Genomic DNA, 56314 nt, shown 5'->3' on the forward strand with positions numbered 1-56314 from the left:
CATCTTGCCATTGGCACGTTCAAAGATCATCAGATCGCCTTCCCAGTCACCGAACGCCTCGCGTGTCTTCACATGTTCAGGGCGCTCGTGAATGGACCGATCCAGCGGGAATACCTGGTCTCGGGGGCGTCTGGCATACCGGGACCGTCGTTTCTTGCGACGACTTGGAAGGTATCTGGCTAATTCTTCGGATTGTCCCTCAGCGCTGTAAACATGGGCGTAGATCGTCTCATGGCTGACGCGAATGGCATGTCCTTCGAATGTAAGCCGACCGGCAATCTGCTCGGGCGACCAGCCTTCTTTCAACTGAGTGATAACAGCCTTCCGAAGCTTAGGGAGACGGATCAATTTCCGCCGCCGCGCACGTCGAGCTTCTGCCTTCCGCTGTGCAATCACACAATAGTAGCCACTGAGATTTGGCATTTCGCCATCAATGTAAAAATTCCGCTTTATGTCGCGATAGACTGTTGAGCGGTGTCTCCCAAGCTCAGCGGCTATTTTGTTGATCGAGAATTTTGCTCTGAGCATGTCCTCGATGATGCGTCTTTCACGCAAATCCAGCTCTGTATGTGCCATGTCTGTTCTCCTTGCTTTTTCAGCAAGATACCGGAAGTGTCGCAACCCAGTTTAGAATGTGCCATACCGTGATATGTAAAACTCATAATCAGTATTATGTAAATAAATGGCGTCCTAAGGGTGAACCGAATGCCTTAGCCTAAAGCATAACCCGCGCCCCGTACGGTACGGATCGGGTCACCACCGCCTTCACGGGTTAACACCTTGCGCAGTCGTGCAATGTGAACGTCCACAGTGCGCGTGTCGACATAGATATCGCGGCCCCAGACGTGGTCGAGCAACTGGTCACGGCTGAACACGCGGCCGGGTTTCTCAAGCAGCGTTGTCAGCAGCCGGTATTCCGTTGGCCCCAGTTTCAACTCGCTGCCCGCACGGCTCACACGGTGACGCTCCGGGTCAAGCTGGATGTCATCAAAGCTGAGCAGCGCGCCCGCGGCTGCAGGTCGTGTGCGCCGCAACTGCGTTCGCACCCGCGCCATGAGTTCGCGCAGATTGTATGGCTTGATCACATAGTCATCCGCGCCGGTCTCAAGGCCCCGCACGGTGTCCACTTCCTCGGATCGCGCCGAGAGCATGATGACCGGGATATGCCGGGTGCTCTCTCGCGACTTCAACTGGCGGCAGACTTCGATGCCGCTCATCAAGGGCATCATCCAATCGAGGATCACCAGATCAGGTGCGGCCTCTGACACCAGCAGCATGGCTTCTTCACCATCCTCGGCGCGCCGCACCTCAAAGCCTTCGGCTTCGAGGTTGTAGGCCAATACCTCCCGTTGCGCGGGTTCGTCTTCTACCAGCAAAACCTGTGGCCGGGTCACGTCCATGGTTTCAGTCCTTCGTGGTGATCGAGGTGCGGTCGGCCTTGGGCCGGTCGTCCTCAGGCGTCTCACCGGTCACCAGATAGACGACCTGTTCTGCGATGGCCGTGACATGGTCGCCCATACGCTCGACGTTTTTGGCGATGAAATGCAGGTGCATGCAGGCGGTGATGCTGCGCGGGTCTTCCATCATGAAGGTCAGGAATTCACGGAACAGCGCATTATACATCTGGTCGACATCTTCGTCGCGGGTGATCACGTCACGCGCCAGATCGGCGTCGCGCTGGATATAGGCATCAAGCGCGTCTTTCAGCATCGCCTCAACTGCGCCGGCCATGCGGCGGATCGCACCCGTGCTGTCGCTGACGGGCTCCATCTGGTTCAGCACGCTGCTGCGCTTGGCCATGTTTTTCGCATAGTCGCCAATACGTTCGAGGTTGGCGCTAATCTTGATGACACTCAATGTCAGCCGCAGGTCAATCGCCGTGGGCGCGCGCAAAGCGATGACGCGGGCGGCGCTTTCGTTGATCTGCTCTTCCAGCCCGTCGATGGCCTTGTCCCCTGCCCGCACCTCATTGGCGAGCTCTTCGTCGCGGGTTTCAAGTGATTGGGCACCACGGCGGATGGCGTCTTCGACCAAGCCGCCCATTTTGAGGATCTGGGCCTGAACCGCTTCCAGATCGCGGTCGAATGCTGATGCAATGTGTTGATCTGACATGATATTATCCAATACGGCCGGTGATGTAGCTTTCGGTGCGCGGGTCTTGGGGGCGCGTGAAGATGTCGTCGGTGTCGCCAAATTCCACAAGGTTGCCGAGGTGGAAGAAGGCGGTTTTCTGGCTCACTCGCGCGGCCTGTTGCATGGAGTGTGTGACGATCACGACGGAGTAGTTCTGACGCAATTCGTCAATCAATTCCTCGACTTGCGCGGTGGCGATCGGGTCGAGTGCGGAGCATGGTTCATCCATCAACAGGACTTCCGGCTCCGTGGCCACGGCGCGGGCAATGCAGAGGCGTTGCTGTTGTCCACCCGACAGGCCAGTGCCCGGCGCGTGCAGACGGTCCTTTACCTCGTTCCAGATTGCCCCACGGCGCAGCGCTTGCTCGACGATATCGTCCAGATCTGCCTTGTTGCGCGCCAGCCCGTGGATGCGCGGGCCATAGGCGACATTGTCATAGATCGACTTGGGGAACGGGTTCGGCTTCTGAAACACCATGCCCACCTTGGCGCGCAGCTGCACCGGGTCGACGCGCTTGTCATAGATGTCTTCGCCGTCGATACGGATGTCACCGGTCACGCGGGCCGCATCAATTGTGTCGTTCATCCTGTTGATACAGCGTAGAAAAGTCGACTTGCCGCAGCCCGAGGGCCCGATAAAGGCGGTCACGGTTTTGTCGTTGATGTCGATGTCCACGTCGCGAATGGCGTGGCTGTGACCGTAGTAGACCTGCACATTGCGGGCCGCGATCTTGACGGGTTGGGTTGTCACGTCACTCTCCGAATATCTGTTGTCTTTCATGGGTCCCGTCCTTTGGTTACCAGCGTCGCTCAAAGCGGCGGCGCAGCAGCACGGCAATGGCATTCATCGAGATCAGGAACACCAGCAAGATGATGATACCGCCCCAAGCGCGTTCATAGAAGGCCGGGTCGGCGCGTTTGGCCCATTCGTAAATCTGGGCCGGCATGGCGGAGTTCGGGGACATCAGCCCTTCGGCGATGCTTTCCGGCGGGTTGGAGGCGATGAAGCCAACCATCCCAATCAGCAGCAAAGGTGCCGTTTCCCCAAGCGCTTGCGCCAGCCCAATGATGGTCCCTGTCAGAATGCCGGGCGCGGCGAGGGGGAGCACATGGTGGAAGACCGATTGCATTTTCGAGGCCCCTACCCCGAGCGCCGCATCACGGATCGACGGCGGCACGGATTTCAGCGAGGCGCGGGTCGAGATGATGATGGTTGGCAGCGTCATTAGCGTCAGCACCAGACCACCGACCAAGGGTGCGGAGTTTGGCAGGTGCATGTAGTTGATAAACACCGCAAGGCCTAAGATGCCAAAGACGATCGACGGCACCGCTGCGAGGTTGCTGATGTTCACCTCAATGATGTCGGTGATCCAGTTCTTGGGGGCGAATTCTTCGAGGTAAATCGAGGCCGCAACACCGATGGGCAGCGCCAGCACCAGCACCACCAGCATCATGGCAAAGGAACCGATCATCGACACCCCCATGCCCGCCGCTTCGGGCCGCGCGTCAGAGGCGTCGGCGCCCGTGATGAAGTCGAGGTTAAAGCGCTTTTCGAGGCTGCCGTCAGCAATCAAAACATCTACAAAATCAAGCTGTTCGGCGCTGATGTTCTTGTCATTGGCGATGCTTTCGCGAGTCACACGGCCCTTGAGGTAGCCATCGACGCGGCTGTTGGTCAGGAACTCGAACTCGGCGGCGGTCCCGATCAACTCTGGGTTCGCCAGAACATGATCGCGAAGCTGTGCAGCGGCGTCTTTCGACAGGATGTCAGCCATGTCTTTCGACTTGAGATCAGTCTCGATCCCCGCCGCTTCGACCTTGTTTTCAAAGGCCGCTTTCAGCAAAGGTGAATAGCCGAAGGTCGAGACCTTTTTAATGTCTTCCAGATCACGGTTGCCGTTCTTGTCGAGCTTGTCCTCCAGAAGTGGCACGGAAAGCGTCACATAGGTCTGCTGGAACGCGCCAGTACCGCGGGAGATGATGGTGAAAAGCAGCGTCAGCAGCATCAGTAGGCCGATGACGATGGCGATGATTCCATAGAGCTTGAAACGGCCCTCGGCAGCGTTGCGGCGTTTGGTCCGCCCGTCTTGCACCAGCAGGGACGCACCGCGCGGGTCTGCAAAAGGGGCTGCGGGGTTGGGGATATCGCTCATTCGTACTGCTCCCGGTATTTGCGCACGATGTAGAGGGCCAGCACGTTCAGGCCCAAGGTCAGGACGAAGAGGGTCAGGCCAAGGGCAAAGGCCACCAGCGTCTCGGGGCTGGCGAAATCGCTGTCTCCGGTCAACTGGCTGACGATGCGGGTGGTGATGGTTGTCATGGCTTCCAATGGATTGCCCGAGATGCGGGCGATGGCCCCTGCCCCCAGCACGACGATCATCGTCTCACCGATGGCGCGGCTGGCGGCCAGCAAAACGGCCCCGACGATGCCCGGCAAAGCGGCGGGGATCACGACCTGACGGATCGTCTCGGACTGTGTGGCACCCAAGCCGAAGGAGCCGTCGCGTAGCGACTGGGGCACCGCGTTGATGATGTCGTCCGACAGGGACGAGACGAAGGGGATCAGCATGATGCCCATGACCAGTCCAGCGGTCAGCACCGAGGTCGCGCCAGACATCCAGTCAACGCCCAGAAGCCCTGCATCGCCGCGACCGAACACCTTCACAAGGAACGGCCCCACGGTCAGCAATGCGAACAGACCGTAGACGATGGTGGGGATACCGGCGAGGATTTCCAGAAGCGGTTTGGCCGTGGCACGCACCTTGGGGCCCGCGTATTCGCTCAGGTAGATTGCCGCGAAAAGCCCGATGGGCACGGCCACCAGCAGCGCGATGAGAGAGATATAGAGAGTTCCCCAGAGCAGCGGGAGGATCGACAGATCACTGTCGCCGCGGAAATTGGGCGCCCAGGAGGAGCCGAAGAAGAAATCAGTCCACGGATGCAGGTTGAAGAAGTTGATCGTCTCAAACAGCATCGACAGCACGATGCCCACGGTGGTGAGGATCGCGAGGGAGGCCGCAAGGATCAGCAGGGCTTTGATGCCACCCTCGACCCGGTTGCGCGCGCGGAATTCGGCATCGGTTTCGCGCAGCACCAGAAAAAGCGCGATCAAGGCGATGAGAGCGACGACACTGTTACGCCAGAAATTGCCTGTGGCCGTCATCTCGCGGTAGGCCTGCGCTGCGGCGAGGACTTCGGGGCTGATCTCGGCTCCGATGGCGACGCCGCGTTCGGCCAGCCATGCGCGCAGATCGTCCGCGGCAGATAGGTCCGTCGCGTCGCCCGCGCTGAGAGCGCCGGCAGAAACCGCCGCATCCAGCCCATCGGCCAACCGGCGTACATCGCTCATGATCAGGTTAACGGAAGACCCTTCGGGCACAGCCTCGGCAGGGATCATGTCGACCACCGAAGATTGCACCAGCATCGGCTGCACCAGCAGCCAGAGGCCCAGAACCAAAAGCGCGGGCACTGCCACGCTCATCACCGCGTTATAGCCGTAATAGCTTGGCAGCGAATGCAGATTGCGGCTGTCGCCTTGAGCAGAGGCCAAAGCCCGACGCCGCGCAAGGAAGTAGCCGCCCAGTGCCAAAGCCGCGATCAGGATGACCAGTGGCAGCACCGCGCCTGTTGTCAGTATTTGTCCCACATGTCCCCCGGTGGATCAAAAAGCGAAAAACCGGGGGCAGTTGCCCGCCCCCGGCGTCGTTTAAGTTAGGTTTAGGAGCCGCTGCCCATGACGGTCTCGTCGGCAACTACGGACTGGGTGTCGGCCAGCTCGGGGTCGGACACCAGACCGTATTCGGCCAGTGGGCCGTCGGGGCCAGCAACTTCGTCCGCGACGAAGAACTCAGCGTATTCTTTCAGACCGGGGATCACGCCGATGTGGGCTTTCTTGACGTAGAAGAACAGCGGGCGCGACACGGGGTAGTCACCCGAGGCGATGCTCTCGGTGGTTGGCTCGACGTCGCCCATGGTGGCAACCTGCAGCTTGTCGGTGTTGTTCTCATAGAAGGCCAGACCGAAGACGCCAATGCCGTCTTGGTTGCTTTCGATGCGCGCCAGCGTCTCGGTGTAGTCGCCGTCAATGTCGACCGACTTGCCGTCGGTGCGCAAGCTGATGCACTCTTTCTCAGCCGCTTTCTCGTCGCCGCCCGCAGCTTCGGCGAAAACTTCAAGATCACCGGTTTCTTCACAGCCCGCGAGGATCACTTTTTCCTCGAACACTTCGCGCGTGCCGTGTTTGGTGCCGGGGATGAAGGCTTGGATCGGCTGCGCGGGGAAGTCGGGGTTGACCTGATCCCATGTGGTATAGGGGTTTTCGGTCACTTCGCCGTCGACGACGACTTTGGCGCTCAGTGCCTTGTACCAATCGGTCGGGGTGAAGGCGAAAGTCTCGCCATTGATGTCGGAGGCGAAAACGATGCCGTCATAGCCGATGCGCACTTCGATGATGTCGGTCACGCCGTTTTCGGCACAGGCCGCCACTTCGGCTTCTTTGATCTGGCGCGAGGCGTTGGCCACGTCGATGGTGTTCTCGCCCACGCCTTCGCAGAAACGCTTGAGGCCAGCCGAAGAGCCGCCCGATTCCACGACCGGTGTCGGGAAGTCAAAGTTTTCGCCAAAGGCTTCGGCGACGATGGAGGCATAGGGCAGCACGGTCGAAGAACCGGCAACCTGTACTTGGTCACGCGCGGCAGCAGCAGTTGCGGATACGGCGGCAATCGCCAGGGCGGAAGTGGTGAGTTTTGCGAGTGACATGATATCTCCTGTCAGATGCGAATTGGTGACCACCCCATTGTGATCTGCGCCCCGTCTATGAAGGCGGTGCTGTGCTTTTGTGACAGCAACGTTACAGTTCCATGACAGTCGGCCTGAATCACCAAATTTCTGCAAAATTTAGTCAGATTCCGTTTTCATCGGCAAAATCACGCGGAATTCGGCCCCTTGGCCGGGGGTGCTGGTCACCTTGAGCCGCCCGCGGTGGCGATTCATTATGTGTTTGACGATGGCCAGACCCAACCCTGTCCCCCCAAGCGCGCGGCTGCGGTGACTGTCGACGCGGTAGAACCGTTCGGTCAGGCGTGGTAGGTGAATCGCATCAATGCCGGGGCCGTGGTCGCGCACGCTGACATAGACCGCCGGGCCGCGCATCGCCGGGTCATGGGCCGTGCTTTTAACCGAGATCTCGACCCTGTTGTCGCGCCCGCCGTATTTGATCGCGTTCTCGATAAGATTGGTAAAGACCTGCACCAATTGGTCCGCATCCCCCAGCACAAGCGCCGGGGCTTCGCCCAATGTCGGCGCCAATGTCACGTTGCTATCCACCGCCAGCGGCGCAAGGTTGCGCAGGGTGCCGCGCAGCACATCGCGCAGGTCAATCGGCACTTCCGGGCGCACGCGCTCTTCGGCCTCGACCCGGCTGAGCGACAAAAGCTCGCCCACCAGTCGGTTCATCCGCTCGGCTTCCTGCGCCATGATCCCCAGAAAACGCTCGCGCGCCGCCGTGTCATCACGCGCCGGGCCTTGCAGCGTTTCGATAAATCCGATGAGCGCGGTGAGCGGCGTGCGCAGCTCATGGCTTACGTTGGCCACAAAATCGCGGCGCATCTGACCTGCCTGCGCCATCTCCGTCACATCATTGAAACTGAGCAGGACAATCCGGTGATCGCCCAAAGGGCGCAGGCTGACATCATAGGTGGTGCCATGTTCGCCGCCAATGCTGGTGAAACGCGCTTGGCAGGGGCCTGCCCCCGAAAGGCACCGCTCCACCGCTTCGACCAGCCCCGGCTGGCGCAGCGCGGTGACAAAGTGGCGGCCCAGTAGCCCCTTGCCCAGCAAATCTTCGGCGGGGGCGTTCAGAACGGTGATCCGCTCTTCGGCGTTGATGGCCACGCTTGGCAGCGGCAGCGCCGCCACCATATCGCCAAGGGTCACGGCGGTGTTGCCCATGTCAGAGCGGTTCAAGATCGCGGCGGAAGCGCGCGGCGTTTTCGGCATAGTGTTTGGCGCTCGCAGTCAGCCGCTGGATCGCCTGTGCATCAAGCTCCCGTACCACTTTGCCCGGCACACCCATAACGAGCGACCCATCGGGGATCACCTTGTTTTCGGTAATCAACGCCCCTGCCCCGATCAGGCAGTTCTTGCCGATCTTGGCGCCGTTCAGCACCGTGGCCCCCATGCCGATCAAGCTGTTGTCGCCGATGGTGCAGCCGTGCAGCATGACTTTGTGGCCGATGGTGCAATCCTCGCCCACGGTCAGCGGATAGCCCATATCGGTGTGAAAGACGCAGTTCTCTTGCACGTTGCTGCCGCGGCCCACGGTGATCATCTCATTGTCGCCGCGCAGGGTGCTGCCGAACCAGACCGAGGCCTCGGGGCCAAGCGTCACCTTGCCGATGACATTGGCGTCAGGGGCGACCCACGCCTCGGCAGCGACCTCGGGGCGGGCATCGGCGAGGGCGTAGAGGGTCATTTCAAATCCTCGAATTCAGATTGCAGACGGCGGACGTGATCCTTGATGGCGGGCTGTTGGCTCAGCCGCAGCCGTGCGGCGGTGATGATGGATTTCAGCCGTGCCTCGGTCTGGTCGAGGTCATCATTCACCAGCACGAAGTCATAGCCATCCCAGTGGCTGATCTCGTCCCAGCTTTTGCCCATGCGTTTGGCAATGGTCTCGGCATCGTCCTGCCCACGGCTTTCCAAACGGCGTTTCAATTCGGTGATCGAGGGCGGCAGCAGGAAAATCGACAGTGTATGGGTGTTCAGGTCCGAGTTGCGGATCTGCTGTGCGCCCTGCCAGTCTATGTCGAAAAGGATATCCTGCCCCTGATCAATCGCCGCCTGCACGGGGGCTTTGGGGGAGCCATAGAAGTTGCCGAAGACATGGGCATGTTCCAGCATCTCGCCCTCGGCCACGGCCTGACGGAAGTGCTCCTCGCCGACGAAGCGGTAATCGGTGCCGTCCTCCTCGCCCGGACGGGGGGCGCGGGTGGTGGCGGAAACCGAGAAGTTGATCGTCGGATCCCATGCGCGCAGGGCGCGGGCCATGGTCGATTTGCCCGCCCCAGAGGGGGAACTGAGAATGATCAGAAGGCCGCGTCGGCTTGGGTTGGTCACGTCTTACTCCACATTTTGCACTTGTTCGCGCATTTGGTCGATCACCGCCTTCAGGGCCAGACCGACAGTCGTTAATTCCGTGCTCTGCGCCTTGGAGCAGAGCGTGTTGGCTTCGCGATTGAACTCCTGCATCAGGAAATCCAGCTTGCGCCCCACCGGCCCGCCCTGCCCGATCAACGCACGGGCGGCGGTGACATGGGCTGCAAGGCGGTCAATCTCTTCGGTGACATCGGCTTTGACCGCGATCAAGGCCAGTTCCTGCGCCACCCGGTCGGCATCCGCGCCTTCGCTGTTGTCGAGCACCCGTGCGAGGTTGCGGCGCAGGTTGGCGGCGCTGTCTTCGCGGCGCGCCTCCGCCAATGACGCGGCTTCGGCGGCAAGGTTTTCGACCTCGGTCAACTGGTCCTGCATCACCGCGGCCAGCGCCGCGCCTTCTTGCGCGCGCATGGCGTTGAAGTCGCGCAGCAAGGCGGGCATTTCCGACAGCAAAGCGTCGCGCAGCGCGTCGATGTCCTGTGCCTGCTCGGCCTGTTCCAGCACGCCGCGCATGGTGAGAATGTCGCTTGCCCGCGAAGGCGCGAGCGACACACCGGCATCCATCGCGCGGGCCTCAATCTCATGCAGGGCGGTCAGCAGCGTGTCGACATGCGCCGCGTTGACCTGCAAGCTGCCGTCGCTCTCAGCCGAGGATATCCGCAGGTTGCAGGTGATATTGCCCCGCGCCACCTGAGCCGTCACCTGCTTGCGCAGGGCGACCTCCAGCCCGTCGACCCAATCGGGCACACGCAGCCGCAGGTCGAGCCCTTTGCCATTGACCGCGCGCAACTCCCAAGACCAGCTCCAGCCCTCCAAAGCGCCGGAGGCAGAGGCGAAACCTGTCATGGACCTGATCATCGGCGCGTTCCTTGCAAGGGCGGTCATGTCCTGCCTTACGGCGAAACCCCCGCGGGGGGCAAGCCCCCGGCCCCGATGGCGCGGCTGATCCCACCGCAATGTTGTTAACCACTTCGCCGAAAGCGGGACGAATTCTCTCTCGGTCTGCGGTATTAATGATTTGGTAATGTTTTCGGCCACATTGTGCCGCTGTCGTTTCAAAAACGGCAGCTGTATTGGCCAGGTCCTTATGGGTGAGTTTTAATGGGCAATACAGGCCACACCGCGCAGAATGTTGTCGCCATGTCAGATCATCGGACGCATGTTGGCTATGGCCCGCTGGCGCAGGTCGAAGCCTATTGGGAAGCCTTGCGTGGCAACAGATTGATGCCGCGGCGGTCCGATATCGACCCGCGCGGGATAGAGGCTGCGCTGGAATACGCCTTTATCCTTGAACGTGTCGCGGTGGGTGTTGGGCGGTTGCGTATCGCGGGCGGCCATCTGCGCGATCTCATGGGGATGGAAGTGCGTGGCATGCCAATCACCGCCTTTTTCGGCACGCAATCGCGTCCCCGCGTCAGCGAGGCGCTGGAAGAGGTTTTTCAACTTCCCGGTCAATCCACCCTGCATCTCAGCGCGGCTGCCTCCTATGGGCGACCGGCTTTGACGGGGCGCATGCTGCTTTTGCCGCTTAAAAGCGATCTGGGCGATGTCAGCCGGGTGCTGGGCTGTCTCGTCGTGCAGGGCGAGGTCGGCCAAACCCCGCGGCGTTTCGATCTGGCGCAGGCGACGCGGCGCAGCGGCATTGGCGGAGCGACCAGAGCGTTGCGCTATGCCGCTCCGTTGCAACAGTCGACTTTGCCAAGGGAAACCGGATTTGCAGAGGGAAAAGCCAGCTTCACCAGTGCCAAGACGGGAGATCTGCCGCCCTACCTGCGTCTGGTGAAGTCAGAGCAGGAATAGCGCGCAAACCTGCCCTTCGAACGTAAAAAAACGCCGCCCTGCATCATGCGGGGCGGCGTCAATCTCATCGTTGGTCGGCCAAGGTCGCGTCTGTTACCCAGCTGCCCGCGCTGTCTGTGCCGTGCGGCGGTTCGACAGTTCTTCGGCAACCAAGAACGCCAATTCCAGCGACTGGCTGGCGTTCAGGCGCGGGTCGCAAGCAGTGTGGTAGCGGTCCGACAGGTCTTCGTCGCTGACCGCGCGCACGCCGCCGGTGCATTCGGTCACGTCTTGGCCTGTCATCTCGAAATGCACACCACCGGGGACAGAGCCTTCGGCGTTGTGCACGGCGAAGAACTCATGCACTTCGCGCAGCACGGAATCAAACGGCCGGGTCTTGTAGCCGGTCGAGGATTTGATCGTGTTGCCGTGCATCGCGTCACAGGTCCAGACGACATTCGCGCCCTCTTCCTGCACGGTTTTGATGAGACGCGGCAGGTGATCGCCCACCTGTCCCGCACCAAAGCGCGAGATCAGCGTCAGACGGCCTTCTTCGTTGTCGGGGTTCAGCTTGGCCATCAATTGCTTGAGGTCATCGCTGGTCATCGAGGGGCCGCATTTCAGGCCGATCGGGTTTTGCACACCACGGGCGAATTCCACATGCGCGCCGTCCGGCTGCCGCGTGCGGTCACCGATCCAGATCATATGGCCCGAACCTGCCAGCCATTTGCCGGTCTGGCTGTCGCGACGGCAAAGCGCCTCTTCATACTCCAGCAGCAGGGATTCGTGGCTGGTGTAAAATTCCACCGATTGCAGCGTATGCGCGGTTTCGGCGGTTACGCCAGCGGCGGCCATGAAATCCAGCGTGTCAGAGATGCGGTTCGCGATCTCACGGTATTTCTCGGCCTTTTCGTCGTCGGTGAAGCCCAGCGTCCAGCCGTGCACCTGATGCACATCCGCATAGCCCCCGGTTGAGAAGGCGCGCAAAAGGTTCAGCGTGGCGGCGGCCTGTGTGTAGGCGCGCAGCATCTTTTGCGGGTCGGGGATGCGCGACTCGGCGGTGAAGGCCAGATCGTTGATGATGTCGCCGCGGTAGCTGGGCAGTTCCACGCCATCAACTGTCTCGGTCGGGGCCGAACGCGGTTTGGCGAATTGCCCCGCCATACGGCCCAGCTTGATCACCGGCACTTTGGCACCATGGGTCAGCACGATGGCCATCTGCAACATCACTTTGAATGTGTCGCGAATGGCGTCCGAGCTGAACTGCTCAAAGCTCTCCGCGCAATCGCCGCCCTGCAAAAGGAAGGCTTCGCCACGGCCAGCGGCGGCCAGATGTTTCTTCAACCGGCGTGCTTCGCCCGCAAAAACGAGGACCGGATAGCGTGCCAGCTGTGCCTCAACCGCTTGCAATGCGGCTTGGTCAGGGTAATCGGGCATCTGGACGCGCGGTTTGCTGCGCCAGCTTGAGGTGCTCCAGTCTGTCATCTTTCTACTCCGCTCCACAGCGCCGAGTGTCGGCGCTTCGTGATCTTTCTCTATACAAAGGCGCGGGGAAAGTGACCAGAACCGAAATGCGCCCTATTGACGTTGCGACAGGGCCGTGGGCAATGTTTTCGGCAAGTTCTGGCGGCCATGGCACATGTCGGCAGAGACGACCTGAGTAGAAAGACGCCGAGATGTCCCAACCGCGCCCGGCCACCCGCATGCCCCCCCAGACCGACAAGCCGCGGCGCTTCGTCTTTGTGCTGTTGGAGAATTTCACTCTGCTGAGCTTTGCCTCCGCTGTGGAATGCCTGCGTATCACCAACCGCATGCTCGAACGCGAGGTCTACCAATGGCAGGCCGTGGGCGAAAGCGGTGAGGCCTGCACAAGCTCGGCCGGCGCGGTCTTTGCGCTTGATGGCGGGCTAGAGGAATTGGGCCGTGACGACACGATTGTGATCTGCGGCGGCCTCGACGTACAGGCGGCGACTACCAAGAAACTGTTGGCTTGGTTGCGCCGCGAGGCCCGCAAAGGGTTGGTGGTGGGCGGCCTGTGCACCGCAGCGCACACGCTGGCCAAGGCCGGGCTGCTGGATGGCAAACGCGCAACGATCCATTGGGAGAATCAAGACAGCTTTGGCGAGGAATTCGAAGAGGTTATCCTGACGAAATCGGTTTTCGTGGTGGACGGCAACCGGTTGACCACGGCGGGCGGCACCTCGTCTCTGGATTTGATGCTGAAACTCATCGCCGATGATCACGGCGAAGAAACAGCCAATGCCGTGGCGGACCAGCTGATCTATTCGTCGATCCGCACGGACCAAGACACGCAGCGCCTGTCGGTACCGACACGAATCGGCGTACGTCATCCCAAGCTTAGCCAAGTCATCCAGCAGATGGAGCGCAATATCGAAGAGCCGATCAGCCCCTCGATCCTTGCGCGCGATGTCGGCATGTCGACCCGCCAGTTGGAGCGGCTGTTCCGCCGCTACCTGAACCGCAGCCCCAAACGCTATTACATGGAACTGCGGCTGCAAAAGGCGCGTAACCTGTTGATGCAGACGGATATGAGCGTGATCAACGTGGCGCTGGCCTGCGGCTTTGCTTCGCCCTCGCATTTCTCCAAATGCTACCGGGCGCATTATCAGACCACGCCCTATCGCGAGCGGGGCAGCCAATCCACCCGGCAGCCCGCCTGAGGGTCAAGGCGTCATCCGGTAGACGGTGCCATTGCCCTCTGAGATGAACCAGATCGCCCCTTCGGGGCCTTCGACGACATCGCGCACGCGGGCAGTCTCGGCGGTTTTGATCTGCTGGACCTCTTCCAGCGGGTCACCACTTAGCCGGGCGATATAGTCGAACTTGAGCGAGCCTACGAAGAAATCGCCTTTCCACTCGGGGAATTGCGCGCCGGAGTAGACCACCAGCCCCGCAGGCGCGATAGAGGGATCCCAGTAGAATTCGGGCTGCGCCATCCCCTCTTTCGAGGTGCCCTCACCGATCTTCGCACCCGAATAATGCTCCCCGTAGGAAATTACCGGCCAGCCGTAGTTCGTGCCCTTGGTGATGCGGTTCACCTCGTCGCCGCCCTTGGCCCCATGTTCCGACACCCAAAGCCGCCCTTCCAGATCCAGCCCCGCGCCTTGCGGGTTGCGGTGGCCGTAGGACCAGATCTCGGGCAGCACATCGGGCATATCGACAAAGGGATTGTCGTCGGGCACCGAACCGTCGCGGTTCACGCGGATGATGCTGCCGTTATGGGTGCTGCGGTCTTGGGCTGCGGGGCGATCGCCACGTTCGCCAATGGTCACCAGCAGCGTGCCATCCGGCGCCTCGACCACGCGAGAGCCGAAGTGCTGCCCGCCGCTGCTGCCCGGTTTCATGGCGAAAAGCTCGGTCAAGTTTTCCAGACTACGGGCATCTTCCGACAGGCGCGCGCTGGCCAAAGCGGTGCCCGCGCCGCCGCCTTCTTGGGGTTTGGCATAGGTCAGGAACAACAGGCGGCTCTGCGCGAAATCCTCGGCCAGGGTGATGTCCAACAGACCGCCCTGCCCGACCACGGCCACCTCGGGCAGGCCCGACACCTCATGCCGTGCGCCGTCTTTTTGGTAGATCAGCCGCCCGGCTTTCTCGGTGACCAACAGGCCGCCGTCGGGCATGGGGGCGATGCCCCAAGGCGCCTCTAGACCCTCGGCTATGGGGGTGATCGTCAGGCTGCTCTGGGCGCTTACCGCGCCTGCGGCGCAGAGGCTGCTAAGGCCGATTAAAGTGGCGGTTGCAAATTGTTTGGCGGATGTCATGGGCAGGCTCCTTTGGGCATGGGGGCTTGGAACAAGACATAGCCAGCAAGCGGCCCATTTCCAGCATTCCACTCGGCACACGCGAAAAGCCGCCCGCGCAGACCGCGTGATAAATCGCCTTTTCTTTTTCGAAACCACGACCTAACGTTCGATCAGAACGAGAGTTCAACTAAGGGAGAGTACCAAATGAAAAAAATATTGATGGCCACAACGGCCGTAGCTTTGCTCGCCACCGGCGCGCATGCAGAAGACACAAAAATCGGCATTCTGCTGGGCTTCACCGGCCCGCTGGAATCGCTGGCCAATGACATGGCCGCCGGTGCTGAACTGGCGATTTCCGAAGTTAACGAGAGCGGCATGTTCCTCGACGGGGCCACCGTTTCGTCCGAGCGTGGCGACACCGGCTGCATCGACGCGGGCCTTGCCGTGGCATCGGCTGAGCGTCTGATCACCTCTGATCGCGTCAGCGGTATTGTGGGCGGCATGTGCTCGGGCGAGACGACAGCCTCGCTGCAGAACGTCGCCATTCCGAACGGCATCGTGATGATCTCGCCATCGGCGACTTCGCCTGCTCTGTCGACCGTCGAAGACAACGGCCTGTTCTTCCGCACATCGCCGTCGGACGCGCGTCAGGGTCAGGTCATGGCCGACATCTTGAACGACCGTGGCATCAAAGAAGTCGCCGTCACCTATACCAACAACGACTATGGTAAAGGTCTGGCCGACAGCTTTGAAACCGCGTTTAAGGAATCCGGCGGCACTGTCACCATCAACACATCGCATGAAGACGGCAAAGCGGACTATTCCGCCGAAGTCGGCGCGCTGGCCTCTGCCGGTGGTGAAGTGCTGATCGTGGCCGGATACGTCGACCAAGGCGGTGCGGGCATCGTGAACGGCGCGCTAGACGCAGGCGCGTTCGACACCTTCATGTTCCCCGACGGCATGGTCTCCGACACGCTGGAAGAGAAATTCGCCGAGATCGCGGATGGTTCTTTCGGTCAGAATCCAAGCGCCTCTGGCGAAGGCCCCGACAACTATAAGAAGATGGGCGAAGAAGCCGGTTTCGAGCCGACCAACGCCTTCTCGCCCGAAGCCTATGACGCGGCGGCTCTGATGCTGCTGGCGATGCAGGCCGCAGGGTCCAACGATCCGGCGATGTACAAAGAAAAAGTGATGGATGTCGCCAACGCACCGGGCGAAAAAATCCTGCCGGGTGAGCTGGGCAAAGCGCTGCAGATCATCAAAGACGGCGGCGATGTTGACTATGTCGGTGCGTCGGCGGTTGAGCTGATCGGACCGGGTGAAAGCGCGGGCAGCTACCGTGAGATCGAAATGAAAGACGGTAAGATGGTGACGGTCGGCTACCGCTGATCTAAGCTTCGTCTGAAACACTTGCAGGGGCCCGGTTGCATCGCGATCGGGCCTTTTGCTTTGGAAATCGGCTTTTATTCCGCGCGGGCAGCCAGTACAAAACGCCTATTGAGGACGTGGAAAACACGTCCCGTCTGGGAGGACAGGATGAAAAAGCAACAGATGGCCGTGCCGGTCAGGGCTCTGAGCATGTATCTTGCTGAGTGTGATTTCGGCAATGCTGCGCGATCTGCCTTTAACGAGGCAGCGGCAAACTTTCTTCATAAAAGGACCGCAGCGGTCCCTTCCAAGAATCTCAGCAGACTGTAAACAGGTGAGGCGGCGCGGATATGCGCGGCCCACCGCAAGACGACCAATAAAAACCAGCCACAAGGTGGCGGACACGGGGATGGACATATGATCGTCGTAGACGACGTACACAAACACTTCGGCGGGTTTCACGCCGTCGACGGGGCAAGCCTGTCGATTGAAAAGGGATCGATCACCGGATTGATCGGCCCCAATGGCGCGGGGAAAACCACGCTGTTCAACGTTATCGCAGGCGTGCTGCAGCCCACTTCGGGCCGGGTCACCATGGACGGTGAAGACATCACCGGCCTGCCCCCGCATGAGCTGTTCCATAAAGGGCTGCTGCGCACCTTCCAGATTGCGCATGAATTTTCGTCGATGTCATGCCGTGAGAACCTGATGATGGTGCCGGGCAACCAGTCGGGCGAAACACTGTGGAACACATGGTTCGGTACCAAGCGCATCGCCGATGAGGAACGCGCACTGAAAGCCAAGGCCGATGAGGTGCTGGAATTCCTGACCATCGAACATCTGTCCGAGCAAAAGGCCGGTCAGATCTCGGGCGGCCAGAAAAAGCTGCTGGAACTGGGCCGCACCATGATGGTGGATGCCAAGATCGTCTTTCTGGATGAGGTCGGCGCGGGTGTGAACCGGACGCTGCTCAACACCATCGGTGACGCGATCATCCGTCTGAACCAAGAACGCAATTACACATTCGTCGTCATCGAGCATGACATGGATTTCATTGGCCGCCTTTGCGACCCGGTGATCTGCATGGCCGAAGGTCACGTGCTGGCCGAAGGCACGCTCGATGAGATCAAGGCGAACGAGCAGGTGATCGAGGCCTATCTCGGCACCGGCCTGAAGAACAAGGACAAGGTAGGCGCATGAGCAATGATCCCTACGGCGACCGCGGCAACAAAGATTGGTCGGTCGGCAACGCAAAGGGCCAAGGCAGCATCATGCCCAAGGCCAGCGGCAAAACTCACCCCGCCCCCGGCGGCCCCTTTCTGATCGGCGACAGCATGACCGCCGGATACGGCGCGGGCCCCGACATTCTGCATGACTGCACCATCGCAGTGGATCGCGGCGAAATCGCCGTGATCGTCGGCCCCAATGGTGCGGGCAAATCCACTGGTATGAAGGCGGTCTTTGGCATGCTCGACATGCGCAAAGGCCATGTGCGGCTGGATGGGGAGGATATCACCAATCTCAGCCCGCAAGACCGGGTGGCCAAGGGCATGGGCTTTGTCCCCCAGACCTCAAACATCTTTACCTCGATGACGGTCGAAGAGAATCTAGAGATGGGGGCCTTCATCCGCCGTGACGATTTCTGCGATACGATGGCGCAGGTCTATGACCTCTTCCCGATCCTCAAGGAAAAACGCAATCAGGCAGCGGGCGAACTGTCGGGCGGTCAACGCCAGCAGGTCGCCGTGGGCCGGGCGCTGATGACCCAACCTAAGGTCTTGATGCTGGATGAGCCGACAGCGGGTGTCTCGCCCATCGTGATGGACGAACTCTTTGACCGGATCATCGAGGTGGCCCGCACCGGCATCCCGATCCTGATGGTCGAACAGAACGCCCGTCAGGCGCTTGAGATCGCGGACAAGGGCTATGTGCTTGTGCAGGGGGCAAACGCCTTTACCGGCACCGGCAAAGAGCTTCTGGCCGATCCTGAAGTCCGCAAATCGTTTCTAGGGGGCTGAACATGGATCTGCTCAACGCAATTATTGCACTTTCGAACTATGTGCTCATTCCGGGCATCGCCTATGGCTCGCAGCTGGCGCTTGGCGCGCTTGGGGTGACGCTGGTCTACGGCATCCTGCGGTTTTCCAACTTCGCCCATGGCGACACGATGGCCATGGGCACCATGGCGACGATCCTGATAACATGGCTGTTCCAGTCCATGGGTCTCAGCCTCGGCGTGCTGCCCACGGCGCTTCTGGCCCTGCCCTTCGGCATCGCCTTTGCCATGCTGCTGGTGCTGGGCACCGACAGGGTGGTCTATAAATTCTACCGCGAGCAAAAGGCCAAACCGGTGATCCTCGTGATCGTCTCGCTCGGCGTGACCTTCATCTACAACGGGATCACCCGCTTCATCATCGGCGCGGACGATCAGAACTTCCTCGACGGGCAGCGCTTCATCATGTCGGCGCGGGATTTCAAAGAGATGACCGGCCTGCGCGAAGGTCTGGCCTTCAAGACGACCCAAGGCATCACCATCATCACCGCGATCATCGTTGTGGCCGTGCTGTTCTGGTTCCTCAACAAGACCCGCGCGGGCAAATCCATGCGGGCCTATTCCGACAACGAGGATCTGGCGCTTTTGTCGGGCATCAACCCTGAGCGGGTGGTGATGATCACATGGATGATCGTGGCCGCACTCGCGACCATCGCGGGCACGCTTTACGGACTTGATAAGTCGTTCAAACCCTTCACCTATTTCCAACTTCTGTTGCCGATCTTCGCGGCGGCCATCGTCGGCGGGCTTGGCTCTCCGGTGGGGGCGATCGCGGGCGGTTTCGTGATCGCATTCAGCGAGGTTACGATCACCTATGCGTGGAAAAAGGTGCTGGGCTATGTGATGCCCGAAGGGCTGCAGCCTGACGGCTTGGTGCAGCTTATGAGCACGGATTACAAATTTGCGGTCAGCTTCGTCATTCTTCTGATCGTTCTGCTGATCAAGCCCACCGGCCTGTTCAAGGGGAAATCGGTATGACCCAGACTGTGAAAAACACGATCCTTTTCGGCATCATCGCCTTGATGATCATCTACACTGGCTTTGCCCAAAGCTGGAACTCTGCTCTGCTTATCATCGCCATGGGCCTGATCTCTTCGATCATGGCGCTTGGGGTGAACCTGCAATGGGGCTTTGCGGGGCTGTTCAACGTCGGCGTCATGGGCTTTGTTGCCTTGGGCGGTCTGGCGGCTGTACTGGTCTCCATGCCCCCGACCGAGGGCGCTTGGTCTACCGGTGGATTCGCCATTCTGGGGGCGCTGGCCCTTGGGGCGGGCACCGTGGTGGCGGCGGTCATGCTGATGAAACGCATGGCCCCCGGCACGGCGCGCACCCTTGCGGTGATCGCGGTGTTGGTCATCGGTTTTTTCATCTTCCGCGCCCTGCTTGATCCTGCGGTTGAGGCGGTCGAGGCGATCAATCCCGCGCAGACCGGCTATCTTGGTGGTCTTGGCCTGCCGGTGCTGATCTCTTGGCCCGTGGGTGGTCTCTTTGCTGCGGGGGCGGCTTGGCTCATCGGTAAGACGGCGCTTGGCCTGCGGTCGGACTATCTGGCGATTGCCACGCTGGGGATTGCCGAGATCATCATCGCGGTGCTGAAAAACGAAGACTGGATGAGCCGCGGCGTGAAAAACGTGATCGGCCTGCCCCGTCCGGTGCCCTATGAGATCGATCTGCAGAACAGCACCTCCTTTGTGGAACGCGCCGCCGGCTTCGGGTTTGACCCGGTGGAGGCTTCGACGCTTTGGGTCAAACTGCTTTATATCGCGCTTTTCGCGGTGGTTCTGATCCTTTTGCTGTGGATGAGCCAGCGTGCCCTGCATTCCCCTTGGGGCCGGATGCTGCGGGCAATCCGAGACAACGAAGTCGCGGCCGAAGCCATGGGCAAGGATGTGACCGCGCGGCATCTGCAGGTCTTCATCCTCGGCTCTGCCATTTGCGGCATCGCGGGTGCGATGATGACCACGATGGACAGCCAGTTGACACCGGGCACCTATCAGCCGCTGCGCTTTACCTTCCTTATCTGGGTGATGGTGATCGTTGGCGGGTCGGGCAACAACTTCGGCGCGATCTTGGGTGGTTTCCTGATCTGGTTCCTCTGGGTGCAGGTCGAACCGATGGGTCTGTGGCTGATGAGCCTGATCACCGCTGGCATGTCCGAAGGCTCGGCATTGAAGGCGCATCTGATCGAAAGCGCCGCGCATATGCGGCTGTTGACCATGGGCATCGTGCTTCTGCTGGTGCTACGCTTCAGCCCACGCGGGTTGATCCCCGAGCGGTAAACTGTGGGTGAGATCACCTGATATAAGAGGGGCGCGGTATTGCTACCGCGCCCCTTTTTGGTCTGTCCACCTTCTCAGCGCCCTTTGAACAAACCGCCCAAGATGCCGCGTACGATACGGCGCCCGGTGGTGCCTTTCAGTTCCTTGATCACCGCGCTTGCGATGGCATCGCCAAATCCGTCCGAAGCCTTGCGGCCCGATCGGCTGCCGCCGCCGCTGCGAGCTCCGCCATAGCGGCGGGCTTTTTGAAACTCGCGGGCTGCTTCATCCTCTGCCTCGGCGGCGGCTTCGACTTTCTCGGCCTCTTTGGCGGCCGCCTCCGCGCGGGCCTTCAGCATCTCATAGGCCGAGTTGCGGTCTTGAACGGTCTCGTATTTCCCCGCCAGATCGGACTCCGCCAGCACCGCCGCACGCTCTGCCACCGTGATTGGCCCCAGCCGGGAAGACGGCGGGCGGATCAAGGTGCGCTCCACCACGCCCGGCACGCCCTTGCGTTGCAGCATAGAGGTCACCGCCTCGCCCACGCCGACCTCGCGGATCGCCTCTTCGGTGTCGAAACGCGGGTTTTCGCGGTAGGTCTCAGCAGCTTGGCGCAGTTCCTTACGGTCGCGCGCCGTAAAAGCGCGCAGCGCGTGTTGGATGCGGTTGCCAAGCTGGCCCAAGATATCGTCGGGCACGTCGGCGGGGTTTTGGGTGACAAAATAGACGCCGACCCCCTTGGAGCGGATCAGGCGTGCCACCTGCTCTACCTTGTCGACCAGCGCCTTGGGCGCGTCGTCAAACAGCAGATGCGCTTCGTCGAAGAAGAACACGAGCTTCGGTTTGTCGGGGTCGCCGACCTCGGGCAGTTCTTCGAAAAGCTCGGACATGAGCAACAGCAGGAAGGTGGCATAGAGCTTGGGCGAGGCCATGAGCTTGTCGGCGGCGAGGATGTTGATCCGTCCGCGGCCATCGGCATCGCAGCGCATCAGGTCCGACAGCGCCAGCGCCGGTTCGCCGAACAACTGCGCGCCGCCTTGGTTCTCCAGCACCAACAGCCGCCGCTGGATCGTGCCCGCCGACGCGGTCGAGACATTGCCATAGCGCAGCGCCAAGTCCTTTGCATTCTCGCCCACCCAGACCAGCAGGGATTGCAGGTCTTTCAGGTCCAAAAGGGGCATCCCCTCTTCGTCGGCCACGCGAAAGGCGATGTTCAGGATGCCCTCCTGCGCCTCGGAAAGGCTGAGCAATTGGGCGATCAGCAGCGGGCCCATCTCGGAAACGGTGGTGCGAACGGGGTGGCCCTGCTGCCCAAAAAGATCCCAAAAAGTCACCGGAAAGGATTGATAGGCATAGTCGTCAAAGCCGATCTTTGCCGCGCGTTCGGTGAAGGGGACATGCAGTTTGGCGGTCTCGCTTCCCGCGACTGCAAGGCCGGACAGATCGCCTTTCACATCCGACAGAAACACCGGCACCCCGGCATTGGCAAAGCCCTCGGCAAGGATTTGCAGCGTCACCGTCTTGCCCGTGCCCGTCGCCCCCGCGATCAGCCCGTGGCGGTTGGCATAGCTAAGATCGAGGAATTGCTTGGTCGCATGGTCGGGACCGCCGCCGCCGATAAAGATGTCACTGCTCACGCTGGGGCCTTTCTGTCAAATTTAGCCATTCGTCCGTTCCACTAGAGCATACAAACTTAACCTTTGCGCGCCATAGTGAAGGCACCCCGCCCGCATGTCCTTCTTTCGGGTGGGTGTACTTCCTCCCTGTTAGACTTGGCCGCGCCCTCGGGTGCGGCCCTTTTTCTGCCAAGGACTGTCGCGAGCCCCTGACAGATTGTCGCATTTTTCCTGTTGACCGGCATCATCTGCTTGCCTAACGTGGCATTAATAAGTCGGCCCAGTCCGACGGGGAGAAAGTACACGGAAAGGGGGCGCGCTGCGTCCCCTTTTGCATTTGTGCCGCCTAAACCCCTGAGAACGTAGGGAAACCGCCCCCGCTCAGGTCGGCATGAAATTGCCCGAACCATGATTGAAATGCGGCCATGGCCACTGACAATCCCGCGGCGGCGTGGTAAGGGGCGGTAACGCAACAAATGTGGATATGACATGAGCAAGTTTATGACCGCCCTGCCGCTTTGTGCAGCGCTTGCACTGACGGCCCCAATGACGGCTTTGGCCCAGACCGCTACGGAAGAACAGCCTGCCCAGACCGAAGAGCAGCAGCTCCAGCCCGGCACCAGCGGCAATGCGGCTCAGATCGAAGAACAGCTGAGCCTTGGCGAAGATGCGGACAAAGACCCCGAACTGGGCAAGCCCTACACCAAGAAAGAGATCGGCTCTTGGGAAATGCGCTGCATCAAGACCGAGGAAGAGGTCGACCCCTGCCAGATGTACCAGCTCCTTGCTGATGGCGAAGGCGCGCCGGTTGCCGAAGTCTCGCTTTTCCGTCTGCCTGATGGTGGTCAGGCCAAAGCCGGTGCCACGGTTGTTGTCCCGCTTGAGACCGCCCTGCCCGCACAGCTGACCCTGTCGGTCGATGGTGGCAAGGCCCGCCGCTACCCCTACGCTTTCTGCAATCCGGTGGGCTGCTATGTGCGCATGGGTCTGACCGATGCCGATATCGGTGCTTTCAAACGCGGCAAGCAAGCGGTGCTGACCATTGTGCCCGCGCTGGCCCCGGATCAAAAAGTGAATCTCACACTCTCGCTCGATGGGTTCACCGCTGGCTATGATGAAGTTTCGGTGATCGAGCAGTAAGACCTGCCTGATTTTACGGATTTAGATGCCGTTCCCGGCTTCGGGGGCGGCATTTTCTTTGGCCGTGCGTGGATCAAGTGCGGCGCAGGGCCAGCACAGCGTTCATCCCGCCAAAGGCGAAGGCATTGCTGAGCGCCACATTGACCTGCGCCGCGCGAGCCTCATTCGGCACCACATCCAGCGCGCATTCAGGATCGGGTTCTTCATAGCCGATGGTGGGGGCGATCACCCCATCGCGTAGCGCCATGATACAGGCCAAAAGCTCAACCGCGCCGGTGCCGCCGATGACATGGCCGTGCATCGACTTGGTGGAGGAAATCATCAAGCGATCCGCATGGGTGCCGAAAACATCCGCCACGGCGGCGCATTCGGTTTTGTCGTTGGCCGCCGTCCCGGTGCCATGAGCATTGATATAGCCGACCTCTTCGCGGTTGATCCCCGCATCCTGCAGCGCACCCTGCATGGCCCGCCCGGCCCCGGCCTTGGAGGGCATGACGATGTCGCTGGCATCCGACGTCATGGCGAACCCTGCAACCTCGCAAAGGATTTCGGCCCCCCGTGCCCGCGCGTGGTCATAGTCTTCGAAGACAAAGACCCCCGCGCCCTCGCCTTGCACCATCCCATTGCGGTTGGCCGAGAAGGGCCTGCACGCATCGCGGCTCATCACGCGCAGCCCTTCCCACGCCTTAACACCGCCGAAGCACAGCATCGATTCCGATCCCCCCGTCACCATCACCGGGCTCATGCCAGAGCGGACCATCGCGAAAGCCTGCGCCATTGCGTGGTTAGACGAGGCGCAAGCGGTCGACACGGTAAAGGACGGGCCGCGCAGGTTCCATTCCATGCTGACATGGCTCGCCGCAGCATTGTTCATCAGCTTGGGCACCACGAAGGGATGCACCCGGTTTTTGCCCTCTTCATAGACCGCGCGGTAGTTATCGTCCCACGTCGACACGCCACCGCCCGCCGTGCCCAGCACCACACCGGCGCGGGCGGCCAACTCATCGGTGAAAGTCAGCCCCGACTGCTCAATAGCTTCACGGGCTGCGGCGAGGGTAAATTGCGTGAACCGATCGTAAAGCGCGATCTGCTGGCGGTTGTAGCGCCCTTCGGCCTCAAACCCGCGCACCTGACCGCCGATGCGGATGGCCAGCCGCTCCACATCGCGGAACTCAAGCGGGCCGATGCCGCATTTGCCTTCGCGCATCGCGGCCAGTGTCTGTGGCACCGACAGGCCCAGAGCGTTGATCGTGCCGGCACCTGTGATGACAACTCTTTTCATGGGCTCAGCTCTGTTCGGCCTTTAGCCGTTCCACCCCGGCGACGATGCTGCGCACTGTCGAGATGTCGAAATCGCTCTCGCTGGGGCTGTTGGCATTGAAGGGCACGTTGATGTCGAATGTCTCTTCTATGGCGAAAATGCATTCGACAACCCCCATGCTGTCGATGCCCAGATCCTCCAGCGTGCTGTCGAGCGTGACATCCTCCGGCTCAATCATGGCCTGTTCGGCGAGGATGGTAATGACCTGATCCTGAGTGCTCATGGCTGCGTCCCTCAACAATGTCCGCGGCAGGTTTAGTCAGCCTTGTCGGCTTTGGAAACCACCTTTTGCAGGGCCGCGACATCACGCAGCAGTTTGGGCAAACGGCGCAGTGCTTTGTAGATTTCGGTTTGTTTGCTCATCTGCGTGGCGGGGTAGCCCAGCATGGTGCGCCCCTCGGGCACGTTGGACAACACGATCGTCCCGCCGCCCGCGATCACCCGGTCGCCAATCGTGATGTTATCGGCCAAACCGACCTGCCCGCCCAGCACAACATTGTCGCCCACGCGGGTCGAACCGCCAACACCGGCCTGCCCGCAAAGCAGACAGTTTTTACCGATCACCGCGTTGTGGCCGATGTGCACTAGGTTGTCGATTTTCGTGCCATCGCCCACGCGGGTGTCGCGGATGGTGCCATTGTCGATGGTGGAGCCCATGCCCATCTCAACATCCGCGCCGATGGTCACAGCGCCGAGCGAATGAATGCGGGTCCAAGGTTGTGGTGCCGCGTCGCCCTGATCGCCCAAGGTTTGCCGCGCGCTTTCCACGGTAGAAAGCTCAGCCGTCACGAAAGAGAAACCGTCGCCGCCCAAGCGCACGCCTGATTGTGCGATGAAGCGTGGACCGATGGTGACGCGCGCGCCGATGCTGACGTGTTCACGAAGGAAAGAGCCTTCGCCCAATGCCGCATCAACGCCGACAAAACACAGGGGCCCGATCACGCTACCCGCGCCAATCCGCGCCCCGGCAGAGATCACCGCCAGCGGCCCGACCGAGACATCATCGCCAAGCACGGCCTCGGGGTCGATCACGGCTGTAGGATGGATGCCCGGCTTGAACCCCTGCCCTTTGTCGAGCATGCGCGTCACACCGGAAAGCGCATAGCGCGGACGGTTCGGCAAGATTGCCGCCTTGAGACCCAGAGCCCGCCAATCCGCGCCTTCCCAGAGCATCGCCACCTCGGCGGCACCCTCAGAAAGGCTGCTGGCATAGCGCGGGTCCATCGCCAGCGCCATCTCACCCTGTTTGGTGCTGGCCGGTTCGGCAACGCCGCTGACCATGAGTTCGATGTCACCCTCGGCGGTGGCGCCGACGGCTTTGGCGATTTGCTGAACACTATAGGTCATTTCGGGCGGCCCTTACTTGTTGCGCGCCCGAGAGTTACCCCTGAACGCCGCGCAAGGCCACCCCCGCCTTGGCCAGCGCGTTCCAGATCAGCGCATCCCGGCCATAGACGTCATCGCGGTATTCGGTGTGACCACGGGCGTTGGTGACGGCGGTGCGGTAGATCAGATGCACAGGCACTTGCTCTTCCAAGACGATCCGTGTTTCGCGGCCACTGCGCAGAATGGCTTGGAACTCGCCTTCGGGATCCGCAGACTGCGGAGCCATCAACGCATAGGCAAATTCAAACGGTTCGGCCAAACGGACACAGCCATGGCTGAAGGCGCGAACGTCGCGGTCAAACAGGCTCTTGGCCGGGGTGTCATGCAGGTAGATGTTGTACTTGTTGGGGAACATGAATTTCACCAGACCCAGAGCATTGGTGTTGCTGGGCGGCTGGCGCATGGCAAAGGGGAAGGTCCGCGCGGTATATTTGTTGAAGTTCACCGCGCCGCGGTTCACCTTGCGGCCCCGGCTGTCGGTGATCTCGATATGGTTCACCGCATTACGGTTCTGCTTGAGCTGCGGCAGGTATTCCCCAACAATGATTGAACGCGGCACATACCAGCTTGGGTTCACGACCATATGCTCCATCACGTCCGAAAATTCCGGCGTCGGGCGGTCTTCGCGGGCGGCCCCCACGACCGAACGGGTCTGGAAGGTGGTTTTGCCATCGTCGATGATCTTGGCCGAGAAATCGGGGATGTTCACAAGGATATGACGTTTGCCGCGGTCGGTGTTGAACCACCGCTCGCGCTCCAGCGCCACCATGACCGATTGCAGCCGCTGCTCTACACCGATGTTGATCTGCTTCATCGTGGCCGGACCTGCGACGCCATCAGTGTTCAGCCCGTGCGCCTCTTGAAACTGGCGCACGGCATCGGTGAGGCTGGCGTCATAGCCAACGGCGTTGGACCGCTCCAGGTAGCCCATGGCGATAAGACGGTTGCGCAGTGCGATCACGTCATTGCCAGTATCGCCCGGCTCAAGCTTGCCTGCGGGAACCGATGGGCCCCAGCCGCCCTGCGACAGCAGCTTTTCCATCGCGATTTTCTCTTTGAGCAGCGCATTATACTCAAGGCTGCGCGGCGGCAGCGCGCGGAAATAAGCGGCGGGAGAGGATTTGGGCAGGTCTTGCAGATAGGTCTTGCGGTCACGGTAAGGGATTTCACGCACGATCTGGCTGATGATCCGCTTGGGGATCAGCACGCCGGTCTGTATGTCGCGGGCGTAGCGCAGGAAGACGCGGCTCAGTTCAACTTCGGCGAATCCCCGGTCGCGCGGGCTCTGCGCGTTGCGCAGCATGTCCAGAACGGCATCGGGGTTATAGCGCGTCACCGGCAGGCCGTGGTCATCCGCCGTGGTGATCGCCCGCAGCAATTCCGAACGGCGCGCGCGGTGTTCCTCGGCGGCACCGGTCCAGATCGCGGCGTAGTCATTTTCGCGGTAGAAGGCAGCGATGTCATCATCCTGCGCGGCAGCCTCGGCGACCGCCTGCTTGAAAGCGGTGACCTGCGCCGTGGCGGGCGCGGCAAAGATCAACGCCGTGATCATCAGGGCCAGCCCCGCGATTAGATTGGGCAGATGCCGTGAAGATGTCGCGCTGAATCCCATGTCGTTCCCCGTGAATTTACCATTGCCGCCGAGCGACCCTATTGCCTGCCCGGTTTGCCAATAATAAGACGCGCAAGTCCATTCAAATTTCCGTTCGCAGGAAAATCTGGTTTTGATCTGTGCGCATCGGGCATCGGTTTTCCCTGTAAACATTGGGTTTTTTAACCACATTGCGCAAAAACTTGCCTAAATTTGTACCTCTCGGGAACCTTTCCGATTCAGCCCTTGGTCAGATTTTCCCGCTATGCAATAACAATGTTGCATCTGGGGATGAGATGAATGGCCCATGTAACATCTTGGGTAACTTAGGCAGACGACGGGACAGAGACACATGACAGGCACAAGCTCCTCGGGTATGACCCGACGCGCCCTTCTGGGTGCATTCGCAGCAACCACCGTTGCAGCAGCTCCCACCTTCTCTAACGCGGCAGGTTTTCTGCGTGGCGCTGGCGATATTCGCCGCATCCGCATGTTTTCCGGTCGCACAGGCGAACGGCTGGACATGATCTATTGGATCGAAGGTCACTATATCAAAGACGCCTTTGCCGAGATCAACCACTTTATGCGCGATTGGCGGACGGATGAGGTCACCAACATGGACCTGCGTACCGTCGACATCATGGCCGCGTCGCATAACCTGCTCGATGTGAATGAGCCCTATATGCTTCTGTCCGGCTACCGCAGCCCAAAGACCAACGCGATGTTGCGCTCCCGCTCTAGCGGTGTGGCCAAGAACTCGCTGCACCTTAAAGGTCAGGCCGCTGACCTGCGCCTCGCATCGCGCTCGGTGCATCAGGTGGCCCGTGCGGCGATTGCCTGCGGCGGCGGCGGTGTTGGGCGCTATTCCGGCTCCAACTTCACCCATATGGACTGCGGCTCGGTGCGCAGCTGGGGCGGCTGATCGCAGCCTCTCCGGTGAAATGAGTGGTTTGTTAAGGGCGCCTTCGGGTGCCTTTTTTGTAGCGCGCTTTTGTTGCGCGCGGGCTTTCCCCTGCCATGGCGCGCCTCTACGGTCGCGCTGGAATAAGATCGGGGAGCGACATGCAGCCAAAGGGTACAGCGCGAATTGCGGTGATCGGATTCGGGCCACGGGGCCTTGGCGCGTTGGAGGCCCTGTCACAGCGCCTCAAGTCCACCGACCGCCGCGTGCAGATCGATATTTACGAGCCCGGCCCCTACCCCGGCGCCGGACCAAACTTCGCCCCATCAGAGCCGGCCTATTGTCTGCTCAACATCCCATACCGCGATATCGCCATCCGGCCGCCGCAAGGAACGACCGTGGGGCGCTTTGCGGAGTGGCAAGACCAGCCCATCGATCCCGACAGTTTCCCATCCCGCGCCGATATGGGCCGCTACCTTAATGCGCGTTGGGACGATCTTTTTGCGCAGGGTTTTAAGAAAACCGGCGCGACTCTCAGGCTGATCCCGGCCCAAGTCTCGCGGATCTCGCGGAAAGGCTCGGGCTGGCGTGTCGAATCGAAGTCCGGCGCGGAGGCAGTTTATAACGAAGTCCTTCTCACCCTCGGCCAGCCGCCCGTAGAGGCGGACGCGCAATGGGCCGGATGGCAAGATCATGCGGCGCAGACCAAGGCGGAGGTCGCGCAGGCCTATCCTGCGGCAGCGCTCGCTGAACAGGCGGCGGGCTGGCAGGGCAAACAGGTCGCCATCCGGGGCTTGGGTCTGTCAACCTATGACGTGTTGCGCAGCCTGACCACGGCGCAGGGCGGCGGTTTCGATCCGGCGGGCTATCACGCCTCGGGCGGGGAGCCGAGCCGCATTCTGCCCTTCTCGCTCAACGGTCAGCCGCCCTTCCCCAAACCGGGGAATGCCGCCCTCGACGCGCTTTTCGAGCCATTACCGGAGGAGACCGCCCATTTCATCCAAGCCGCCACGGCAGCGGTCAGCGCGGGGCCTGAGGTGGCACCCTCGCTTATCTCAGGGGCCATGGTGCCCGTGGTGGCCCGCATCCTTGGGCCGCAGAATGTGAGCGAGGCGGAGGTCGCGGAGTGGCTGGAAACGGAATGGTCAGACCCCGGCGCGCAGGACCGTCTGCCCCCAATGGACGCCCTGCGCTATGGGATAGACCTGGCCGCCGGAGAGGTCGCGCCAAGCCCGGGCTACGCGCTAGGGCAGGTTTGGCGCAAATGGCAGGATCAATGGCGCGCGGCCTTCAATCCGGGCCACGCAACCCCGGAGACGGCAAAGCGGTTGATAGACTTCGACGAGGGGCTAAAGCGGTATTCTTACGGGCCGCCCCTGTCCTCGGCGCGAGAAATGTTGGCCCTTATCGACGCGGGATTGGCTGATCTGGCGCTCACCACGAACCCCGAAATTGCGGAGACAGAGCAAGGTTGGACCCTCCGCTCTCAAGGCCGGGAGGCGAAAGTCTCCGTTATTATCGACGCGGTGCTTCCCGCGCCGGTCCTCTCCAACATCAAGGGCCTGCCCCTGCCCAACCTTATCACGCAGGGTTTCCTCGCGCCAGTTTCAACCGATCTGGCCGCGGCGATTGCGCCCGACGGCACCCTATGTGACCAAGGCGGAAACCCCGTTCCCGGCCTGTGTCTATTGGGCCGTTTGGCGCTTGGCAGCGTGACGGCGGTGGATTCGTTGCATGATTGTTTTGGCCAATCTGCCGACCGTTGGGCGCAGGGCGTGATTGAAAGACTGTCGGCCTAAAGCGCTGTTGAAAAGCTACAACAGTTTGTGATCCCGTTATAATGATGGAACAGCCGGGCCCTGAAACGGTTTCCCCTTCAACACGAGATTGAAGAAAAGGGGAACGACGCAATGAGAAGACGACATTTCATCACCGGTATAGCAGCCAGCGGCGCAGCATTCAGCGGCGGCCTCGCCACGCCCGCATTGGCGCATCCGCCCAAGGAAATGCCGAACTATGATGTGCCGCCAGAGATGATGCCGCGCAAAGTGCCAATCGCGGCAGGCGCGCCGCCCTATGAGATCCACGTCGATCCCGATAACTTTGCGCTCTACTGGACGCTGCCCGACAATATGGCGTGGCGCTATACCGTGGGCGTCGGTCGCCCCGGTCTCTACGAATCCGGTGAGTTCTACGTGGGCGCCAAGAAGGAATGGCCAAGCTGGACCCCGACGCCGGATATGATCGACCGCGAACCGGAGAAATACGAGAAATACGCCGATGGTATGGATGGCGGTCTGGACAACCCGCTTGGGTCTCGCGGCCTCTACCTCTTTACCGAAGAGCGCGGCGACACCTTTCTGCGGATCCACGGCACCAACGATCCCAGCACGCTGGGCAAGCGCGTTTCCAACGGCTGCGCCCGTCTGGTGAACGACCAGATGGCTGAGCTTTATGACCGGGTACCGATGAACACCCGCGTGGTGCTTTACGAGCCACTGGTCTAAGCAATATCGCAGTACAAATCAAAAGCCCGGAGCGGAGAAAATCCGTTTCGGGCTTTTTTCTGTCGCCAAACCAACCCTAATGATTGAAACATTCTACACGCGCGGAGGAGCAGGCCGTGCAGTGGCGTGGGACACGTTCCTGCGACGGGTCTGTAACAGGGCTTGAAGGGGGTATTTGGCCCCTGCTTGCAGTGCGCGTCAAACGTTTTGATCCAGAGAACATATATCCTAAACAATGCTTTGGGAGATTCCTGCCGATTGTTACGCTTCAATCGCGCGGCGTCTCGCCTCAACACAGCGCGGTGAACCGAGTTGCTTTGTAACAGCGCACTGTCCCCCTTTAATATCATTGTATCGAACGGGCCTCCCGACCTCCCCGCCTCTCCCCAGAGCGAGTAAGCCGCCGCCCTTTCCCAAACCTGAAAGGACCTGAAAATGAAACTCTTTATCGCAACCGCCGCCGCCACTTTGATCGCCACTGCCAGCCTTGCCGGTCAGTCGACCCGCTACGATGACCTGCGGCTCGATACCTCCGTGACCTCTGGCGTTGTCTACGCTGAGCAGGCCGGTGCCACCCGTCCCAACGAACGCGCCGCAGACCTTCGGCTGGAGACATTCTCGGATGATCGTGCGCCTGTCGCCAACTTCTCAACTAACGGCCTGCAGAGCAGCTTGGGCGAAGGTTTTGCCTATGGCGGTTTTGGCGCGGGTAACGACTCCCGCTGAGCCGACGTGAATAGAACTGAGAAGGCCCGGACCGAGAGGTGCTGGGCTTTCTTGCATGCATCATCGAACGGCCCAGACGGGCTGAAAAACTATATTCTCAAGAAAGGGGAAAATGGCGGAGCGACAGGGATTCGAACCCTGGAGACGGTCTCCCGCCTACACACTTTCCAGGCGTGCGCCTTCGACCACTCGGCCACCGCTCCGTTGATGCGCGGTTTAGCTTGGGGGGACAGTGAGTTGCAAGAGCGAAATCCCCCCAAGACAGATAAATTTATCTAACCGCCCAGGTGGACATAGACCCGGCGGTTCAACCGGCCCTTTTTCTCAATCTTTCCAAGGCGAAGCGCGCCGATTTCGCCGGTTCGGGCCACATGGGTGCCGCCACAGGGCTGCAAGTCGATGGGGTCTTGCGCGTCACCAATGCGGATCAGACGAATGTCACCCCGCCCGCGCGGCGGCGCGACGGACATGGTTTTGACCAGTTCCGGGGCCGCATCAAGTTCGGCTTCGGTGATCCAATCCTCGCTCAACCGCGCGTCGAGAGAGACGAAGTGGTTCAGCGCCTCTTCCAGCTCCGCCCGGTCTTGGGGCGCATCGGGCATGTTGAAATCAAGCCGTCCGTGGCTGGCCGAGATCTGCCCCCCCGTCACCGGATGCGGGATCACCACCGACAACAGATGCAGCGCCGTATGCACGCGCATATGTTTGTGGCGCCGGTCCCAGTCGAGCTCTTGGGTCACATAGGCCCCGACGGGCGGCAGGGCACGCGGCTCGGCCGGAACCAGCGCGATACGGCCACTGTCACGGTCGCGCACGGTGGTGGCGATGGAGAGTTCCTGTTTGTCCCATGTCAGCCAGCCGCTGTCGCCCGGCTGGCCGCCCCCAGTGGGGTAGAACAGGGAATTGTCCAAGATCACCCCGCCCTCTGGCGTATGGGCCGCTACTCGGGCCGGCGCGTCGCGCAGATAGGCTTCCGTCCGAAACAGTTCGCCTGTCATGCCTGCGGCTCCGCCGTTTTGCCGCCCTCGTCCTGCGCGGGCGCGGCATCGCTTTTCAAAGCCTCAGGATTGCGCAGCCAGAGATCACGCTGGGCAAAGGGAATTTCGATCCCTTCTTCGTTGAAACGCGCGGCGATGGCGTGGTTGATGTCGTTCTTGACCTTCATCATCCAATTGACATCCCGCAGGTAGCAGCGGACCTCGAATTCCAGCGCATCGGCACCGAAGTTCAGGAACAGCACCGCAGGCGGCGGGTTGGTCAGCACGATGGGCTGCGCTTGGGCGATCTCTTGCAAGATGCCTTCCACCCGTTTGGTATCGGTGCCATAGGCCACGCCCACGGGCACGATCAGGCGGCCCACGGTATTGCCCCGGGTGTAATTGGTGACCGTGCCGCTGATCAGATCGGCATTGGGCACGATGACATCGGTACGGTCAAAGGTCTCGATCCTTGTCGAGCGCACCGAGATGTCGCGCACATAGCCCATCTGGCCGCCCACCTCGATCCAATCGCCTTCGGAGATCGGGCGTTCGATCAACAGGATGATCCCCGACACGAAGTTCGACACCACGTTTTGCAGACCGAAACCGATACCGACCGACAGCGCACCGGCGACATAGGCAAGCGCGGATAGGTCGATCCCGGCCCCGGTAATGGCCAGCAGCGCGGCGAGGAAAATACCGACATAGCCAATCCCCGAGACGATGGCGTTCTGTCCGCCGATGTCCATCCGCGTCTTTGGCAAGACGTTGCTGCGCAGCGCACCTTGAATAAGACGGGTGGCGGCATAGCCGATCACGAAAATCACTGCGAAAGAGAGGAAGTCCGTCGGACGGATCCGCGTCTCGCCAAAGGCGAAGCCTCGGCTGAAGAGCGCCCAAAGCTCGGTCAGATCGGTGACCCGCGCGCCCCATGCCAAAGCCATCACCGGCAGCGAGAGCAGCAGTAGGATCAGGCCAAAGAACACCGGCATCAACGCATCGCGTGCCTGAACGCCCTGCCCGGTCATTGCGCCGTAGACATCCGCCAAGAAGCGTTGCAGCGTCATCACCAGCCCCAAAAGGACCAGCGTCGTGACGTAAGGCGGCAGCAGCGACACGGCGGCGTTGTAATAGCCACTGATCAGCAAAAGCGGTGCCACCACGGCCACGATCATCGCGCCCAAGCCCAGACCGCGCACCACGCGGCTCAGGGTCGATACGCGCGGCTCTTCAGAGGCAGGTGTATCCTCCGGCACCGGGTCGCTGTGGCCGTGCAGAATGCGACCGATGCGGAACAGGGCAAAGGCGCTCAGCAGCATCACAGGCAGGCGGAGCACTGCTTCGGTGGTCTCAGCCGGTTGTTGCCCCTCGAAAATCGCACGGATAATCGCGCCCAGAATGACGGTCACTGTGATGATGCTGACGTAAAAGCGTACGGCTTTCCGTTCGGGACGCGGAAGCAGGATCAGCGCCTCGTCTTCGTCGCGTGAAAACACCCGCTCGGCCACCCAGCGAACGCCGAGCATCGCGCCGCCAATTACAGGGAGAAGCTGCACCAAGGCAGAGCCGCGAGGCCCTAGCCAATCGGTTGCCAATATGGCCATGGCCAGCAAGACCAAACCGACCGTGGGCAGGATGATCCGCAATAGCGAAACGACGAAGCGCCAGATGCCGAAACCGCGCGCGCCAAACTGTTGGAGCCGCCCGACGATTGTCGTCGACCAGTGGTGACCGCGCAAAATCAGCACCAAGCCGAGTATGGTGAGCCCCAGAACCGCGGGTAGAGAGGACCGCAGACTGCGGCGCGCCGTGTCGGCATCATCCGGTGCTTCGGCGGCGATTTCTCCCGCTGCGGTGGCCAAATCGTCGATTGCCGTGCGCCAGTGGACCGGGTTGAGCGGCGTGGGCACGACCTCCATCAACTGCTCGGTCTGACGTTCGCGCAGAGCCACGTCGATTTGACCGATCAGTGCATCGGCCCGCAGGTACGCCGCTTCGGCCCGCTGAACCGGCGTCAGCAGGGTGTTGAGCTGTCGGTTCAGCTCTTCACGGTTGGCGGCGACCTCGGGCGATTCTGGTTCGGCCCCTTCGCCTTCGGGCGGGGTGCCAAGGGCAGCTATTTGTTCCCGCAGCGCGTTGATCCGCGCCGCGTTTAGATTTCGCGCCGCGTCGAATTTAGTGCGGTACTCGACCAGCCGGGCGCGCTGCACCTCTAGCATGGTCTCGGTCGTGTCCGTCGCGTCGATTGCCTCTTCAGCGGTGGACGCGACGGATTCCCATTGGTCAAAATCCGGCAGAACCGGTTCTTGAGCGACTGCAGCGCCGGTCAGCCAGACCAGCAACGCGGTAAGGCCGAGGGCGAAGCGGAGCATTTGGGTCATGTATCCTCGAAAACACCTGGAATGGATTGCGGCGCGGCATCAAGCCAGCCGGGCGTCGGCAGCCCCTTCTCGCGCAGGAACTCTGGATTGAAGAGCTTGGACTGATAGCGCGTGCCAAAGTCACAAAGCACGGTGACGATCGTATGCCCCGGCCCCATTTCTTTCGCCATGCGCATGGCGCCTGCGACGTTCACGCCAGAAGAAGCGCCCAAGCAGAGCCCTTCGTTTTCCAGCAGATCAAAGACCACCGGCAGGGCTTCTTCGTCAGAGATGTTATAGCTGTAATCCGGTTTGAACCCTTCGAGGTTCGCGGTGATCCGCCCCTGCCCGATGCCTTCGGCGATTGAGCTGCCCTCGGCTTTCAACTCGCCTTCGGTGTAATAATTGTGCAGTGCCGCGCCATCGGGGTCGGCCAGTGCGATTTTCACGCCCTTGGGCTGCAGCGCCATGGCCACGCCAACCAGCGTGCCGCCAGAGCCGACCGCACAGCAGAAACCATCCACTTTGCCGCCTGTCTGTTCCCAGATCTCGGGGCCTGTCGTCTCAATATGCGCCTGACGGTTGGCGGTATTGTCGAACTGGTTGGCCCAGATCACCCCTTCGGGCGTGGTCTTGGCCAGTTCCTTCGCCAGACGCTCAGAATAGCGGACGAAGTTGTTGGGGTTTTTGTAAGGAGCCGCAGGCACCTGCACCAGTTCGGCACCGGCAAGCCGCAGCATGTCTTTCTTTTCCTGCGACTGGGTCTCAGGAATAACGATAACGGTTTTGAACCCCATCGACGCGCCCACAAGCGCAAGCCCGATGCCGGTGTTGCCTGCCGTGCCTTCGACAATGGTGCCGCCGGGCTTCAACTCGCCCCGCGCAATGGCATCGCGGATGATGAACAGCGCCGCGCGGTCCTTGACCGACTGACCGGGGTTCATGAATTCCGCTTTGCCCAGAATTTCGCAGCCGGTCTCTTCGCTCGCGCCACGCAGCCGGATCAGCGGTGTATTTCCAATGGCCTCGGCCAGATCTTTTGCAACCTGCATGTTTGCCCCCAGTTCATGTTCCGTCCGGTTTAGCTGTCGCGCTCTCGGACCTCAAGCGTTCGCGGTGACGGGCCAGCCAATAGGCGCTTGCCACCAGTGGCGCATTGGCAAGCGCCTGCGCATCGGCCAAGGCCATCAGATCGTCAAAGGACATCAAATGCGACCGTATATCCTCGCCCTCTGAGGCCAAACCGCCCGTGCCGATGATATGATCCGGCAAATCCGCAAATCCAACGAAAATGTGAAAGAATTCCGTCGCATTGCCGGGAGAGGCATAGACGTTTCCTACGGGTTCCAAGGCACCTAATGTGATCCCCGCCTCTTCGAGCGCCTCGCGCCGTGCGGCGGCCTGCGGTGTCTCACCAGGATCAATATGGCCCGCGATGGGCTCTAACTGCCAGCAAGTGTGATCGCCCCGCGCCAAAGGGCCCATGCGGATCTGCTCAACCAGCAGCACGCGGTCGCGTGCGGGGTCATAAGGCAGCACCAACGCCGCATCCGCGCTGACAAAGACCGCGCGGTCGATCTCCTCGGACATGGCACCGTCGAAGGTCTCGTGGCGGAGGGAAATTTCATCAAGGGCAAAGAACTTTGCGTAAACGCGATCTCGGCCGGTAATCTCAATCTTTCCGTCGAGGGCCAGCGGATCATGCGCGCTCGTTTCAGCCAGCACCTGTTGATGGGCGCGGCGGCGGATCATCGGGAACATCGCGTCGACCTCGGCGCGGGGGCGCTTGCCCATATAGCTCATGACTTCGCGCGCGGCGTGGCACGAGAGCGCGGCCCAATCGGCCTCCCACTGTGCGAGCGACCACGGCCCCTGCGCCGTCCAGCGCCCCGGTTGCGACAGATAGACCTCTGCCGCCTGCCCGTCTGCCAATGTCACCGGCACCAGATCATAGTCAAAGGCGCCTTCATAGAAATCGAGCCGGGCAAAATCATCCGCACTCAGCCCTTGAACCAGCAGCCCTTCGGCCTGCGCGGCCTCGCATGTCTCAATCGTGGGAAACGGCCCCTCGGCGGCGGCTGAGACGCGGTAGCCCGGCAAGGTCGCAGGCCGCAGGTCAATCGCTCTGGCGGAACGGCCAAGCACAATTTCCAAAAGCGGCAAATGCCGCAGGGTGCCGTAAATAAAAAGATGTCGCATGGGGATCAGGACCAACGGTTATAAGCAAATTCGGTCAAAAGACCTGCGATCACAGCCCCGACAACGAGCGCCACACCGATGGGAAGTGTGGCGATCATCACCCCGAACTCCGCGCCGATCTGGAACACGGCAACGATGGCCTCAAAGGGATCGTCATAACGATTGCGCAGGGCCAGACGGACCATCTCATTCGCCGCCTGCAAGAAAATCGCCCAGAGCATCAGCACGAAGACTCCGGCCAGACCGTTGTTGATTGCCGCCGTAATGCCACGCCCGGCGCGCTTGCCCATCACACGCCAGCCGACCAGAAGGCCCAGCACCATGTTCAGCGGCAGGAAGTACCCGAAATCCGTGCTTTCCGGCATCAAGGGCACGACCATTCCCGACAGGATAAAGGCCAGCACCGCGAGTGAGATCGCGGCCATAAGTCGTGCACCAGTCGGCATTTTCGGCTCCTAGCGGGGTCGGACCGCAGGGGCGGTCACACAGGTCGCCGTACCGTAATCTGCGTCACGTCGCAATTTCCACTGTCAAATGTCGCAGCGCAGGAAGTGAGGTAAAAATTCCACATCCGGCGAAAGCGTTCGTCAAAGCCAAGCGCGGTGATCTGATCCCATTTCGCGTTAAAGGTTTCGTGCCAGCGGCGCAGCGTGATGTCATAGCTCTTGCCGAACTCGACCGAGCGGTCGACCACAAGACCGGCGCGTTCCACTTGCTCGCGCAGCACCTTTGGGCTGGGCAACATGCCACCCGGAAAGATGTATTTCTGAATGAAATCCACGCCGCGTTTGTAAACATCCCAGCGGGCGTGATCGACGGTGATGATCTGTAGCGTGGCTGCGCGTCCGGGCTTCAGCCGCTGGCGGACGGTCTCGAAATAGATCGGCCAATATTGCTCGCCTACCGCCTCGAACATCTCGATACTGGCGATGCCGTCATAGAGCCCGCGTTCATCGCGGTAGTCCTGCAATTTAAAGGTCACACGGTCTGACAGCCCGGCTTTTTTGATCCGGTCCACGGCGTATTTATATTGCTCGGCACTGATCGTCAGCGCGGTGACGTGCAAGCCCCGTTCGGCAGCGGCATATTCAGCGAAACCGCCCCAGCCGCAGCCGATTTCCAACACGTGATCGCCCGGTTGAACCCCCATCTGATCGACCATGGATTTGTATTTGGCGGTCTGCGCGGCCTCTAGCGACATCTGCGCGCCGTCCTCGAACATGGCCGAGGAATAGGTCATCGTCTCATCCAGCCAAAGCCCGTAGAACGCATTGCCCAGATCATAGTGCTTGCTGATGTTGCGTTTGGCCTGCTTGCGGTTGTTGCGTTGCAGCCAAAAACGGAATTTCTCAAACTGGCGCAGCAACCCTTGGCCCGGAAAGCCGTCGTAAACCGTCTCGTTCCCCGCATGCACCAGATCCATGAAGGCTTGCAGGTCGGGGGTCGACCACCATTCGTCAAGGTATGCGTCACAAAAGCCCAGATCGCCCTCGCGGATCAGGCGGGCAAAGAGGTCATCGTTGTGGATGTGCACCTCGGCCACCGGGCCGGGTTTGGCCCCTTCGGCCCGGAACGCGCGGCCATCGGGCAAGACGAAATCCACCCGCCCATGCTGCATCGCCTGCGCCATGGCAAAGACCTGTGGGAAATAGCGCGGCAGACCCTTCTGCCCCTCTGTTGTCGTCAGCTTCATACCTCGGTTCCGTTCTTGTTCTTGGCGCCTACTGTAACCGCAGGCTGCTGTTTCGCAAAAATTTAAAATTCACGATTGCGGTAGGCATCAAGTGCCCGTTCGCGCCCTTCCGAAAGATCGACAATCGGGTCGGGATAGTCGTCATCCGGGCTGAGGCCCCAGCGGCGTGGGATCGCGACGAAATAGGCCAGCGCATCCTTGCTCGGGCTTGCCCGGCCCTCGGCGATCCAGCGGCGGGTATAGTCTCGGCCCTTGTCGAACCGATCAAGCTGGGTTTCAGGATTGAAAATGCGAAAGAACGGCGTTGCATCGGGGCCAGAGCCTGCGGCCCATTGCCAGCCCATCGCGTTATTGGCCGGATCCCAATCGATCAGGTGCTCTTCGAACCACTTTTGGCCGATGCGCCAGTGACACATGAGGTGTTTGGTCAGATAGCTCGCCACGATCATGCGGCCCCGGTTGTGCATCCGCCCGGTCACCTGCAATTCGCGTATGGCGGCATCGACGAATGGCACGCCGGTGCGCCCCTGTTTCCACGCTAAGACCTCGGCGCGGCGCTCATCCTCGTTCCACGGGAAAGCCTGCCATTCCTCGCGCCAGTTTTGGTCAAGGATGCGCGGCGTGTGGTACATCAGATGATAAGCAAACTCGCGCCAAGCGAGTTCTTTCAGAAAGGTCTCTGCCCCCCGCTTGCCATCTTGCATCGCACGCTGACCAGCATGCCAGCATTGCGCCGGGCTGATTTCGCCCAAAGAGAGGTTTTCGGACAGTGCAGAGGTGCCGTCTTCGCCCGGCATGTCGCGGCTTTCATCATAGCCTTCGACGATATGCGCGATGAAGGACCCCAGCCGCGCCTGTGCTGCGGCCTCGCCCAGACGGACAAAGGGGCGCACGATATCACGCCCGCGCTGCATCTCGGCGTCCATCTGCCAATCGTCCAAGGCGTCACTCTCGGGCCAGTCTTGGGGTGCTGCAATTTCGCTCGGGGTCGCCACGGGTGCCGCTACATCGCGGCCACGGACGGATTTCCAATAGGGGGTGAAGACCTTGTAAAAACCGCCGGTCTTGGTCTCGACAGTCCAAGGCTCGAACATCAGATGTCCGGCAAAGCTGCTGGCCTCGATGCCCTCTTCTTTCAGCGCATCTTTGACCTTAGTGTCGCGGTCGATCGCGGCGGGATCATAAAGGCGGCTCCAGTACACCGCCCCTGCCCCGGTTTGCTTGATCACATCGCGCAGAATGTCCAGCGCATCCCCGCGACGCAGGGTCAGGCGGCTGCCCTTTTCTTTAAGCGTATCCCCCAGACTGGCCAGCGCCAGCCCCAGCCGAAACTTCGGGGCAGCGCCCAGAGCCTCTGACTGGTCGTCATGAATGAAAAGCGGAATCACCGGGCGACCAGTCTTGCAGGCCGCCGCCAAAGCGGGCTGATCGCTCAGCCGCAGATCACGGCGGAACCACATGATAATCGGGGAATTTTCGTTCACGTTCGGTGTCTTGCTCCTGGCCTGACCCCGAAACATAGCGCCCCCGCGCCGGGGTCAAGGCTCAGAGCAGATCATCCAGTGCATTCAGCAGTTTATCCACCTCGTCCTTGGTGGTGTAATGGGTGAAGCTTAGCCTTAGCACGCCCTTGCTGTCCTCCACCCCCATCGCGCCAAGCGCGCGGCCCGCGTAGAAGGTCCCGCCGCCCGCCATGATGCCCCGCTCGGCCAGCGCCTGCGCCACGTCAAAACCGGGCCGGTCAAGCGCCAGTGCCACCGTCGGCGCACGTTTTTCCGCATCGCTCGGGCCGATCAGCCGCACGGAATTCCGCGCCGCCATGGCGTCCAGCAGCGGTTGCAGCAAAGCCGTCTCATGGGCCCGCATCGCATCATGCACGGCGACACCGCGCGCCGTCGCATCGGCGCTGCCGCCGATGTGGTGGGCGTGGAAAGCGTCGATATAATCCGCCATGCCTGCGCTGGCCGCGATCTGTGCATGATCCGGGCCCGCCGGGGTGAACCGTTTATAAAGCACATCGCCGTTGAAGTGATGCGCTTGGTTCGGCAGCAGTTCCGCCAGCGCCCGGCGGATAACCATGACGCCCTGATGCGGCCCAAAGGTCTTGTAGGCGGAGAAGAGGTAGATATCCGGCCCCAGCCCCCCGACATCGGCAAAGCCGTGGGGCGCATAAGACACACCGTCAACGCAGACGAAGGCACCAGCGGCATGGGCCAGCGCCGTGATCTCGGTCACAGGGTTGATTTCCCCCACCACGTTGGAGCAATGGGGAAAGCAGACTAGCCTGACCTTCTCGTCCAAGAGTTCTTCAAGCTTGGCCGGATCCAGATGCCCCGTCTCTGGATCAATCTGCCATTCGCGGATTTCGATCCCCCGCGCGGCCAGCCGCCGCCATTGGCCGGTGTTGGCCTCATGGTCTTGGTTGGTCACGACGATCGCCTCACCGGGCTGCAGCATCTGGCCGAAGGCCTGTGCCAGCACATAGGTGTTTTGCGTGGTCGAGGGGCCAAAGCTCAGCTCTGCCGGTGTCACGCCGAGGATTGCAGCCATGCGGGTGCGGGCCTCGTCCATCTCCTCTCCGCCAAGGCGGCTGGCCTCGTAGGGGGCGTAGGGCTGCACCTTTCGCTGGGTGTAAAAGCGATGCAACCGGTCGATCACTTGGCGGCAGGTGTAAGACCCACCGGCGTTCTCGAAAAAGGCCTGCCCCTGAAGGCTCGGCTCGGCAAAGGCGGGGAATTGGGCGCGGACCCAGTCGGAATCAATATGCATGGCGCGAAGGTCCACCGCTGCGCGGCCAAGGTCAAGCGCCCAAAGAAAACGGCGGCCCCGAGGAGCCGCCGTTGTTGGTGTCGCACTGCCTGTGGAGCTTAGCGAATTTTACGCTCGTCCTGCAGGCCGCGGAAAATGCAGAAGCACATGAACAGCAGCAGCAGCGTGAACAACAACCCGGTAGAGATCACCATGGATTGCAGCGCCGCCAACCCGCCGCCGATCAGCAGAGCGATGGCCACGGCACCTTCAAAGATGCACCAGAACACCCGCTGCGGCACCGGCGCGTCGACCTTGCCGCCTGCGGTGATCGTATCGATGACCAACGAGCCGGAGTCCGACGAGGTGACAAAGAACACCACCACCAGCACGATGCCGATGAAAGAGGTGATCGAGGCCAAGGGCAGCGCGTCCAGCATCTTGAACAGCTGCAGCGGCAGGCCCGCATCTTGGGCTGCGGTGTAGCCATCGTTCAGCACCTGATGGATCGCGGTGCCGCCAAAGATCGACATCCACAGCACGCAGACGAGCGAAGGGATCAACAACACGCAAACGATGAATTCGCGCACGGTACGGCCCCGGCTGACGCGGGCGATAAACATGCCAACGAAAGGTGACCAGCTGATCCACCACGCCCAGTAGAACGCCGTCCACCCTTGGGAGAAGTTCACGTCTTCGCGGCCAAAGGGATTTGCCAGCGCGGGCAGATACTCAATGTAAGCCACCAGCGAGTCCCAGAAGAAGGTCAGCAGGAACACTGTTGGCCCGACGATCAAGGTGAACAGCGCCAGCAAGGCGGCCAGCCCCATGTTGATCTCACTCAGCACCTTCACGCCGCCATCAAGACCGCGCAGCACCGAAATCAGCGCCACGGCAGTGATGAGCGAAATCAGCACGATCTCAGAGGTGGTGCCAATCGGGATCCCGAACAGCTCGTTCAAGCCCGCGTTCGCCTGTGTCGCACCCAGACCCAGCGAGGTGGCCAGACCAAAGAGCGTGGCAAAGACCGCAATGATGTCGATGATATGTCCGGGCCAGCCCCAGACACGCTCGCCCAACACCGGATAAAAGGCCGAACGGATCGTCAGCGGCAGGCCTTTGTTATAGGTGAAAAGCGCCAGCGCCAGCGCGACGATAGCGTAGATCGCCCAAGGGTGCAGACCCCAGTGATAGATCGTCGCCGCCATGCCAAGGCGCAGCGAACCGGCCTCGTCACCCGTTGCCGCGCCCAGAGGGGCCCAGTCGGTGCGCAACCCGTTCTCTGTCGTGATTTCGCCCATGGAGGTCGAGAAATGCGTGAGCGGCTCAGACACGCCGTAGAACATCAGGCCGATGCCCATACCCGCGGCGAAAAGCATCGCGAACCAGCCCAGATAGGTATAGTCCGCGACCGCCTCATTGCCGCCAAGGCGGACATTGCCGAAAGGCGTGACAATCAGCAAAAGCGCAAAGATCACCACCAAATCGGCAGCGCCGATCAGGAACCAATCGAAGTTCTTGGTCGTAAAGTTGAACATGGCCGAAAAGATCGCGGCGGCCTGCTCTGGCAATGCAATTGTGTAAAAGACGAAGATCACCACAGCGATCCCCGAAATCAGAAAGACCGGGTTGTGAATATCCAGCCCGAACGGCCCGATCTGCCGCTCGATATTGTCCTGACCGATTTCATAATCGGTATTGATGACATCCGCCTTGCCCTCAGGCTCGGGGATGCCGTGCGAATTTGTATCGCTCATAATCTGTTCCCTCTTTGATGACAGATCACCACGCAGGACGCGGTTTCTGTTTTTCTCATCCGTGCGCAAAGGATAGAGGCTTGCGACCATTGGGCAAGCTCTTGCGGCCAAGCTCCCTTGGAAACTTGGCTAAAACGACCTTTTCGTTATCCGCTGCGACGTAAGTTTGGGGGGGTTACCCTGTCCCGAGCGCCGCTGCAATCGCATCGGCCTGTTCGCGAATCCGGTCCATGTCACCTTGGACGCCGGGCGGGCGTAGCTTATCGCCCTCATGGCGGGGCAAGATATGGTAGTGCAGGTGAAAGACCTCTTGCCCGCCCGCGGCTTCGTTAAATTGCTGCACCGTGATGCCATCAGCACCAAAGGCCCGCAGGCAGGCATTGCCGACCTTTTGAACCGTCGCCAGACAATCGGCCAACTGCGTATGGCTGGCGTCGAGCATATTGCGGCAAGGCGACTTGGGGATCACCAAGCAATGCCCCTCGGCGCGGGGCATGATGTCCATAAAGCAATAGGTCTTGTCGTCTTCATAGACCTTGAAGCTGGGGATTTCCTTGCGCAGGATCTTGGCAAAGATATTGTCGTCGTCATAGGTGGCCATCATGCTCTCCTTCTGGCGGTCGGGGCGGCGTGGACCATTAACCACACCGCCCCGCGCCGAGGCAATATCAAGCGTTTACGTCGACAACCACCCGGCCCTTGACCTGCCCTTTGAGGATGTCTGCACCGAGTTGGGGCAAATCGCTGAGACCCGCGGGTTGAACCATCGCCTCCAGCTTCTCCATCGGCAGGTCTTTCGCCACCCGCTCCCATGCGCGTAGACGGTTGTCATAGGGCTGCATGACGCTGTCGATGCCCAACAGGTTTACGCCGCGCAGCAAGAAGGGGATCACCGTGGCGGGCAGTGCCGCGCCGCCCGCAAGGCCCACTGCAGCGACGCTCGCGCCATATTCCATCTGCCCCAAAACACGGGCCAGCATCGCGCCGCCCACAGCGTCGACACAGCCGCCCCATGTCTCGCCCTCGAGCGGGCGTTTGACCGTCTCGTTAATCTCATCGCGCGCGACAATCCGGCTGGCCCCGAGGCTTTTGAGGTAGTCCTCGGTCTCGGGCCGCCCAGTAACGGCTGCCACCTCATAACCGAGATTGGCAAGGATCGCGGTCGCGACCGAGCCCACGCCACCCGCGGCCCCCGTGACCAGCACCGGCCCTTTCTTGATCCCGTGGTCCTCTAACGCCATCACCGCAAGCATCGCGGTGAAGCCCGCCGTGCCCACGGCCATCGCTTGGCGCGTATCCAAACCGTTGGGCAGCGGCACCAGCCAGTCGGCCTTGACCCGCGCCTTCTGCGCATAGCCGCCCCAATGCGCCTCGCCCACGCGCCAGCCGGTCAGCACGACCTTGTCGCCGGCTTTGTACCGCTCGTCACTCGACGTCTCGACCGTCCCGGCAAAGTCGATCCCCGGCACATGGGGATAGTTGCGAACCAGACCGCCGCCGGGCCCAATGCAGAGCCCGTCTTTGTAGTTCACAGTCGAATATTCCACCGCGACCGTCACCTCGGCCTCGGGCAGTTGATCTTCGGTGATCTGGGTCACCTCGGCATGTGTCTTGCCTTCGTCATCTTTGTTCACAATCAATGCATTAAAGCTCATCTTTCATCTCCTTTTCAGGTTTCAATTTGCCGGGCCTCAGGCCCAGAAACTCTCACGCACGGTCACATCCCGCAGGCCCTCGGGTGTCTCAACCTGCAACTGCGTGCCCGGATCCCAATGGGTGATCCGCACCATTCCAATGGCGACATTCACCCCAAAATCCGGCGACCAAACGGTCGAAGTCACCTGCCCCACGCGCTTGTCACCCGCCATCAGCGGCCAAGCCCTGTCACAAAGCGGCACTGGATCGCCCGCAATCTCTAGGGGACGTATCTGTTGTACTGGGCCTTCCTTGGCCACCCGTAGCAGCGCATCTCTGCCGATACAGCCCATCGCGGCATGGGTGTCGCAAAGCTTGCCGAGGCCGCATTCATGCGGGGTGTTATCATCGGTCATGTCATTGCCATAACTCAACAATCCCCCTTCGATCCGCTCTATCAGATTTGGACAGCCCGCGCGCACATCCAGATCGCGCCCCGCCTCGAACAGAGCATCCCACAGTGGCATGGCGATATCCGCACCCTCTGCGTAGATCTCAAAGCCGCCCTGTTTTGAGTAACCAGACCGCGCGATATTCATGGCGCGCCCCTGGAAGTGGAATTTACCGAAACGGAAAAACTTTACCTCCCGCACCGCCGCACCAAACAGGCGTTCCATCAGGTCTTCGGCTTTTGGTCCCTGCACCGCGAGCAGGTTCACATCCGGCTCATCCACCAGCACATCCAAATGATAACCGTTGCATATCCCCTTGGCCCACAACAATAAATCGCTATCGGCAATGGAAATCCACCAGCGATCCTCGGCCAGCTTCACCGCGACCGGATCATTGAGCATACCGCCCGTCTCATCGACGATCGGCACATAGACGCAGCGCCCCGGCGCCACATCGCGCAGATCGCGCGGCGTCAGCATTTGCATCAACCGCGACGCATCCGGCCCCCGTAACTCAACTTGTCTTTCGCAAGCCACGTCCCAGACTTGGACGGCTCTCTTCAAGTGATGGTAATCGGCTTCAGTGCTTTCAAAAACGGTGGGCAGCAGCATCCGGTTATAGACGGTGTAGGCCTTCACGCCTGCCGCCTCTACCCCGGCAGAAAAGGGCGTGCGCCTTATCCGGCGTGAGGGGGAGAGTTCAGCCATCACACGTCCTCCGGCATTAAGATAAGATCGGTCACTGGCGCATCGTACCCGGCGCTGGTCAGCATGGCATGCACCTGCCCCCGGTGATGGGTCTGGTGGTTAAAGAAATGCACGACGGTTTGCGCCAAGGGAGTGGTAACCTCGCGCTGCATGATGCCGGAATACCAAGACAAATCGGCATCCAAAGCCTCCTGTCGAAGGCCTTGGGTCCAATCCTTGATCGCCGCGTCGCACTCGCGCCGCGCGGCGCACCAAGCCATGCCGGTGGGGCAAAGTTCGGTGTCCGGCCCCTCCGGCTTGGGCAAGGCGGGATCAAAACGGGACAACCAGATTTGATCACACCAAAGAAGATGGTTGAGGGTGCCCAAGATCGAGCCGAAAAACGCCTTGCGATCTTGCGTTAACGCATCCTCGTCCATCACCTCAATAACGCTTGCCAACTGTTTGTTTTGCCAGGCGTTATATCGCGCCATTTCCTGAGTATAACCGGGGGTGATCACGCAGCACCCTGCCAATCGATCGCGCAGACCTCAGCCGATTTGCCCCCGAAATCCCAAACCCGCCCATAGTCGCGGACCTTGGATTTCACCCCACGCGCCGCCACGATATTTGGTCCCATCCAGTATTTGGAGTTGGTGATCGTCACCGGCTCACCCGGTTCGGCCCCGGCGAGCAGTTCGATCTCGCCGTTGATCTTCCGGCCGATGTTAATGACACGGCGGTTGCCGTCGCGAATGATCTCAACCGGCGCACGTTCGGCGCCGATGATCTCGCTCACTAGCATGGTAAACAGCCCCGTCGTGCCGCCCGCCGCACCGCTGAAGATTTTCAATAAACCATCATATGCCGCCTCGCTCGCGCGGTCGTCCACATAGGCGGCGACCTTCCAGTTCCCCTCGCCCATACGGCCCGGGATGTCGACCAACAATCCCACGTTCAGCCCTGCCAAATCCTCCCCTTCGAAATGGCCTTCGTCGATCACGATGCCCATCCACGCATGGCAGTGACCTTCGGTCGGCAGATGCGCGCCAAGGCTGACCACGCAGGGGCAGAAGACATCGCAAGAGCAGTTGAGGAATAGCTCGCCTTTTACGGCCCAATTCGCAGGTGTCATCTCTCTGTTTGGCATATTATCCTCCTGTTATTGCGGGCCAACCCGCCACGACGACAGCGCCGAGGATCAGGGTGAAACCCATTGGTTTAGTTATGTAATTTCCGATTTGAGGCAGCTTTTCGATGACCATGAAAAGCGTCGCCAGCCCCATCCAAGCAAGGTTCATCACCCCACCGGCAAAGCCCAGTACCATAAAGCCCCAGCAGCAGCCTGCACAAAAGGTGCCGAGGCCCAATCCCATGCGAAAACCGCCTGCGACACCGGGGCGCCAATGGCCCATGAAATACATCATCGGAGAGTGGCAGACGCCGTGGCAGACCTCCTTGGCGCGGGTAAATTGGAACAGGCCGACGCCCAGTAGCAGCGCCGCCGCAGTCCAGCGCGATTTGGCGATGCCCAGCATGTCGATGACCCCGCCGTGCAAGAGAAGCAATTGCAGCCCTGCGATCCCCGCTGCAAAGGCAAGCCAGACCGCGAAGTAGCCTGCAAGCACCGCCAGCCAGCCCGCGCGGGTGCCGTTGGCCGAGGTCATGAGGTCTTCGTAAGCGCGCAGGGTCGGGACCATGGTCGGGACCATCATCGCAGCCATCATCGCCCCCCACATCGTGAAAAGCGGAAAGAAGCGCGTCATGGGCATATACATATCCATGCCCGGATCCATCTGCCGCATCCGTTCACCCATCGTGCCCGGACGACCCAGCAGATCGACATCCATTTGCATCGCCATGCTGTACATCATCCACCAAGCCGCTAGAATCAGGGCGAAAAACCCCAGCCAAAGTGTTGACCGTACCATGCCCGTCATCGCCGCCCTCCCCTGCGTGCTCTTGTAGATTTAATGTCAGACAATTAAACTCCTCGCAAACACTAATTGTAAGACATATGAAAATCGATCCAAGCAGCCCCGCCGATCTATCGGCTCAAATCGCCACGGCCATTCGCGACGCCATCATCGGCGGGCGTCTGATCGTCGACCAACGCCTGCCATCTGAGGCGGAATTGGCCGAGCAGTTCGAGGTCTCTCGCCCCACGGTGCGCGAAGCGTTGAAGCGCCTTGCCGCGCAATCGCTGATCCGCACGCAGCGTGGGGCCACGGGGGGCGCTTTCGTGAATCGCCTCAGCTTTCCAGATGCTTACGCGCAGCAGATCACCACTTCTACGTTGCTATTGTCGATGAACGCGGTGAGTTTTGAGACCGCCTGCGAAGCCCGCTTCGCCCTAGAGCGCGCCTGTGCCCCCCTCTCGGCAGAGCGGCGCACGGCGGATCACCTTGCCACAATGCGCGCTGAAATCCACCGGCAGGCGCAGGCGGGGCTGACCGATGAGGCGTTTTGCGCGTCCGATGTCGCCTTCCACCGGGCGCTAGTTGACGGCGCGGGCAACCCAGTGCTGAGCTATCAACTCGCGGGCGCGGTCGAAGCCATGCAGCCTTTGATGAATATGATCACCTTCACGGCAAGAGATCGGGCGCGGATCATTGCCCTGCACCAAGACATCGCCAATGCCGCAGAAGCGCAGGACGGCAAAGCGGTAACGGCAGGTTTGACGGCGCTGGAAGCGGAGACCCAAGACCTTGCCCAGAGCGTTTTCGCCGCGCGTGCTGCCCGGAATGCAGGAAAGGCTGGCTGAGAAGTTGCGACTTCACTTATAAAACAATGGGGTGCGCGTGAACCTTGATGTCATTATTTCCCGCCGTCGCACCCCTTGCAATTCACCCATGACGGCCCTACTTTAATCTTGTCCTTCGGGACTATGGACATAAACGCGCTCGTAATAAGCGGTTCGGACCCGGGGGCGGTACCCGGCGGCTCCACCAAACATCCTTCATTTGGGGATCATGGGGCCGAAATAGGATCGACGAACGTCTAAAGGGGTTGCTTTGTTTCGGTGAGATACCACCGTTATCGGTTCAAACTGTACAATTGCAAATGACAATCGTGCTCCAGTTGCGATGGCCGCGTAAGCGGTTTCAGCGACTGAAATCTAAGTCCTTAGGCTTTGCAGCTTAAGGCGGGGTTCGCAGGTACCTGGCAACAGAAACCTGCACTTTTCCCCTCCATCTCCCTGCGATTTCAATTGCTTGAGCGGTGTTCTTGACCCTGCACTTCCGTGCCCCTATCCGTTATGAAACGAAGCCGCTGTGGCTTCTATCGCGCAGGAAGTTCACATGACCCCGCCCAGCTGGCCCGAAATGTTTCGCGTCTTCGGACGCATCGGGCTGATGTCATTCGGCGGCCCCGCAGCGCAGATCGCCGTGATGCACCGTGAGTTGGTCGAGGACCGCTCGTGGCTAAGCGAGCAGACCTACCTGCGGGCGCTCTCACTCTGTATGCTGTTGCCCGGACCGGAAGCGATGCAGCTGGCGACCTATGCGGGCTGGCGTCTGCGCGGTGTGGCTGGCGGGCTGCTCGGCGGATTGCTTTTCGTGGTGCCGGGGGCGGCATTCATCGCTGTGCTGGCTTTGCTATATGGGTGGTATGGGCGGTTGCCCCTTGTGCAGACGGCTTTTCTCGGCATCAAAGCCGCCGTCATTATCGTGGTATTCCAAGCGCTTCTGAAAGTTTCTTCAAAGGCGTTGCATGGGCGTCTTGGCTGGGCGCTGGCCTTTGGGTCGTTCATCGGCATTTTTGTTCTGGGCTTGCCATTTCCACTGATCATTCTGCTGGCCGGTGCCATCGGGATGTTGACCAAAAGCCCCACTGCGGTGGCCGAGCCGGCAAATCTGCCACCTGCGCGCAGTCTGCGCACCCTGCTGATCTGGGGCGGGCTTTGGGCCGCGCCGCTTGTGCTTTTGGCGCTGCTGGGTGAGGATTTTCTGCTGCAACTCGGCCTGTTCTTCTCCAAGCTCGCTGTGGTGACCTTCGGCGGCGCCTATGCCGTGCTGGCCTATATGACCCAGACGGTGGTTCAGGACTTCGGTTGGATTAACACGGACCAAATGATTGACGCGCTCGGCTTGGCCGAGACGACGCCCGGGCCACTGATCCTTGTTACGCAATTTGTCGGGATGCTGGCAGGCTTTGCCCAAAGCGGCCCGTCGGGCGCGTTCGCTGCCGGGCTGCTGGCGCTTTGGGTGACTTTCACGCCGTGCTTTTTGTGGATTTTCCTTGCAGGCCCGTATCTTGAGACGCTTTCTGAACAGCCGCGCATCGCGGGGGCGCTGCGGGCCATCACGGCGGCAGTGGTGGGGGTTATCGCCAATCTCTCGGTCTGGTTTGCGCTGCATGTGCTGTTTGATCGGGTCGCCCCTGGGGTCACCCTCGCCCTGCCCGCGCCGGTTTGGGCAAGCTTCAATCCGCTGGCCGCCGCGCTCACCCTATTGGCCGCTGTGCTGATGCTGGCGCTCAAGCGTGGTTTTGTCGTCACGATGATCCTGCTCGCGGTGCTTGCTCTGCTCCTTCGCGCGATTTAGCGCCGCGCCCCCTTTCACTCGCCTGTGAATGGGGTATGCTGACCCCTGCCCATCGCCCGGACCGGAGAGAAGAATGAGCCGCAGCATTGATTACGGCAACCTGATGCACGAAGCCATGCGCGGCTTGATCCGCAGGGTCTTGCAGGATGTATCGGACCAAGGGCTGCCGGGGAATCACCACTTTTTCATCACCTTCGACACCTCGCACCCGGATGCGGAATTGGCCGATTGGCTCTCAGACCGTTATCCCGATGAGATGACCGTGGTGATGCAGCACTGGTATGACGGGCTTGATGTTGGCGCAGATGGCTTTGCTATCACGCTAAACTTCGGCGATGCGCCCGAGCCGCTTTATATTCCCTACGACGCGATCCGCACCTTTGTGGACCCGTCGGTTGAGTTCGGCCTGCGGTTTGAACAGCAGGAAACCGAAGAAGAAGACGAAGATCGCGACGAGGCCACGCTTGACCAAACCGATGAGGAAGAGCTGGAAGTCGCGGAAGAGCCCGCCAAGGACGCCGAGATCGTCTCGCTCGATTCCTTTCGGAAGTAGCGCAGGATTGGCCGTTAGCGCCATCCCTGCATTGCGCAGACCGTAAGGCGCAGGTACACCGCTGGGCAACGATAAGTCACAGCAGGAGCCACAAAATGGCCGATACCCGCACCGAAACCGACAGCTTTGGTCCGCTCGAAGTTCCTTCCGATAAATATTGGGGCGCGCAGACGCAGCGCTCGATCATCAACTTCCCAATCGGCTGGGAAAAGCAGCCCATCGCCATCGTGCGCGCGCTTGGCGTGATCAAGAAGGCCTGCGCGCAGGCCAATGTGGCACAGGGTTCGCTTGATGAGGACCGCGGCAAGGCGATCGTTCAGGCCGCTGGCGAAGTCTTCGAGGGCAAATTCGACGACAACTTCCCGCTGGTGGTCTGGCAGACAGGTTCCGGCACCCAGTCGAACATGAACGCTAATGAGGTCATTGCCAATCGCGCGATCGAACTGATGGGTGGTACCATCGGGTCCAAAGACCCGGTGCACCCGAACGATCACTGCAACATGGGCCAGTCGTCAAACGACACTTTCCCCACCGCCATGCATATCGCCACGGCGATGACGGCGCGTGACGTGCTGCTGCCGGGGCTGGAGAAGCTGCACGGCGCATTGCAGAAGAAAGTCGAGGAATTCGACGGCATCATCAAGATCGGCCGCACCCACACGCAGGATGCGACGCCTCTGACGCTGAGCCAAGAGTTCTCGGGCTATACCCATCAGGTCGCCATGAGCATCGCGCGCGTGCGCGACGCGCTTGGCCGCATCTATGAACTGGCCCAAGGCGGCACCGCCGTTGGCACCGGGCTGAACACCCAAAAGGGCTGGGCCGAAACCGTGGCGCATAACATGGCCGAGATCACCGGCCTGCCCTTCGTCACCGCGCCGAACAAGTTCGAGGCGCTCGCCGCCCATGACGCGATGGTCGAGATCTCCGGCGCGCTGAAAACCGTCTCCGCCAGCCTGTTCAAAATCGCCAATGACATCCGCCTGCTGGGGTCCGGCCCGCGTTGTGGTCTGGGCGAGCTGATCCTGCCCGAGAACGAACCGGGCTCGTCGATCATGCCGGGCAAGGTCAACCCGACCCAGTGCGAGGCGCTGACGCAAGTCTGCATCCACGTGATGGGCAATGATGCCGCTGTGGGCTTCGCAGGCAGCCAGGGGCATTTCGAATTGAACGTTTATAAGCCAATGATGGCCTATAACGTTCTGCAATCCATGCAGCTTTTGGGTGACGCGGCCTCGGCCTTTACCGATAATCTGGTGGTCGACCTCAAGGCCGATGCGGACCGGATCGAAAAGCTGATGCGCGAGTCGCTGATGCTGGTAACCGCGCTGGCCCCCGAGATCGGCTATGACAATGCCACTAAGGTCGCCAAGACCGCGCATAAGAACGGCACCACGCTCAAAGAAGAAGCCATCGCACTGGGCTTTGTGGATGCCGAAACCTTTGAACGGGTCGTGCGGCCCGAAAATATGATCGGACCAAAATGAGTGCGCCCATCAACCTTAACAAGGTGAAGAAAGAGCGGGACCGTTCGTCTCGCAAAGCACGCGCGAATGAAAACGCCGTGGGTTTTGGCCAGACCAAAGCGCAGAAAGACGCGCCGAAGGCCCGCGCCGAACAGATCGCCCGCAATCTGGAAGCGCATAAGCGCGAGACATGAACGCGCGGCCCCGCAAACACTCGGTGACCCTTCGGGGTCACCGGACATCAATCTCTCTCGAAGATGAATTCTGGGATGAGTTCCGCGCCATTGCTGCCACGCGGGGGCTGCCGATCAATGCGCTGGTGACTGAAATCGACGCGGCGCGGGGGCTGGACATCGGGCTTGCCGGGGCAATCCGGTTGTTCGTGTTGCGCGCGTTAAAAGAACGTTTACCAAAAGCAGATTAGCGTCGGGCCATGGCCCTCGTATCCCCTCTCTCACCCGCCGCTTGGCTGGATGATATATTCGCATCTAAGGCGGCTATTCGCGGACAGGTTATTCGACGTAAAGCGCGCGATATCGAAAAGTTCGTCGGTCGCCGCGAATTCGAACGCGAGTTGAAACGTCGGGGTTTCCAAGCGGTTGAGAACGCCGGACAGGTCATCATATTTTGCAATAGAGAACCCATCCGGCGGATCGTGTAGCCGTTTTCTTTTAAAGAAAACGGCCACGGAATTTTCAAAAAATTCCGATTTAGCAGATCGACGCTTGGTAAATCTTCTCGATGTTCTGACCAAGCGCCTCGTTGAACTCCGCATCTGTCATCTTGACGTTCAGCCCTTCAGTCAAAGCGCGCGAGAAGCTGGCGATCATGGTGCGGTTCTTGCCCAGCCGTTCGCAGGCTTCCGCCGTGGAGTAGCCGCCCGATAGCGCAACGACGCGCAGCACGTTGGCGTGGCCGGCCAGTTCGTCATATAGACCAGCCTTTTCAGGAATCGTCAGTTTCAACATCACCATCTCGCCCTCGGGCAGCGCGTTCAGGTTCTTTTCAATCTCTCCGCGCAGGATCTCTTCGGCCTCTGCCTTCGTGTCGGAGTTGATGTTCACCTCAGGCTCAATGATCGGCACCAGCCCGGCAGCGCAAACCTGTTTGGCCAGTTCGAACTGTTGCGCCACCACGGCGGCGATGCCGTTCTCGTTGGCCTCGTGAATGACCGAGCGTTCCTTTGTGCCAAAGATGCCGTGTTTCACCGCGCGGGCCAGCAGGTCGTCGATCTCCATGATCGGCTTCATCATCTGCACGCCGTTGTTGGTTTCCTCCAACCCCTTGTCGATCTTCAGGAAAGGCACCACGCCCCGGTCTTCCCACAGGAGCTGGGCGACGGGTTTGCCGTTGATGCTGTCATCCATCGTGCGCTCAAAAAGGATCGCGCCGATTACTTTCTCGGAGGTGAAATCGTCGGCCAGAATGATCCGTGCCCGCATGTCGTGGACGGCTTTGAACATTTCTGCGTCGCCGTTGTAATCCGACGGTTCCACGCCATAGAGGCTCAGCGCCTTGGGGGTGGAGCCGCCCGATTGATCGAGCGCCGCGATGAAGCCTTTGCCGCTGTTCATTTGCTCAAGTTGCGCCTTGTCGTAGCCCATGTCACCCACGTCCTATTTTGATTCCGTTCGCTGCGTTTCTAATTGAAACGCAAAGCCGATGATAGAAGCTAGCGCCTTGATAGCGCTAACCAAATGCCCTTATCTGAACGGACGGTCAAATGTGCGACTGGCACCGGCACGCGATCAGGCTGGGCGGTCACGTGAAAGTCTCGCAGGATACGCGACAGGATCAGGGGCCCTTCGACCATGGCAAAACCCGCGCCAGTGCAGACCCGTGGCCCGGCAGAGAATGGGATAAAGGCGTCGCGCTGGCACTGCTTTCCGTTTTCGGTCTGCCAACGGGTTGGGTCAAAACCATCGGGATTGTCCCAAAGCCGTTCATGCCGGTGCAGGTGCCACGGGCTGAGCACAAGTTGCGCCCCCTTTCTCACCTTTCGGTCGCGAAACGCTTCGGGGCAGCGGTTCTCGCGCACCATCATCGGCACGGGTGGATAAAGCCGCAGCGTCTCCCGAAACACATCCCGGCTAAGTTTGAGTTTTGACATCACGGGGAAATCACAGGTCTCAAGCGCCTGTGCCTCTTCCGCCAGCCGCTCCTGCCATTCGGGATGGGTGGCCATGAGATAGAGCGCCCAAGCCAAAGCCGAGGCGCTGGTTTCATGCCCCGCGAGGAAGAAGATCGCGACCTGATCAACCATCTCCTCGGTATCGAAGGTCTCGCCTGTTTCGGGGTCGGCCTGGGTCATGATCTTGGTGGCTAGGTCGTCGGGCGCGGTGCGCGCTTTGATCTGCCTCATCCGCTCTTGGGTCAGGTCCGTGATCAGCGCCCTGATGCGCGCGGCGCTGGCCCGCGTGTCGCGCCGAAACAGGCGCGGCATCCAGCGCGGCAGCGGCAGAAGCGCTCCAAGGTTCAGGATCGGTTGGCTGCGCTGGTAATTGCGAAACTCATCAAAGACCGCCCGGGCAACCTCATGTTCGATCGGCAGAGAAAAAAGCGTGCGAAAGATCACATCGGCTGCGGCGTGGCTGGTCTCGGCTTCGATCTCGACCACCTGCCCCGCCTTGCCTCCCAGCCGTGTGGCAGCGGCCTCTGCTGCGTCCCACATCGCCGGAAAAGTCTCGCGCAAGCGGCCGCCCTCAAAGGCGGGGTCGATGATGCGGCGCTGGCGTTTCCATGTCTCGCCGTTGGTCAGAAAGACAGAGTTGCCCAAGAGCGGGCGCAGCCCCTCGCCGATTCGGTCGGATTTCGGAAAATCCTCGGGGCGGTCTTTCAAAACGGTCTTCACCAGTTCGGGCTGGTTCATCAGGTAGCTGCGAAAGAACGGCGTTTTAAATTCCGCCATCCATGCTCGGTAAAGCCGGGCGGGCTGGGCCGAGAGGATGTCGGCGCGAAACAGTTTGGCATAGCGCCAGAGCGACACACGGTCGGGCCGCGCGGGGGGCTTGGGCGGTTGGGTCATGCGGCGACAGAGGTGTATTTGCTGACCGCGTGGTCGATCCGGGATTTCGACGCGGGCCGCCCGTCATAGCGCGCGGCCAAGGTCTGTGGCCCGGCGGTGATTTGGAAATAGTCATAGTCGCGCGGGCGGTCAAAGGCGCAGAGATACTGGAAATGCAGCCGAAAGAACCGCCAGCGCAGCGCCTTCCAGCGGGTGGGGCTAAGCGTTTGGGTGAAGGCAGCCGAAAAGACCAGCGGCCAGCGTTTCCCCTCAGGCGCCACGCCAGAGACCGAGACCGGATCGCAAAGCGCAAAGGCGCAGCCATCGCCGGGGGCCGTCACGTCGACCCATGCCAGTTCCTCGCGGGTTGAGAGATAGCGCAGGTCGCCTCGCAAACGCTCGGCCCGGGGCAAGAAGGACACCATTGGCACCACCTGCCCGAGCGAGAGAAAACCCAAGGCAGGCCCGCGCTCGGGCACCCTGCCCGCACGGATCAGATCGGCCAGTACCGAGACGCCCAGATGCGCCCCGGATGAGT

General features: G+C 60.8%; 55 protein-coding genes, 1 tRNA gene and 1 other RNA gene (1 of these 57 cut by a window edge). 19 read left to right on the plus strand and 38 right to left on the minus strand.

Annotation, left to right across the window (positions count from 1 at the left end; genetic code table 11):
• From A3722_RS02790 to A3722_RS02840, 11 genes are all read right to left on the minus strand, one after another.
• On the minus strand, positions 1–576 hold a 576-nt coding region (locus A3722_RS02790; RefSeq protein ID WP_150120414.1), incomplete at its 3' end, for an IS30 family transposase.
• Positions 577–710: 134 nt separating this feature from the next.
• Positions 711–1400, minus strand: coding sequence for a phosphate regulon transcriptional regulator PhoB (gene phoB / locus A3722_RS02795; protein WP_067628604.1), 690 nt, complete (start codon positions 1398–1400; stop codon positions 711–713).
• Between the two features lie 4 nt (positions 1401–1404).
• Positions 1405–2112, minus strand: a complete 708-nt coding sequence (gene phoU / locus A3722_RS02800) for a phosphate signaling complex protein PhoU (RefSeq protein ID WP_067628605.1) — start codon at positions 2110–2112, stop codon at positions 1405–1407.
• 4 nt (positions 2113–2116) lie between these two features.
• The gene (gene pstB / locus A3722_RS02805) at positions 2117–2914 is read right to left on the minus strand and encodes a phosphate ABC transporter ATP-binding protein PstB (protein ID WP_067628607.1); all 798 of its coding nucleotides are present in this window, start codon (positions 2912–2914) and stop codon (positions 2117–2119) included.
• 16 nt (positions 2915–2930) lie between these two features.
• Entirely contained in the window at positions 2931–4286 is a 1356-nt protein-coding gene (gene pstA / locus A3722_RS02810; RefSeq protein WP_067628609.1) for a phosphate ABC transporter permease PstA, read from the minus strand.
• Entirely contained in the window at positions 4283–5779 is a 1497-nt protein-coding gene (gene pstC, locus A3722_RS02815) for a phosphate ABC transporter permease subunit PstC (RefSeq protein WP_443068621.1), read from the minus strand. The genes pstA and pstC overlap by 4 nt, the downstream gene beginning before the upstream one ends.
• Positions 5780–5850: 71 nt before the next feature.
• Positions 5851–6891 (minus strand): substrate-binding domain-containing protein, encoded by a 1041-nt coding sequence (locus A3722_RS02820; RefSeq protein WP_067628610.1) that lies wholly within the window; start codon positions 6889–6891, stop codon positions 5851–5853.
• A gap of 138 nt (positions 6892–7029) precedes the next feature.
• Positions 7030–8082 (minus strand): ATP-binding protein, encoded by a 1053-nt coding sequence (locus A3722_RS02825; protein ID WP_067628665.1) that lies wholly within the window; start codon positions 8080–8082, stop codon positions 7030–7032.
• A 1-nt stretch (position 8083) separates the two neighbouring features.
• The gene (locus A3722_RS02830) at positions 8084–8605 is read right to left on the minus strand and encodes a gamma carbonic anhydrase family protein (RefSeq protein ID WP_067628612.1); all 522 of its coding nucleotides are present in this window, start codon (positions 8603–8605) and stop codon (positions 8084–8086) included.
• The gene (gene gmk / locus A3722_RS02835; protein WP_067628614.1) at positions 8602–9249 is read right to left on the minus strand and encodes a guanylate kinase; all 648 of its coding nucleotides are present in this window, start codon (positions 9247–9249) and stop codon (positions 8602–8604) included. Before gmk ends, A3722_RS02830 begins: the two co-directional genes overlap by 4 nt.
• A gap of 3 nt (positions 9250–9252) precedes the next feature.
• Positions 9253–10143, minus strand: coding sequence for a YicC/YloC family endoribonuclease (locus A3722_RS02840; RefSeq protein ID WP_067628616.1), 891 nt, complete (start codon positions 10141–10143; stop codon positions 9253–9255).
• Positions 10144–10386: 243 nt separating this feature from the next.
• On the opposite strand from A3722_RS02840, the gene A3722_RS02845 reads away from it, so the two are divergent.
• Entirely contained in the window at positions 10387–11085 is a 699-nt protein-coding gene (locus A3722_RS02845; protein ID WP_067628619.1) for a PAS domain-containing protein, read from the plus strand.
• A gap of 93 nt (positions 11086–11178) precedes the next feature.
• Here A3722_RS02845 and A3722_RS02850 read toward each other — a convergent pair whose 3' ends face one another.
• Positions 11179–12549: a class II 3-deoxy-7-phosphoheptulonate synthase gene (locus tag A3722_RS02850; protein ID WP_067628621.1), complete on the minus strand. Its 1371-nt coding sequence runs from the start codon at positions 12547–12549 to the stop codon at positions 11179–11181.
• A gap of 191 nt (positions 12550–12740) precedes the next feature.
• On the opposite strand from A3722_RS02850, the gene A3722_RS02855 reads away from it, so the two are divergent.
• Positions 12741–13745 (plus strand): GlxA family transcriptional regulator, encoded by a 1005-nt coding sequence (locus tag A3722_RS02855; protein WP_067628623.1) that lies wholly within the window; start codon positions 12741–12743, stop codon positions 13743–13745.
• Positions 13746–13748: 3 nt separating this feature from the next.
• Here A3722_RS02855 and A3722_RS02860 read toward each other — a convergent pair whose 3' ends face one another.
• Complete coding sequence (locus tag A3722_RS02860) at positions 13749–14846, minus strand: PQQ-dependent sugar dehydrogenase (RefSeq protein WP_067628624.1); 1098 nt, start codon at positions 14844–14846, stop codon at positions 13749–13751.
• Between the two features lie 186 nt (positions 14847–15032).
• Between A3722_RS02860 and A3722_RS02865 the strand changes: the two genes are divergently transcribed.
• From A3722_RS02865 to A3722_RS02885, 5 genes are all read left to right on the plus strand, one after another.
• On the plus strand, positions 15033–16217 hold the full coding sequence (locus tag A3722_RS02865; RefSeq protein ID WP_067628630.1) for an ABC transporter substrate-binding protein: 1185 nt from the start codon (positions 15033–15035) through the stop codon (positions 16215–16217).
• Positions 16218–16613: 396 nt separating this feature from the next.
• Positions 16614–17396, plus strand: coding sequence for an ABC transporter ATP-binding protein (locus A3722_RS02870; RefSeq protein WP_067628634.1), 783 nt, complete (start codon positions 16614–16616; stop codon positions 17394–17396).
• Positions 17393–18214: an ABC transporter ATP-binding protein gene (locus tag A3722_RS02875; RefSeq protein WP_082849332.1), complete on the plus strand. Its 822-nt coding sequence runs from the start codon at positions 17393–17395 to the stop codon at positions 18212–18214. The genes A3722_RS02870 and A3722_RS02875 overlap by 4 nt, the downstream gene beginning before the upstream one ends.
• 2 nt (positions 18215–18216) lie before the next feature.
• Positions 18217–19227, plus strand: a complete 1011-nt coding sequence (locus tag A3722_RS02880) for a branched-chain amino acid ABC transporter permease (RefSeq protein ID WP_067628635.1) — start codon at positions 18217–18219, stop codon at positions 19225–19227.
• A complete protein-coding gene (locus tag A3722_RS02885) occupies positions 19224–20528 on the plus strand; it encodes a branched-chain amino acid ABC transporter permease (RefSeq protein ID WP_067628636.1) in 1305 nt (434 codons plus the stop codon). Before A3722_RS02880 ends, A3722_RS02885 begins: the two co-directional genes overlap by 4 nt.
• A gap of 74 nt (positions 20529–20602) precedes the next feature.
• Here A3722_RS02885 and A3722_RS02890 read toward each other — a convergent pair whose 3' ends face one another.
• Positions 20603–22144 carry a helicase HerA-like domain-containing protein gene (locus A3722_RS02890; protein WP_067628638.1) on the minus strand — a complete coding sequence of 514 codons (1542 nt, stop codon included), beginning with the start codon at positions 22142–22144 and terminating at the stop codon, positions 20603–20605.
• Between the two features lie 468 nt (positions 22145–22612).
• Between A3722_RS02890 and A3722_RS02895 the strand changes: the two genes are divergently transcribed.
• Positions 22613–23263 (plus strand): invasion associated locus B family protein, encoded by a 651-nt coding sequence (locus tag A3722_RS02895; protein ID WP_067628641.1) that lies wholly within the window; start codon positions 22613–22615, stop codon positions 23261–23263.
• 73 nt (positions 23264–23336) lie between these two features.
• On the opposite strand, the gene A3722_RS02900 is transcribed toward A3722_RS02895, so the two are convergent.
• The 4 genes from A3722_RS02900 to A3722_RS02915 are packed head-to-tail and all read right to left on the minus strand — an operon-like array spanning position 23337 to position 27582.
• Complete coding sequence (locus A3722_RS02900) at positions 23337–24545, minus strand: beta-ketoacyl-[acyl-carrier-protein] synthase family protein (RefSeq protein ID WP_067628643.1); 1209 nt, start codon at positions 24543–24545, stop codon at positions 23337–23339.
• Between the two features lie 4 nt (positions 24546–24549).
• Positions 24550–24807, minus strand: coding sequence for an acyl carrier protein (locus tag A3722_RS02905; RefSeq protein ID WP_067628645.1), 258 nt, complete (start codon positions 24805–24807; stop codon positions 24550–24552).
• A gap of 32 nt (positions 24808–24839) precedes the next feature.
• On the minus strand, positions 24840–25931 hold the full coding sequence (lpxD, locus tag A3722_RS02910) for a UDP-3-O-(3-hydroxymyristoyl)glucosamine N-acyltransferase (protein WP_067628647.1): 1092 nt from the start codon (positions 25929–25931) through the stop codon (positions 24840–24842).
• Positions 25932–25965: 34 nt separating this feature from the next.
• The gene (locus tag A3722_RS02915; RefSeq protein WP_082849335.1) at positions 25966–27582 is read right to left on the minus strand and encodes a L,D-transpeptidase family protein; all 1617 of its coding nucleotides are present in this window, start codon (positions 27580–27582) and stop codon (positions 25966–25968) included.
• Between the two features lie 331 nt (positions 27583–27913).
• Between A3722_RS02915 and A3722_RS02920 the strand changes: the two genes are divergently transcribed.
• The 4 genes from A3722_RS02920 (at position 27914) to A3722_RS02935 (ending at position 31695) form a co-directional block, all read left to right on the plus strand.
• Positions 27914–28483 (plus strand): YcbK family protein, encoded by a 570-nt coding sequence (locus A3722_RS02920; RefSeq protein ID WP_067628649.1) that lies wholly within the window; start codon positions 27914–27916, stop codon positions 28481–28483.
• A 140-nt stretch (positions 28484–28623) separates the two neighbouring features.
• Positions 28624–30261: an FAD/NAD(P)-binding protein gene (locus tag A3722_RS02925; protein WP_161487666.1), complete on the plus strand. Its 1638-nt coding sequence runs from the start codon at positions 28624–28626 to the stop codon at positions 30259–30261.
• A gap of 111 nt (positions 30262–30372) precedes the next feature.
• Positions 30373–30969: a L,D-transpeptidase gene (locus A3722_RS02930; protein ID WP_067628654.1), complete on the plus strand. Its 597-nt coding sequence runs from the start codon at positions 30373–30375 to the stop codon at positions 30967–30969.
• 435 nt (positions 30970–31404) lie between these two features.
• Complete coding sequence (locus A3722_RS02935) at positions 31405–31695, plus strand: hypothetical protein (RefSeq protein ID WP_067628656.1); 291 nt, start codon at positions 31405–31407, stop codon at positions 31693–31695.
• Between the two features lie 113 nt (positions 31696–31808).
• Here the strand turns inward: A3722_RS02935 and A3722_RS02940 are convergent.
• From A3722_RS02940 to A3722_RS03015, 16 genes are all read right to left on the minus strand, one after another.
• A tRNA-Ser gene (locus tag A3722_RS02940) sits at positions 31809–31898 on the minus strand.
• Between the two features lie 72 nt (positions 31899–31970).
• Positions 31971–32693 (minus strand): alanyl-tRNA editing protein, encoded by a 723-nt coding sequence (locus tag A3722_RS02945; protein ID WP_067628658.1) that lies wholly within the window; start codon positions 32691–32693, stop codon positions 31971–31973.
• Positions 32690–35056, minus strand: a complete 2367-nt coding sequence (locus A3722_RS02950) for a DUF3772 domain-containing protein (RefSeq protein ID WP_067628660.1) — start codon at positions 35054–35056, stop codon at positions 32690–32692. The genes A3722_RS02945 and A3722_RS02950 overlap by 4 nt, the downstream gene beginning before the upstream one ends.
• Positions 35053–36087: a cysteine synthase A gene (locus A3722_RS02955; protein WP_067628661.1), complete on the minus strand. Its 1035-nt coding sequence runs from the start codon at positions 36085–36087 to the stop codon at positions 35053–35055. The genes A3722_RS02950 and A3722_RS02955 overlap by 4 nt, the downstream gene beginning before the upstream one ends.
• 13 nt (positions 36088–36100) lie before the next feature.
• On the minus strand, positions 36101–37234 hold the full coding sequence (locus tag A3722_RS02960; RefSeq protein ID WP_067624730.1) for an NUDIX domain-containing protein: 1134 nt from the start codon (positions 37232–37234) through the stop codon (positions 36101–36103).
• Between the two features lie 5 nt (positions 37235–37239).
• Positions 37240–37680, minus strand: a complete 441-nt coding sequence (locus tag A3722_RS02965; RefSeq protein ID WP_067624727.1) for a TrgA family protein — start codon at positions 37678–37680, stop codon at positions 37240–37242.
• Between the two features lie 35 nt (positions 37681–37715).
• Positions 37716–38927, minus strand: a complete 1212-nt coding sequence (locus A3722_RS02970; RefSeq protein ID WP_067624724.1) for an SAM-dependent methyltransferase — start codon at positions 38925–38927, stop codon at positions 37716–37718.
• 62 nt (positions 38928–38989) lie between these two features.
• Positions 38990–40411, minus strand: a complete 1422-nt coding sequence (locus A3722_RS02975; RefSeq protein WP_201721951.1) for a cryptochrome/photolyase family protein — start codon at positions 40409–40411, stop codon at positions 38990–38992.
• A 61-nt stretch (positions 40412–40472) separates the two neighbouring features.
• Positions 40473–41696, minus strand: coding sequence for an aminotransferase class V-fold PLP-dependent enzyme (locus A3722_RS02980; protein WP_067624719.1), 1224 nt, complete (start codon positions 41694–41696; stop codon positions 40473–40475).
• A 98-nt stretch (positions 41697–41794) separates the two neighbouring features.
• Positions 41795–43432, minus strand: a complete 1638-nt coding sequence (locus A3722_RS02985; protein WP_067624733.1) for a BCCT family transporter — start codon at positions 43430–43432, stop codon at positions 41795–41797.
• 175 nt (positions 43433–43607) lie between these two features.
• Positions 43608–44033 (minus strand): HIT family protein, encoded by a 426-nt coding sequence (locus tag A3722_RS02990; RefSeq protein WP_067624716.1) that lies wholly within the window; start codon positions 44031–44033, stop codon positions 43608–43610.
• 67 nt (positions 44034–44100) lie between these two features.
• Complete coding sequence (acuI, locus tag A3722_RS02995) at positions 44101–45087, minus strand: acryloyl-CoA reductase (RefSeq protein ID WP_067624713.1); 987 nt, start codon at positions 45085–45087, stop codon at positions 44101–44103.
• A 36-nt stretch (positions 45088–45123) separates the two neighbouring features.
• Complete coding sequence (locus A3722_RS03000) at positions 45124–46227, minus strand: dimethylsulfoniopropionate demethylase (protein WP_067624710.1); 1104 nt, start codon at positions 46225–46227, stop codon at positions 45124–45126.
• The gene (locus A3722_RS03005) at positions 46227–46700 is read right to left on the minus strand and encodes a DinB family protein (protein ID WP_067624706.1); all 474 of its coding nucleotides are present in this window, start codon (positions 46698–46700) and stop codon (positions 46227–46229) included. Before A3722_RS03005 ends, A3722_RS03000 begins: the two co-directional genes overlap by 1 nt.
• Positions 46701–46723: 23 nt before the next feature.
• A complete protein-coding gene (locus A3722_RS03010; protein ID WP_067624702.1) occupies positions 46724–47356 on the minus strand; it encodes a DUF1326 domain-containing protein in 633 nt (210 codons plus the stop codon).
• Between the two features lies 1 nt (position 47357).
• Positions 47358–48146: a DUF2182 domain-containing protein gene (locus A3722_RS03015; RefSeq protein ID WP_067624699.1), complete on the minus strand. Its 789-nt coding sequence runs from the start codon at positions 48144–48146 to the stop codon at positions 47358–47360.
• Between the two features lie 77 nt (positions 48147–48223).
• Here A3722_RS03015 and A3722_RS03020 point away from each other — a divergent pair, with 77 nt between their 5' ends.
• From A3722_RS03020 to A3722_RS03050, 7 genes are all read left to right on the plus strand, one after another.
• Complete coding sequence (locus tag A3722_RS03020; RefSeq protein ID WP_067624696.1) at positions 48224–48970, plus strand: FadR/GntR family transcriptional regulator; 747 nt, start codon at positions 48224–48226, stop codon at positions 48968–48970.
• Positions 48971–49041: 71 nt separating this feature from the next.
• Positions 49042–49389: a transfer-messenger RNA gene (ssrA, locus tag A3722_RS03025) on the plus strand.
• A 119-nt stretch (positions 49390–49508) separates the two neighbouring features.
• Positions 49509–50753: a chromate efflux transporter gene (gene chrA / locus A3722_RS03030; RefSeq protein ID WP_067624693.1), complete on the plus strand. Its 1245-nt coding sequence runs from the start codon at positions 49509–49511 to the stop codon at positions 50751–50753.
• Positions 50754–50826: 73 nt separating this feature from the next.
• Entirely contained in the window at positions 50827–51306 is a 480-nt protein-coding gene (locus A3722_RS03035) for an SspB family protein (RefSeq protein WP_067624690.1), read from the plus strand.
• 95 nt (positions 51307–51401) lie between these two features.
• Positions 51402–52793 (plus strand): class II fumarate hydratase, encoded by a 1392-nt coding sequence (fumC, locus tag A3722_RS03040; protein WP_067624687.1) that lies wholly within the window; start codon positions 51402–51404, stop codon positions 52791–52793.
• Entirely contained in the window at positions 52790–52966 is a 177-nt protein-coding gene (locus A3722_RS03045) for a DUF4169 family protein (RefSeq protein ID WP_067624684.1), read from the plus strand. The genes fumC and A3722_RS03045 overlap by 4 nt, the downstream gene beginning before the upstream one ends.
• Positions 52963–53196: a ribbon-helix-helix domain-containing protein gene (locus tag A3722_RS03050; protein WP_067624681.1), complete on the plus strand. Its 234-nt coding sequence runs from the start codon at positions 52963–52965 to the stop codon at positions 53194–53196. Before A3722_RS03045 ends, A3722_RS03050 begins: the two co-directional genes overlap by 4 nt.
• A gap of 30 nt (positions 53197–53226) precedes the next feature.
• On the opposite strand, the gene A3722_RS25165 is transcribed toward A3722_RS03050, so the two are convergent.
• From A3722_RS25165 to A3722_RS03070, 4 genes are all read right to left on the minus strand, one after another.
• The gene (locus A3722_RS25165) at positions 53227–53460 is read right to left on the minus strand and encodes a hypothetical protein (RefSeq protein ID WP_161487424.1); all 234 of its coding nucleotides are present in this window, start codon (positions 53458–53460) and stop codon (positions 53227–53229) included.
• Positions 53461–53482: 22 nt separating this feature from the next.
• Entirely contained in the window at positions 53483–54376 is an 894-nt protein-coding gene (locus A3722_RS03060; RefSeq protein ID WP_067624675.1) for a fructose bisphosphate aldolase, read from the minus strand.
• A 68-nt stretch (positions 54377–54444) separates the two neighbouring features.
• Complete coding sequence (locus tag A3722_RS03065) at positions 54445–55797, minus strand: cytochrome P450 (protein ID WP_067624672.1); 1353 nt, start codon at positions 55795–55797, stop codon at positions 54445–54447.
• Positions 55794–56314, minus strand: partial view of a hypothetical protein gene (locus tag A3722_RS03070; RefSeq protein WP_067624669.1) — the final stretch only. Its footprint extends 709 nt past the window's final position; the window shows 521 of its 1230 coding nt (coding positions 710–1230); its start codon lies beyond the right edge, outside the window — the gene reads right to left on this strand; its stop codon occupies positions 55794–55796. The genes A3722_RS03065 and A3722_RS03070 overlap by 4 nt, the downstream gene beginning before the upstream one ends.

The sequence above is a fragment of the Sulfitobacter sp. HI0027 genome, assembly GCF_001634775.1.
Classification (GTDB): Bacteria; Pseudomonadota; Alphaproteobacteria; order Rhodobacterales; family Rhodobacteraceae; genus Sulfitobacter.

What these genes read in the sequence shown, in the direction of transcription:
- A3722_RS02925 (WP_161487666.1), top strand. Translation starts at nt 28,624, where the DNA reads ATGCAGCCAAAGGGTACAGCGCGAATTGCGGTGATCGGATTCGGGCCA.
- phoU (WP_067628605.1), bottom strand. Translation starts at nt 2,112, where the DNA reads ATGTCAGATCAACACATTGCATCAGCATTCGACCGCGATCTGGAAGCG.
- A3722_RS03060 (WP_067624675.1), bottom strand. Translation starts at nt 54,376, where the DNA reads ATGGGCTACGACAAGGCGCAACTTGAGCAAATGAACAGCGGCAAAGGC.
- A3722_RS02915 (WP_082849335.1), bottom strand. Translation starts at nt 27,582, where the DNA reads ATGGGATTCAGCGCGACATCTTCACGGCATCTGCCCAATCTAATCGCG.
- A3722_RS03035 (WP_067624690.1), top strand. Translation starts at nt 50,827, where the DNA reads ATGAGCCGCAGCATTGATTACGGCAACCTGATGCACGAAGCCATGCGC.
- A3722_RS02935 (WP_067628656.1), top strand. Translation starts at nt 31,405, where the DNA reads ATGAAACTCTTTATCGCAACCGCCGCCGCCACTTTGATCGCCACTGCC.
- A3722_RS03045 (WP_067624684.1), top strand. Translation starts at nt 52,790, where the DNA reads ATGAGTGCGCCCATCAACCTTAACAAGGTGAAGAAAGAGCGGGACCGT.
- A3722_RS03010 (WP_067624702.1), bottom strand. Translation starts at nt 47,356, where the DNA reads ATGCCAAACAGAGAGATGACACCTGCGAATTGGGCCGTAAAAGGCGAG.
- A3722_RS02900 (WP_067628643.1), bottom strand. Translation starts at nt 24,545, where the DNA reads ATGAAAAGAGTTGTCATCACAGGTGCCGGCACGATCAACGCTCTGGGC.
- lpxD (WP_067628647.1), bottom strand. Translation starts at nt 25,931, where the DNA reads ATGACCTATAGTGTTCAGCAAATCGCCAAAGCCGTCGGCGCCACCGCC.
- A3722_RS02855 (WP_067628623.1), top strand. Translation starts at nt 12,741, where the DNA reads ATGTCCCAACCGCGCCCGGCCACCCGCATGCCCCCCCAGACCGACAAG.
- pstA (WP_067628609.1), bottom strand. Translation starts at nt 4,286, where the DNA reads ATGAGCGATATCCCCAACCCCGCAGCCCCTTTTGCAGACCCGCGCGGT.
- A3722_RS02930 (WP_067628654.1), top strand. Translation starts at nt 30,373, where the DNA reads ATGAGAAGACGACATTTCATCACCGGTATAGCAGCCAGCGGCGCAGCA.
- acuI (WP_067624713.1), bottom strand. Translation starts at nt 45,087, where the DNA reads ATGAGCTTTAATGCATTGATTGTGAACAAAGATGACGAAGGCAAGACA.
- A3722_RS02880 (WP_067628635.1), top strand. Translation starts at nt 18,217, where the DNA reads ATGGATCTGCTCAACGCAATTATTGCACTTTCGAACTATGTGCTCATT.
- fumC (WP_067624687.1), top strand. Translation starts at nt 51,402, where the DNA reads ATGGCCGATACCCGCACCGAAACCGACAGCTTTGGTCCGCTCGAAGTT.
- A3722_RS02920 (WP_067628649.1), top strand. Translation starts at nt 27,914, where the DNA reads ATGACAGGCACAAGCTCCTCGGGTATGACCCGACGCGCCCTTCTGGGT.
- A3722_RS02955 (WP_067628661.1), bottom strand. Translation starts at nt 36,087, where the DNA reads ATGCAGGTTGCAAAAGATCTGGCCGAGGCCATTGGAAATACACCGCTG.
- A3722_RS03005 (WP_067624706.1), bottom strand. Translation starts at nt 46,700, where the DNA reads ATGGCGCGATATAACGCCTGGCAAAACAAACAGTTGGCAAGCGTTATT.
- A3722_RS02945 (WP_067628658.1), bottom strand. Translation starts at nt 32,693, where the DNA reads ATGACAGGCGAACTGTTTCGGACGGAAGCCTATCTGCGCGACGCGCCG.
- A3722_RS02980 (WP_067624719.1), bottom strand. Translation starts at nt 41,696, where the DNA reads ATGCATATTGATTCCGACTGGGTCCGCGCCCAATTCCCCGCCTTTGCC.
- A3722_RS02820 (WP_067628610.1), bottom strand. Translation starts at nt 6,891, where the DNA reads ATGTCACTCGCAAAACTCACCACTTCCGCCCTGGCGATTGCCGCCGTA.
- A3722_RS02825 (WP_067628665.1), bottom strand. Translation starts at nt 8,082, where the DNA reads ATGGGCAACACCGCCGTGACCCTTGGCGATATGGTGGCGGCGCTGCCG.
- A3722_RS02845 (WP_067628619.1), top strand. Translation starts at nt 10,387, where the DNA reads ATGGGCAATACAGGCCACACCGCGCAGAATGTTGTCGCCATGTCAGAT.
- A3722_RS02950 (WP_067628660.1), bottom strand. Translation starts at nt 35,056, where the DNA reads ATGACCCAAATGCTCCGCTTCGCCCTCGGCCTTACCGCGTTGCTGGTC.
- phoB (WP_067628604.1), bottom strand. Translation starts at nt 1,400, where the DNA reads ATGGACGTGACCCGGCCACAGGTTTTGCTGGTAGAAGACGAACCCGCG.
- A3722_RS02965 (WP_067624727.1), bottom strand. Translation starts at nt 37,680, where the DNA reads ATGCCGACTGGTGCACGACTTATGGCCGCGATCTCACTCGCGGTGCTG.
- chrA (WP_067624693.1), top strand. Translation starts at nt 49,509, where the DNA reads ATGACCCCGCCCAGCTGGCCCGAAATGTTTCGCGTCTTCGGACGCATC.
- A3722_RS02860 (WP_067628624.1), bottom strand. Translation starts at nt 14,846, where the DNA reads ATGACATCCGCCAAACAATTTGCAACCGCCACTTTAATCGGCCTTAGC.
- pstB (WP_067628607.1), bottom strand. Translation starts at nt 2,914, where the DNA reads ATGAAAGACAACAGATATTCGGAGAGTGACGTGACAACCCAACCCGTC.
- A3722_RS02970 (WP_067624724.1), bottom strand. Translation starts at nt 38,927, where the DNA reads ATGAAGCTGACGACAACAGAGGGGCAGAAGGGTCTGCCGCGCTATTTC.
- A3722_RS02830 (WP_067628612.1), bottom strand. Translation starts at nt 8,605, where the DNA reads ATGACCCTCTACGCCCTCGCCGATGCCCGCCCCGAGGTCGCTGCCGAG.
- A3722_RS02865 (WP_067628630.1), top strand. Translation starts at nt 15,033, where the DNA reads ATGAAAAAAATATTGATGGCCACAACGGCCGTAGCTTTGCTCGCCACC.
- A3722_RS02850 (WP_067628621.1), bottom strand. Translation starts at nt 12,549, where the DNA reads ATGACAGACTGGAGCACCTCAAGCTGGCGCAGCAAACCGCGCGTCCAG.
- A3722_RS03065 (WP_067624672.1), bottom strand. Translation starts at nt 55,797, where the DNA reads ATGACCCAACCGCCCAAGCCCCCCGCGCGGCCCGACCGTGTGTCGCTC.
- A3722_RS02960 (WP_067624730.1), bottom strand. Translation starts at nt 37,234, where the DNA reads ATGCGACATCTTTTTATTTACGGCACCCTGCGGCATTTGCCGCTTTTG.
- A3722_RS02905 (WP_067628645.1), bottom strand. Translation starts at nt 24,807, where the DNA reads ATGAGCACTCAGGATCAGGTCATTACCATCCTCGCCGAACAGGCCATG.
- A3722_RS03050 (WP_067624681.1), top strand. Translation starts at nt 52,963, where the DNA reads ATGAACGCGCGGCCCCGCAAACACTCGGTGACCCTTCGGGGTCACCGG.
- A3722_RS03020 (WP_067624696.1), top strand. Translation starts at nt 48,224, where the DNA reads ATGAAAATCGATCCAAGCAGCCCCGCCGATCTATCGGCTCAAATCGCC.
- A3722_RS02990 (WP_067624716.1), bottom strand. Translation starts at nt 44,033, where the DNA reads ATGGCCACCTATGACGACGACAATATCTTTGCCAAGATCCTGCGCAAG.
- A3722_RS03000 (WP_067624710.1), bottom strand. Translation starts at nt 46,227, where the DNA reads ATGGCTGAACTCTCCCCCTCACGCCGGATAAGGCGCACGCCCTTTTCT.
- A3722_RS02840 (WP_067628616.1), bottom strand. Translation starts at nt 10,143, where the DNA reads ATGATCAGGTCCATGACAGGTTTCGCCTCTGCCTCCGGCGCTTTGGAG.
- A3722_RS02875 (WP_082849332.1), top strand. Translation starts at nt 17,393, where the DNA reads ATGAGCAATGATCCCTACGGCGACCGCGGCAACAAAGATTGGTCGGTC.
- A3722_RS03015 (WP_067624699.1), bottom strand. Translation starts at nt 48,146, where the DNA reads ATGACGGGCATGGTACGGTCAACACTTTGGCTGGGGTTTTTCGCCCTG.
- A3722_RS02885 (WP_067628636.1), top strand. Translation starts at nt 19,224, where the DNA reads ATGACCCAGACTGTGAAAAACACGATCCTTTTCGGCATCATCGCCTTG.
- A3722_RS02870 (WP_067628634.1), top strand. Translation starts at nt 16,614, where the DNA reads ATGATCGTCGTAGACGACGTACACAAACACTTCGGCGGGTTTCACGCC.
- A3722_RS02895 (WP_067628641.1), top strand. Translation starts at nt 22,613, where the DNA reads ATGAGCAAGTTTATGACCGCCCTGCCGCTTTGTGCAGCGCTTGCACTG.
- A3722_RS02985 (WP_067624733.1), bottom strand. Translation starts at nt 43,432, where the DNA reads ATGAGCGATACAAATTCGCACGGCATCCCCGAGCCTGAGGGCAAGGCG.